General features: G+C 50.2%; 54 protein-coding genes, 4 tRNA genes and 1 pseudogene (2 of these 59 only partly in view). 33 read left to right on the plus strand and 26 right to left on the minus strand.

What is annotated here, in order from left to right:
* The 3 genes in view from amiB to nnr are tightly spaced (at most 18 nt apart) and all read right to left on the minus strand, a layout consistent with a single transcriptional unit that may run on beyond the window.
* Positions 1-246, minus strand: partial view of an N-acetylmuramoyl-L-alanine amidase AmiB gene (gene amiB / locus KXD89_RS19885; RefSeq protein ID WP_000990333.1) — the beginning only. Its footprint begins 1,092 nt before the window's first position; only the first 246 of its 1,338 coding nucleotides appear in the window; it begins with the start codon at positions 244-246; the stop codon falls past the left edge of the window.
* Between the two features lie 18 nt (positions 247-264).
* On the minus strand, positions 265-726 hold the full coding sequence (gene tsaE / locus KXD89_RS19890; RefSeq protein WP_000981977.1) for a tRNA (adenosine(37)-N6)-threonylcarbamoyltransferase complex ATPase subunit type 1 TsaE: 462 nt from the start codon (positions 724-726) through the stop codon (positions 265-267).
* Positions 698-2,245, minus strand: a complete 1,548-nt coding sequence (gene nnr, locus KXD89_RS19895) for a bifunctional ADP-dependent NAD(P)H-hydrate dehydratase/NAD(P)H-hydrate epimerase (protein WP_001295189.1) — start codon at positions 2,243-2,245, stop codon at positions 698-700. The genes tsaE and nnr overlap by 29 nt, the downstream gene beginning before the upstream one ends.
* On the opposite strand from nnr, the gene queG reads away from it, so the two are divergent.
* Positions 2,244-3,383, plus strand: a complete 1,140-nt coding sequence (gene queG / locus KXD89_RS19900; protein WP_001294219.1) for a tRNA epoxyqueuosine(34) reductase QueG — start codon at positions 2,244-2,246, stop codon at positions 3,381-3,383. The two genes, nnr and queG, sit on opposite strands and share 2 nt — an antisense overlap.
* Here queG and KXD89_RS19905 read toward each other — a convergent pair.
* The 5 genes from KXD89_RS19905 to orn all read right to left on the minus strand — a co-directional run bounded on the left by KXD89_RS19905 (position 3,366) and on the right by orn (position 4,707).
* The gene (locus KXD89_RS19905) at positions 3,366-3,419 is read right to left on the minus strand and encodes a hypothetical protein (RefSeq protein ID WP_010723271.1); all 54 of its coding nucleotides are present in this window, start codon (positions 3,417-3,419) and stop codon (positions 3,366-3,368) included. The two genes, queG and KXD89_RS19905, sit on opposite strands and share 18 nt — an antisense overlap.
* 233 nt (positions 3,420-3,652) lie before the next feature.
* Positions 3,653-3,728, minus strand: a tRNA-Gly gene (locus tag KXD89_RS19910).
* A 35-nt stretch (positions 3,729-3,763) separates the two neighbouring features.
* A tRNA-Gly gene (locus KXD89_RS19915) sits at positions 3,764-3,839 on the minus strand.
* 36 nt (positions 3,840-3,875) lie between these two features.
* A tRNA-Gly gene (locus tag KXD89_RS19920) sits at positions 3,876-3,951 on the minus strand.
* 210 nt (positions 3,952-4,161) lie between these two features.
* Positions 4,162-4,707, minus strand: coding sequence for an oligoribonuclease (orn, locus tag KXD89_RS19925; RefSeq protein WP_001295188.1), 546 nt, complete (start codon positions 4,705-4,707; stop codon positions 4,162-4,164).
* Between the two features lie 94 nt (positions 4,708-4,801).
* Here orn and rsgA point away from each other — a divergent pair, with 94 nt between their 5' ends.
* The 3 genes from rsgA to mscM all read left to right on the plus strand — a co-directional run bounded on the left by rsgA (position 4,802) and on the right by mscM (position 10,264).
* Positions 4,802-5,854, plus strand: a complete 1,053-nt coding sequence (rsgA, locus tag KXD89_RS19930) for a small ribosomal subunit biogenesis GTPase RsgA (RefSeq protein ID WP_000041964.1) — start codon at positions 4,802-4,804, stop codon at positions 5,852-5,854.
* Positions 5,855-5,950: 96 nt separating this feature from the next.
* Entirely contained in the window at positions 5,951-6,919 is a 969-nt protein-coding gene (gene asd / locus KXD89_RS19935; RefSeq protein WP_000934920.1) for an archaetidylserine decarboxylase, read from the plus strand.
* 21 nt (positions 6,920-6,940) lie between these two features.
* Entirely contained in the window at positions 6,941-10,264 is a 3,324-nt protein-coding gene (mscM, locus tag KXD89_RS19940; protein ID WP_001236847.1) for a miniconductance mechanosensitive channel MscM, read from the plus strand.
* A gap of 28 nt (positions 10,265-10,292) precedes the next feature.
* On the opposite strand, the gene KXD89_RS19945 is transcribed toward mscM, so the two are convergent.
* The 4 genes from KXD89_RS19945 to epmA all read right to left on the minus strand — a co-directional run bounded on the left by KXD89_RS19945 (position 10,293) and on the right by epmA (position 13,668).
* Positions 10,293-10,607 (minus strand): YjeO family protein, encoded by a 315-nt coding sequence (locus KXD89_RS19945; protein ID WP_001276180.1) that lies wholly within the window; start codon positions 10,605-10,607, stop codon positions 10,293-10,295.
* Positions 10,604-10,918 carry a protein YjeN gene (yjeN, locus tag KXD89_RS19950; protein WP_000342867.1) on the minus strand — a complete coding sequence of 105 codons (315 nt, stop codon included), beginning with the start codon at positions 10,916-10,918 and terminating at the stop codon, positions 10,604-10,606. The genes KXD89_RS19945 and yjeN overlap by 4 nt, the downstream gene beginning before the upstream one ends.
* 51 nt (positions 10,919-10,969) lie before the next feature.
* On the minus strand, positions 10,970-12,472 hold the full coding sequence (gene yjeM, locus KXD89_RS19955) for a glutamate/gamma-aminobutyrate family transporter YjeM (protein WP_001336293.1): 1,503 nt from the start codon (positions 12,470-12,472) through the stop codon (positions 10,970-10,972).
* A 218-nt stretch (positions 12,473-12,690) separates the two neighbouring features.
* Entirely contained in the window at positions 12,691-13,668 is a 978-nt protein-coding gene (gene epmA, locus KXD89_RS19960) for an elongation factor P--(R)-beta-lysine ligase (RefSeq protein WP_000004771.1), read from the minus strand.
* 324 nt (positions 13,669-13,992) lie between these two features.
* On the opposite strand from epmA, the gene frdA reads away from it, so the two are divergent.
* The 6 genes from frdA (at position 13,993) to blc (ending at position 19,122) form a co-directional block, all read left to right on the plus strand.
* A complete protein-coding gene (gene frdA / locus KXD89_RS19965) occupies positions 13,993-15,801 on the plus strand; it encodes a fumarate reductase (quinol) flavoprotein subunit (protein ID WP_001192973.1) in 1,809 nt (602 codons plus the stop codon).
* Entirely contained in the window at positions 15,794-16,528 is a 735-nt protein-coding gene (gene frdB / locus KXD89_RS19970) for a fumarate reductase iron-sulfur protein (RefSeq protein WP_000829498.1), read from the plus strand. Before frdA ends, frdB begins: the two co-directional genes overlap by 8 nt.
* A gap of 10 nt (positions 16,529-16,538) precedes the next feature.
* On the plus strand, positions 16,539-16,934 hold the full coding sequence (gene frdC / locus KXD89_RS19975) for a fumarate reductase subunit FrdC (protein ID WP_000208757.1): 396 nt from the start codon (positions 16,539-16,541) through the stop codon (positions 16,932-16,934).
* A gap of 10 nt (positions 16,935-16,944) precedes the next feature.
* Positions 16,945-17,304: a fumarate reductase subunit FrdD gene (gene frdD / locus KXD89_RS19980; RefSeq protein WP_000609663.1), complete on the plus strand. Its 360-nt coding sequence runs from the start codon at positions 16,945-16,947 to the stop codon at positions 17,302-17,304.
* Between the two features lie 62 nt (positions 17,305-17,366).
* Entirely contained in the window at positions 17,367-18,500 is a 1,134-nt protein-coding gene (locus KXD89_RS19985) for a BlaEC family class C beta-lactamase (protein ID WP_001336292.1), read from the plus strand.
* 88 nt (positions 18,501-18,588) lie between these two features.
* Entirely contained in the window at positions 18,589-19,122 is a 534-nt protein-coding gene (blc, locus tag KXD89_RS19990; RefSeq protein ID WP_001238378.1) for a lipocalin Blc, read from the plus strand.
* On the opposite strand, the gene sugE is transcribed toward blc, so the two are convergent.
* From sugE to efp, 4 genes are all read right to left on the minus strand, one after another.
* A complete protein-coding gene (gene sugE, locus KXD89_RS19995) occupies positions 19,119-19,436 on the minus strand; it encodes a quaternary ammonium compound efflux SMR transporter SugE (protein WP_000118482.1) in 318 nt (105 codons plus the stop codon). The genes blc and sugE overlap by 4 nt on opposite strands.
* 175 nt (positions 19,437-19,611) lie before the next feature.
* Complete coding sequence (gene ecnB / locus KXD89_RS20000; RefSeq protein WP_000239596.1) at positions 19,612-19,758, minus strand: lipoprotein toxin entericidin B; 147 nt, start codon at positions 19,756-19,758, stop codon at positions 19,612-19,614.
* 110 nt (positions 19,759-19,868) lie between these two features.
* The gene (gene ecnA / locus KXD89_RS20005) at positions 19,869-19,994 is read right to left on the minus strand and encodes a lipoprotein antitoxin entericidin A (RefSeq protein WP_000977757.1); all 126 of its coding nucleotides are present in this window, start codon (positions 19,992-19,994) and stop codon (positions 19,869-19,871) included.
* 51 nt (positions 19,995-20,045) lie between these two features.
* Positions 20,046-20,612: an elongation factor P gene (efp, locus tag KXD89_RS20010; RefSeq protein ID WP_000257278.1), complete on the minus strand. Its 567-nt coding sequence runs from the start codon at positions 20,610-20,612 to the stop codon at positions 20,046-20,048.
* Between the two features lie 41 nt (positions 20,613-20,653).
* Between efp and epmB the strand changes: the two genes are divergently transcribed.
* Entirely contained in the window at positions 20,654-21,682 is a 1,029-nt protein-coding gene (gene epmB, locus KXD89_RS20015) for an EF-P beta-lysylation protein EpmB (protein ID WP_000940549.1), read from the plus strand.
* A 394-nt stretch (positions 21,683-22,076) separates the two neighbouring features.
* Entirely contained in the window at positions 22,077-22,946 is an 870-nt protein-coding gene (locus tag KXD89_RS20020) for a YjeJ family protein (protein WP_001008040.1), read from the plus strand.
* Between the two features lie 202 nt (positions 22,947-23,148).
* On the opposite strand, the gene KXD89_RS20025 is transcribed toward KXD89_RS20020, so the two are convergent.
* From KXD89_RS20025 to KXD89_RS20035, 3 genes are all read right to left on the minus strand, one after another.
* Positions 23,149-23,502 (minus strand): DUF4156 domain-containing protein, encoded by a 354-nt coding sequence (locus tag KXD89_RS20025; RefSeq protein WP_000558209.1) that lies wholly within the window; start codon positions 23,500-23,502, stop codon positions 23,149-23,151.
* Between the two features lie 137 nt (positions 23,503-23,639).
* The gene (groL, locus tag KXD89_RS20030; protein WP_000729117.1) at positions 23,640-25,286 is read right to left on the minus strand and encodes a chaperonin GroEL; all 1,647 of its coding nucleotides are present in this window, start codon (positions 25,284-25,286) and stop codon (positions 23,640-23,642) included.
* Between the two features lie 43 nt (positions 25,287-25,329).
* Entirely contained in the window at positions 25,330-25,623 is a 294-nt protein-coding gene (locus tag KXD89_RS20035; protein WP_001026276.1) for a co-chaperone GroES, read from the minus strand.
* A 275-nt stretch (positions 25,624-25,898) separates the two neighbouring features.
* On the opposite strand from KXD89_RS20035, the gene yjeH reads away from it, so the two are divergent.
* Positions 25,899-27,155: an L-methionine/branched-chain amino acid transporter gene (gene yjeH, locus KXD89_RS20040; RefSeq protein ID WP_000015837.1), complete on the plus strand. Its 1,257-nt coding sequence runs from the start codon at positions 25,899-25,901 to the stop codon at positions 27,153-27,155.
* 15 nt (positions 27,156-27,170) lie between these two features.
* Here the strand turns inward: yjeH and KXD89_RS20045 are convergent, their stop codons facing one another.
* Positions 27,171-27,647, minus strand: coding sequence for an FxsA family protein (locus tag KXD89_RS20045; protein WP_001267448.1), 477 nt, complete (start codon positions 27,645-27,647; stop codon positions 27,171-27,173).
* 336 nt (positions 27,648-27,983) lie between these two features.
* Between KXD89_RS20045 and aspA the strand changes: the two genes are divergently transcribed.
* From aspA to lysS, 13 genes and pseudogenes are all read left to right on the plus strand, one after another.
* Positions 27,984-29,420 (plus strand): aspartate ammonia-lyase, encoded by a 1,437-nt coding sequence (aspA, locus tag KXD89_RS20050; RefSeq protein ID WP_000069437.1) that lies wholly within the window; start codon positions 27,984-27,986, stop codon positions 29,418-29,420.
* Between the two features lie 117 nt (positions 29,421-29,537).
* Positions 29,538-30,788 carry an anaerobic C4-dicarboxylate transporter DcuA gene (gene dcuA, locus KXD89_RS20055; RefSeq protein WP_053531199.1) on the plus strand — a complete coding sequence of 417 codons (1,251 nt, stop codon included), beginning with the start codon at positions 29,538-29,540 and terminating at the stop codon, positions 30,786-30,788.
* Positions 30,789-30,876: 88 nt separating this feature from the next.
* Positions 30,877-32,105, plus strand: a protein-coding gene (locus tag KXD89_RS20060; protein ID WP_088895425.1) for an IS3-like element IS2 family transposase whose coding sequence is annotated in 2 segments (ribosomal slippage) — positions 30,877-31,192 and positions 31,192-32,105 — 1,230 coding nt in all. Because the reading frame shifts where the segments join, the coding sequence is not laid out codon by codon here.
* Positions 32,106-32,290: 185 nt separating this feature from the next.
* Entirely contained in the window at positions 32,291-32,629 is a 339-nt protein-coding gene (cutA, locus tag KXD89_RS20065) for a divalent cation tolerance protein CutA (RefSeq protein ID WP_000883400.1), read from the plus strand.
* Positions 32,605-34,302: a protein-disulfide reductase DsbD gene (gene dsbD, locus KXD89_RS20070; RefSeq protein WP_000068922.1), complete on the plus strand. Its 1,698-nt coding sequence runs from the start codon at positions 32,605-32,607 to the stop codon at positions 34,300-34,302. The genes cutA and dsbD overlap by 25 nt, the downstream gene beginning before the upstream one ends.
* A gap of 36 nt (positions 34,303-34,338) precedes the next feature.
* Entirely contained in the window at positions 34,339-34,914 is a 576-nt protein-coding gene (locus KXD89_RS20075) for a transcriptional regulator (RefSeq protein WP_001188520.1), read from the plus strand.
* A gap of 106 nt (positions 34,915-35,020) precedes the next feature.
* Positions 35,021-35,096 (plus strand) — tRNA-Phe (locus tag KXD89_RS20080).
* A gap of 197 nt (positions 35,097-35,293) precedes the next feature.
* Positions 35,294-35,453, plus strand: a pseudogene (locus KXD89_RS22610) (integrase); the annotation flags it as partial.
* Positions 35,454-35,712: 259 nt separating this feature from the next.
* A complete protein-coding gene (cadC, locus tag KXD89_RS20085) occupies positions 35,713-37,251 on the plus strand; it encodes a lysine decarboxylation/transport transcriptional activator CadC (protein ID WP_001187173.1) in 1,539 nt (512 codons plus the stop codon).
* Positions 37,252-37,615: 364 nt separating this feature from the next.
* Positions 37,616-38,950 (plus strand): cadaverine/lysine antiporter, encoded by a 1,335-nt coding sequence (gene cadB, locus KXD89_RS20090; protein WP_000092909.1) that lies wholly within the window; start codon positions 37,616-37,618, stop codon positions 38,948-38,950.
* A 79-nt stretch (positions 38,951-39,029) separates the two neighbouring features.
* Positions 39,030-41,177 carry a lysine decarboxylase CadA gene (gene cadA, locus KXD89_RS20095; RefSeq protein WP_001295383.1) on the plus strand — a complete coding sequence of 716 codons (2,148 nt, stop codon included), beginning with the start codon at positions 39,030-39,032 and terminating at the stop codon, positions 41,175-41,177.
* Between the two features lie 58 nt (positions 41,178-41,235).
* A complete protein-coding gene (dtpC, locus tag KXD89_RS20100; RefSeq protein WP_000856829.1) occupies positions 41,236-42,693 on the plus strand; it encodes a dipeptide/tripeptide permease DtpC in 1,458 nt (485 codons plus the stop codon).
* 236 nt (positions 42,694-42,929) lie between these two features.
* On the plus strand, positions 42,930-44,447 hold the full coding sequence (lysS, locus tag KXD89_RS20105) for a lysine--tRNA ligase (protein WP_001295074.1): 1,518 nt from the start codon (positions 42,930-42,932) through the stop codon (positions 44,445-44,447).
* A gap of 118 nt (positions 44,448-44,565) precedes the next feature.
* On the opposite strand, the gene ghoT is transcribed toward lysS, so the two are convergent.
* From ghoT to yjdI, 4 genes are all read right to left on the minus strand, one after another.
* A complete protein-coding gene (ghoT, locus tag KXD89_RS20110; RefSeq protein WP_001173343.1) occupies positions 44,566-44,739 on the minus strand; it encodes a type V toxin-antitoxin system toxin GhoT in 174 nt (57 codons plus the stop codon).
* 27 nt (positions 44,740-44,766) lie between these two features.
* Complete coding sequence (gene ghoS, locus KXD89_RS20115) at positions 44,767-45,063, minus strand: type V toxin-antitoxin system endoribonuclease antitoxin GhoS (RefSeq protein WP_000398619.1); 297 nt, start codon at positions 45,061-45,063, stop codon at positions 44,767-44,769.
* 226 nt (positions 45,064-45,289) lie between these two features.
* Entirely contained in the window at positions 45,290-45,562 is a 273-nt protein-coding gene (locus KXD89_RS20120; RefSeq protein WP_000405651.1) for a GNAT family N-acetyltransferase, read from the minus strand.
* An 11-nt stretch (positions 45,563-45,573) separates the two neighbouring features.
* A complete protein-coding gene (yjdI, locus tag KXD89_RS20125; protein WP_000371704.1) occupies positions 45,574-45,804 on the minus strand; it encodes a 4Fe-4S mono-cluster protein YjdI in 231 nt (76 codons plus the stop codon).
* Positions 45,805-45,984: 180 nt separating this feature from the next.
* Between yjdI and KXD89_RS20130 the strand changes: the two genes are divergently transcribed.
* From KXD89_RS20130 to KXD89_RS20150, 5 genes are all read left to right on the plus strand, one after another.
* Entirely contained in the window at positions 45,985-47,616 is a 1,632-nt protein-coding gene (locus tag KXD89_RS20130; RefSeq protein ID WP_001216477.1) for a sensor histidine kinase, read from the plus strand.
* Complete coding sequence (gene dcuR / locus KXD89_RS20135; RefSeq protein WP_000611288.1) at positions 47,613-48,332, plus strand: two-component system response regulator DcuR; 720 nt, start codon at positions 47,613-47,615, stop codon at positions 48,330-48,332. The genes KXD89_RS20130 and dcuR overlap by 4 nt, the downstream gene beginning before the upstream one ends.
* A gap of 570 nt (positions 48,333-48,902) precedes the next feature.
* Entirely contained in the window at positions 48,903-50,243 is a 1,341-nt protein-coding gene (gene dcuB / locus KXD89_RS20140; protein WP_000899522.1) for an anaerobic C4-dicarboxylate transporter DcuB, read from the plus strand.
* 77 nt (positions 50,244-50,320) lie between these two features.
* Positions 50,321-51,967 (plus strand): class I fumarate hydratase, encoded by a 1,647-nt coding sequence (fumB, locus tag KXD89_RS20145; RefSeq protein WP_000066707.1) that lies wholly within the window; start codon positions 50,321-50,323, stop codon positions 51,965-51,967.
* 121 nt (positions 51,968-52,088) lie between these two features.
* Positions 52,089-52,718 (plus strand): DUF2238 domain-containing protein, encoded by a 630-nt coding sequence (locus KXD89_RS20150; protein WP_000198773.1) that lies wholly within the window; start codon positions 52,089-52,091, stop codon positions 52,716-52,718.
* 138 nt (positions 52,719-52,856) lie between these two features.
* On the opposite strand, the gene melB is transcribed toward KXD89_RS20150, so the two are convergent.
* Positions 52,857-54,278 carry a melibiose:sodium transporter MelB gene (melB, locus tag KXD89_RS20155; RefSeq protein ID WP_001698792.1) on the minus strand — a complete coding sequence of 474 codons (1,422 nt, stop codon included), beginning with the start codon at positions 54,276-54,278 and terminating at the stop codon, positions 52,857-52,859.
* A 102-nt stretch (positions 54,279-54,380) separates the two neighbouring features.
* Positions 54,381-55,736, minus strand: coding sequence for an alpha-galactosidase (gene melA / locus KXD89_RS20160; RefSeq protein ID WP_000986601.1), 1,356 nt, complete (start codon positions 55,734-55,736; stop codon positions 54,381-54,383).
* Positions 55,737-56,018: 282 nt separating this feature from the next.
* Between melA and melR the strand changes: the two genes are divergently transcribed.
* Together melR and adiA are read left to right on the plus strand one after the other, a co-directional pair.
* A complete protein-coding gene (melR, locus tag KXD89_RS20165) occupies positions 56,019-56,927 on the plus strand; it encodes a transcriptional regulator MelR (protein ID WP_001698789.1) in 909 nt (302 codons plus the stop codon).
* A gap of 198 nt (positions 56,928-57,125) precedes the next feature.
* On the plus strand, positions 57,126-57,671 hold the 5' portion of the coding sequence (adiA, locus tag KXD89_RS20170; protein ID WP_001381593.1) for an arginine decarboxylase. Its footprint extends 1,722 nt past the window's final position; 546 of the gene's 2,268 nt are visible here — the first part of the coding sequence; its start codon is at positions 57,126-57,128; its stop codon lies beyond the right edge, outside the window.

Genomic DNA, 57,671 nt, shown 5'->3' on the forward strand with positions numbered 1-57,671 from the left:
CACCAGATTATTGCCGCTGAACAACAACGGCAGTCCCTGAATCACGCCCGTTTGTTTGATATCGAGCGCCACGGTGCGTTTGCTTTGATGGCTAAACGCATAATCAGGATCGCCAATAAAACTCAACGTTATCCGCGCCTGTTGATTACCGTTAGAAACCTGAATATCAGAGAGCGTCGCGGCACCCACCGGCGTGCACAGCAGCAGCAGCGTCGCTACCAACCAATTTCTGATGCGATACATCATCCCGCCACCTTTCAAAGGTTAACCGGCTAAACGCGCCAGCAACAATTCACCCGCAGAGGAAACCGCACTCACGCGCGCCTCACGGCCTTGTGCCTGATAATCAATGTGTATTTCGACATCCGGGTCAGGAAGAACACCTGTACCTTGTTGTGGCCACTCCACCAGGCAGATGGCATCGTTGGCAAAATAATCGCGGATCCCCATAAACTCCAGCTCCTCGGGATCGGCAAGGCGGTACAAATCAAAGTGATAGACCATTAAGTTGTCGAGCGTATAGGGTTCGACCAGCGTATAAGTGGGGCTTTTGACATTACCCTGATGACCCAGAGCCTGTAAAAAGCCCCGGCTAAAGGTGGTTTTACCTGCGCCTAAATCGCCATACAGATAGATTACGGTTGCGCCATCGCAGGCTTTCGCTACCCGCTCGCCCAGGTCTAATGTTGCCTGCTCATCAGGGAGCGGAATTACTCGATTCATCATGGTTTTTATCAGTCACTTCCGGGTTAACAATACGCTGTAGCGTGGAAAAGAGATCGGTTGCCAGCATCCCGCGCGTTCCAAAACGCGCCGCCAGTACGTCAGCTGCCGCACCGTGCGCGACACAGCCTGCACAGGCTGCATCATACGGCGACAGTTTTTGCCCAAGCAATGCGCCAATAATACCAGAGAGCACATCGCCCATGCCGCCGCTCGCCATGCCTGCATTTCCGGCATCAATAATGCCTAAAGCGTCAGGATGGGCGGCGACCACGGTTCCGGCACCTTTCAGCACCGCTACGCCGCCATAACGTTGTACCAGACGTTTGGCGCAATGTAAGCGGTCACTTTCAATTTCAGCGACGGAACAGCCTAACAACCGTGCGGCCTCGCCAGGATGCGGCGTGATCACGCGATTGTGACGCTTATCGGGATTGATTGCCAGCAGGTTCAATGCATCGGCATCCCACAACATCGGTTTGCGAAAATTCTCAACTTTTTGCAGTGCTTTTTTCCCCCACTCTTGCTGGCCCAGACCGGGACCAATCACCACCACATCGGCCCATTCCAGGCTTTCGGTAAGAGAGTCCATCGTCAGTTCATGCACCATCAATTCCGGTCGTGCAGTCAGCAGCGGCGCAATGTTTTCACTGCGGGTCAGTACTCGGACTAAACCAGCACCAGCACGCAGCGCCGCTTCCCCCGTCATACGAATAGCCCCCGCCGTGCCGTGATCGCCACCGATAATTACCAGCCGCCCGTGATCGCCTTTATGCGAAGTCGGGCGACGCGGTTTTAGCCAGTGAGAAAGTTGTTCTGCTGAAAACCGCTGAATTTTCGTCTCCTGACCTGCCAGCCAACTATCCAGCCCCAGTGAGTCAAAATGCAGTTGTCCGGTAACATCCCGCGCTTTTCCAGTGAGCAAGCCTGGTTTCAGCGCAATAAAAGTGATGGTGTGATCGGCGTTGATCACCGCGCCTGGCGTAGCGCCAGTTTCAGCCAGCAGGCCGGAAGGGATATCAACCGCCACAATCGGCGCAGGATGGGAATTAGCGTGGTCGATTAACTGGCTAATGGATTCGCGGGGCGCTTGCCGCAAACCGGTACCGAGCAGCGCATCAACAATCAGATCTACCGATTCGGGCCAGACAATATTCGAAGCATGGATCTCGCCACCCGCGTTTAACCATGCTTCGCGTGCCAGCGCGGCCTCTTCCGGCAACGGTTTGTCGCTCTCCTGGGCCAACAACGTGACCTCAATGCCGACCGCTTTGGCCAGTCGCGCGACCACGTAGCCATCGCCGCCGTTATTACCATGACCGCACAGCACCAGCCAGTGGCGGGCGTCAGGATACGCCGAACGACACACCTGGAATGCGGCCTCGCCAGCGCGAAGCATCAGCTCATAGAGTGTGAGCCCCAGCACATCTGCCGCCTCGCGTTCTCCGCGGCGGATATCGTCGGCGTACCAGACGGTGTGTGGTATACTTACGGGGTTTTTCTTCATTGTATGGTCCGTCATGTCAGAGCCCCTCGATCTCAATCAGTTAGCGCAAAAAATTAAACAGTGGGGGCTGGAACTGGGCTTTCAGCAGGTAGGTATTACCGATACCGATCTCAGCGAGTCCGAGCCCAAACTGCAAGCATGGCTGGACAAACAATACCACGGCGAAATGGACTGGATGGCACGTCACGGTATGCTGCGCGCTCGCCCTCATGAGTTATTGCCCGGTACGCTGCGCGTGATCAGCGTGCGGATGAATTACCTTCCTGCTAACGCCGCATTTGCCAGCACGCTGAAAAACCCCAAACTCGGCTATGTTAGCCGTTATGCGCTGGGCCGTGACTATCACAAACTTCTGCGCAACCGACTCAAAAAGCTGGGCGAGATGATTCAGCAACATTGTGTTTCGCTGAATTTTAGACCGTTTGTCGATTCTGCGCCTATTCTCGAGCGCCCGTTAGCTGAAAAAGCTGGGCTCGGCTGGACAGGTAAGCACTCACTTATCCTCAATCGCGAGGCCGGTTCGTTCTTCTTTTTAGGCGAATTGCTGGTCGATATTCCGCTGCCCGTGGATCAACCAGTCGAGGAAGGATGCGGCAAATGCGTGGCCTGTATGACGATTTGCCCGACCGGTGCCATCGTCGAGCCATATACCGTCGATGCTCGCCGCTGTATCTCTTATCTCACCATCGAACTTGAAGGGGCGATCCCGGAAGAGTTGCGACCGTTAATGGGAAACCGTATTTACGGTTGCGATGACTGCCAGCTTATCTGCCCGTGGAATCGCTATTCACAACTCACCACAGAAGAGGATTTCAGCCCGCGTAAGCCGCTACACGCACCGGAACTCATTGAGTTATTCGCCTGGAGCGAAGAGAAGTTTTTAAAAGTCACGGAAGGATCGGCGATTCGTCGTATTGGTCACCTGCGTTGGCTGCGTAATATCGCCGTAGCATTAGGCAATGCCCCTTGGGATGAAACGATTTTGACAGCGCTGGAAAGTCGTAAAGGTGAGCACCCACTTCTCGATGAGCACATAGCGTGGGCGATTGCGCAGCAAATAGAGAGACGAAATGCGTGCATAGTCGAAGTGCAATTGCCGAAAAAACAGCGTCTGGTTCGGGTGATTGAAAAAGGGTTACCGCGTGACGCCTGATTCATCCACAGCTTGTGAATAAAAATAAAAACGCATTGCAATTCAAGACGAATAAAATCGTCAAGTGATCGACTCGACAAAACGGAATCTTAATTTTTAACTTATCTATCAATAGGTTAAAAAAATACTATTCACCGTGCGAAGTTTCTTTGAAATTAAGATTACAGCCTGAGGCTGTGGATAACTCTGTTTACAAGAGTTTGTCAGAGACAACAAAAACCAGCAATAACGCATCGCGTCGCTGTGGATATTTTATTGAGAGAAGAATTTGGAGCGGGAAACGAGACTCGAACTCGCGACCCCGACCTTGGCAAGGTCGTGCTCTACCAACTGAGCTATTCCCGCTTGGGTGGTCTGTGCCTTACAGCACTTTCAAATTTTGGAGCGGGAAACGAGACTCGAACTCGCGACCCCGACCTTGGCAAGGTCGTGCTCTACCAACTGAGCTATTCCCGCTTGGGTGGTCTGTGCTTTGCAGCACTTTTCAAATTTTGGAGCGGGAAACGAGACTCGAACTCGCGACCCCGACCTTGGCAAGGTCGTGCTCTACCAACTGAGCTATTCCCGCGTACTACTTAATTTTGCTTTCGTAATTTTCGCATTTCTGCGTCGTTACGGGAGGCGCATTATACGAGAAATCTTTCCCTCTGCAACCCCCCAAAAAAGTTTTTTTTGCGTTTTTATCTCAAGTGCTGAAATTATCAGCAAGACGTTCAATTTAGCGTCAAAATCACGCCGCCGCAAGTGGATTCCGGCGCTTACGTGACCAGGAAAAATTTTACAGCTTGATAAAATGCTCGCGGTAGTAAGCCAGCTCCGCCACCGATTCACGGATATCATCCATCGCCTGATGCGTCCCCTGCTTGGTAAAACCATCCAGAATTTCCGGCTTCCAGCGGCGCGCCAGCTCTTTCAGGGTGCTGACATCGAGATAACGGTAGTGGAAGTAGGCTTCCAGCTCCGGCATGTATTTAAACAGGAAACGACGGTCCTGACCGATGCTGTTACCGCAAATCGGCGATTTTCCCGCAGGCACCCACTGTTTTAAAAATTCGAGCGTTGCCAGTTCAGCTTCCCGATCGCCCATCGTGCTCGCTTTCACGCGCTCTACCAGCCCGCTGGCGGTATGGGTGCGCACGTTCCAGTCATCCATCAGCGCCAGCTGTTCATCAGACTGGTGTACTGCAATGGTCGGCCCTTCTGCCAGAATATTCAGGTTGGCATCGGTCACCAGCGTGGCAATCTCAATAATGCGATCGCGCTCGGGATCCAGACCGGTCATCTCAAGATCGATCCAAATCAGGTTGTTTTCATTGGCACTCATGCTATTTTCCACCCATTCACAGTGACTATATTGATCCACAATTGCGTGTATCATAGATGTTTTGCCCATCAGGGGCGACCAGGAGTCTGTACGATTGAGTAAAAATAAACTCTCCAAAGGCCAGCAGCGCCGCGTGAACGCCAATCACCAGCGTCGTCTTAAAACGTCTAAGGAGAAGCCCGACTACGACGACAATCTGTTTGGCGAGCCTGATGAAGGTATCGTCATCAGCCGCTTTGGTATGCACGCTGATGTGGAATCCGCCGATGGCGACGTTCACCGCTGCAATATTCGCCGTACCATCCGTTCGCTGGTAACCGGCGACCGCGTAGTCTGGCGTCCGGGTAAACCGGCGGCGGAAGGCGTAAATGTCAAAGGGATCGTGGAAGCGGTGCATGAGCGTACCTCGGTGTTGACGCGTCCGGATTTCTACGACGGCGTAAAACCTATTGCCGCCAACATCGACCAGATTGTCATTGTCTCCGCCATTTTGCCGGAGCTGTCGCTCAATATTATCGACCGTTACCTGGTGGCCTGCGAAACCTTGCAGATTGAGCCGATTATTGTGCTCAACAAGATAGACCTGCTGGACGACGAAGGCATGGCGTTCGTCAACGAGCAGATGGATATCTACCGCAATATCGGTTATCGCGTATTGATGGTTTCCAGCCATACTCAGGATGGGCTAAAACCGCTGGAAGAGGCGTTGACCGGGCGCATCAGCATTTTTGCCGGGCAGTCTGGCGTCGGCAAATCCAGCCTGCTGAATGCGTTGCTGGGGCTGCAAAAAGAGATCCTGACCAACGATATCTCTGACAACTCGGGGCTCGGTCAGCACACCACGACCGCCGCTCGGCTGTATCACTTCCCGCACGGCGGTGATGTGATTGACTCCCCAGGAGTGCGTGAGTTCGGCCTCTGGCACCTGGAGCCGGAACAAATCACTCAGGGCTTTGTCGAATTCCATGACTATTTAGGTCTGTGTAAATATCGCGATTGCAAACACGATACCGATCCGGGCTGCGCTATCCGGGAAGCGGTTGAGGAAGGGAAAATCGCGGAAACCCGTTTCGAAAACTATCACCGTATTCTGGAAAGCATGGCGCAGGTAAAAACGCGTAAAAACTTTTCTGATACGGATGACTGACAATTAAGCTAACCGTCGTTAGAATCGTCCCCTTTTTTTCAGGATCCGGCATGTAGGCCGGATCAGGAACGACAAAACAATGGCCTGGAGGCTACCTTGTTAAATTCATTTAAACTTTCGCTACAATACATTCTGCCGAAACTATGGCTTACTCGCCTGGCGGGTTGGGGCGCAAGCAAGCGGGCAGGATGGCTGACAAAACTGGTTATCGATCTGTTCGTTAAATACTACAAGGTCGACATGAAAGAGGCGCAAAAGCCGGACACCGCCAGCTACCGCACCTTTAACGAATTCTTTGTCCGTCCGCTGCGTGACGAAGTACGCCCAATCGATACCGATCCGAATGTACTGGTCATGCCTGCCGATGGCGTTATCAGCCAGTTGGGTAAAATCGAAGAAGATAAAATCCTGCAAGCCAAAGGCCACAACTACAGCCTCGAAGCCCTGCTGGCAGGCAACTATCTGATGGCGGACCTGTTCCGCAACGGTACGTTTGTGACCACTTACCTCTCCCCGCGTGACTACCACCGCGTACACATGCCGTGCAACGGTATTCTGCGTGAGATGATCTACGTGCCGGGCGATCTCTTCTCCGTTAACCATCTCACGGCTCAGAACGTGCCGAATCTGTTTGCCCGTAACGAACGCGTGATTTGCCTTTTCGATACCGAATTTGGCCCAATGGCGCAGATTCTGGTCGGAGCGACGATTGTTGGCAGCATTGAGACGGTCTGGGCGGGCACCATTACGCCGCCGCGCGAAGGTATCATCAAGCGCTGGACCTGGCCTGCCGGGGAAAACGACGGTTCTGTGGCACTGCTGAAAGGCCAGGAAATGGGTCGCTTTAAACTCGGTTCCACCGTTATCAACCTGTTTGCACCGGGTAAAGTGAATCTGGTTGAGCAACTGGAAAGCCTGTCTGTCACGAAAATTGGCCAGCCGCTGGCAGTATCTACCGAAACCTTTGTTACGCCAGACGCTGAACCTGCCCCGCTTCCTGCTGAAGAGATCGAAGCAGAACACGACGCCAGCCCATTGGTTGACGACAAAAAAGACCAGGTCTAATCCATCAAAGGAAACGCTGACGTGCGCCTGATTATCACTTTTCTGATGGCCTGGTGCCTCAGTTGGGGGGCGTACGCCGCGACGGCCCCCGATAGCAAACAAATCACTCAGGAACTGGAGCAGGCAAAAGCGGCGAAACCCGCACAGCCGGAAGTCGTAGAGGCGCTCCAGTCTGCCTTAAATGCGCTTGAGGAACGAAAAGGTTCCCTTGAGCGCATCAAACAATATCAGCAAGTTATCGATAATTATCCGAAACTCTCCGCTACTCTGCGCGCACAATTAAACAACATGCGTGACGAGCCGCGCAGCGTGTCGCCGGGAATGTCTACCGACGCGCTGAATCAGGAAATTCTCCAGGTCAGCAGCCAGTTGCTGGATAAAAGCCGTCAGGCCCAGCAAGAGCAGGAGCGCGCCCGCGAGATTGCCGATTCGCTGAATCAACTGCCGCAACAGCAAACCGACGCCCGCCGTCAGTTAAATGAGATCGAGCGCCGCCTGGGAACGCTTACCGGCAATACTCCGCTCAATCAGGCACAAAATTTCGCGTTGCAGTCTGACTCTGCACGTCTTAAGGCGCTCGTTGATGAACTGGAGCTGGCGCAGCTGTCTGCCAATAACCGCCAGGAATTAGCGCGCTTACGCTCAGAGCTGGCGGAAAAAGAGAGCCAGCAACTGGATGCGTATTTGCAGGCCTTGCGTAATCAATTAAACAGCCAACGTCAGCTTGAGGCGGAGCGGGCGCTGGAAAGTACCGAATTGCTGGCAGAAAACAGCGCCGATTTGCCGAAAGATATCGTCGCGCAATTCAAAATTAACCGCGAACTATCGGCGGCTTTGAATCAACAGGCGCAGCGGATGGATCTCGTTGCCTCGCAACAGCGTCAGGCTGCCAGCCAGACGTTACAGGTCCGGCAGGCGTTGAATACGCTGCGTGAACAGTCGCAATGGCTGGGATCGTCCAATCTGCTCGGCGAAGCGCTGCGGGCGCAGGTGGCACGGCTGCCGGAAATGCCGAAACCACAACAGCTTGATACCGAAATGGCGCAGTTGCGTGTGCAACGGTTACGTTATGAGGATCTGCTTAATAAACAGCCGCTGCTACGGCAAATTCATCAGGCCGACGGTCAGCCGCTGACTGCCGAGCAAAACCGTATTCTGGAAGCACAACTGCGCACTCAGCGTGAGTTGCTGAACTCATTGTTGCAGGGTGGCGACACGCTACTATTGGAACTGACCAAGCTGAAAGTCTCCAACGGGCAACTGGAGGATGCGCTGAAAGAGGTGAACGAAGCAACGCACCGCTATCTGTTCTGGACCTCTGACGTGCGCCCGATGACCATCGCCTGGCCGCTGGAAATCGCCCAGGATCTGCGTCGTCTCATTTCGCTGGACACCTTCAGTCAGTTGGGCAAAGCCAGTGTGATGATGCTGACCAGCAAAGAGACAATTTTGCCGCTGTTTGGCGCGTTGATTCTGGTCGGTTGCAGTATTTACTCGCGCCGCTATTTCACCCGTTTTCTTGAACGTTCGGCGGCGAAAGTTGGCAAAGTGACTCAGGATCACTTCTGGCTGACGTTGCGCACTCTTTTCTGGTCGATTCTCGTCGCGTCACCGTTACCGGTGCTGTGGATGACGCTGGGTTACGGCTTGCGCGAGGCGTGGCCTTATCCGCTGGCGGTCGCGATTGGCGATGGTGTAACGGCCACCGTGCCGCTGCTGTGGGTAGTGATGATTTGCGCCACCTTTGCCCGCCCGAACGGCTTGTTTATCGCTCATTTTGGCTGGCCGCGCGAACGTGTTTCCCGTGGGATGCGCTACTACCTGATGAGCATCGGGCTTATTGTGCCGCTGATTATGGCGCTGATGATGTTCGATAACCTCGACGACCGTGAATTCTCCGGTTCGCTGGGACGGCTTTGCTTTATCCTCATTTGCGGTGCGCTGGCGGTGGTCACCCTCAGCCTGAAAAAGGCCGGGATTCCGCTGTATCTCAACAAAGAGGGCAGCGGCGACAACATTACCAACCATATGCTGTGGAACATGATGATTGGCGCGCCGTTGGTTGCCATTCTGGCGTCGGCGGTGGGTTATCTGGCAACGGCACAGGCGCTGTTAGCGAGGCTTGAAACCTCGGTTGCCATCTGGTTCCTGCTACTGGTGGTTTATCACGTTATCCGCCGCTGGATGCTGATCCAGCGCCGCAGGCTGGCGTTTGATCGGGCGAAGCATCGCCGGGCAGAGATGTTAGCGCAACGTGCGCGTGGCGAAGAGGAAGCGCATCATCACAGTAGCCCGGAAGGAGCAATTGAAGTCGATGAAAGCGAAGTCGATCTCGATGCCATCAGTGCGCAATCCTTGCGGCTGGTGCGCTCAATTTTGATGTTGATCGCCCTGCTTTCTGTCATTGTGCTGTGGTCAGAAATCCATTCCGCTTTCGGCTTCCTCGAAAATATTTCGCTGTGGGATGTCACCTCCACGGTACAGGGCGTAGAAAGTCTGGAGCCAATTACCCTCGGTGCGGTGCTGATTGCCATTCTGGTGTTTATCATCACCACGCAGCTGGTGCGCAACTTGCCCGCGCTGCTGGAACTGGCGATTTTGCAGCACCTGGATTTAACGCCGGGTACGGGTTACGCCATCACCACCATCACCAAATATCTGCTGATGCTGATTGGCGGGCTGGTCGGCTTCTCAATGATTGGTATTGAGTGGTCGAAATTGCAGTGGCTGGTTGCCGCGCTCGGTGTTGGTCTCGGTTTTGGTTTGCAGGAAATTTTCGCCAACTTTATCTCTGGTCTGATTATCCTGTTCGAAAAACCGATTCGCATTGGCGATACGGTGACAATTCGCGATCTCACCGGTAGCGTGACGAAAATTAACACCCGCGCCACCACCATCAGCGACTGGGACCGTAAAGAGATAATCGTGCCGAACAAGGCGTTTATTACCGAGCAGTTTATCAACTGGTCGCTCTCTGACTCGGTCACGCGCGTGGTGTTGACGATACCGGCCCCTGCCGATGCCAATAGCGAAGAAGTGACGGAAATCCTGCTCACCGCAGCGCGTCGCTGCTCGCTGGTGATCGACAACCCGGCACCGGAAGTCTTCCTGGTGGATCTGCAACAGGGGATTCAGATTTTCGAGCTGCGTATTTACGCCGCTGAGATGGGTCACCGTATGCCGCTACGCCATGAGATCCACCAGCTGATTCTGGCTGGCTTCCATGCCCACGGTATCGATATGCCATTCCCGCCCTTCCAGATGCGTCTGGAAAGCCTCAACGGTAAACAAACGGGGAGAACGCTGACGTCTGCGGGCAAAGGTCGTCAGGCGGGAAGTTTGTAAGTTTGTGTGCCGGATGAACCAATCCGGCTCACAAACAAAACTGATAGCGCAGAAAAAACTGCCACAGCCAGTAGCCGAAAATAGCCAGCGCGGTGGCGTACATAAACCAGCCGCGTTTTTTTCGCCACAAAGCGAACCAGAGAAAAGGGAAAAAGAGCGGTAACGTCATTATCACACCAACATCACGGGTATCGTCTTCTTCGAGATACATCAACACATCGCAGACGTTGTTAATCCCGCGTCCATCAATCATCCACTCTTTGTCCAGCGCGGAAGTGATGGTTATCCAGAGGAACGCCACAATAAACCAGATGCAGCATAAGACAAACATGCGCGCACTCATAAGGTAACCGGTCGCTTAATTTCGCTATAGCGCATACGAAACAAATCGCCGTATCCCACTAATTCCCCGCGAAAAACCAGACATCGGATAAGATAAGCGCAATAAATATCCGGCAGGTTTCCCCACCGTTTACCATCGCGATCTTTGAGGGTGTTAATGGTGCTACCCACCACCATCGCCACTTTACGGGTGTGGCAGGCATCGACAAAAGAGAGAATCGTCTGCTCTATTTCCGCTACATCCCCGGCAGAAAATTGCAGCGCCCTGATTTCATCTTCGGTTATTGCCGGGTCCCGGCTGGTGTCATCCATAACATTTCCTGTCTTTACGCCCTATCGTCAGGTAGACGATAGGGCATCGGGTTATTCCACCGCCCACTGCGGATTTTTTGCCACTCTGCTGCAATAGTTCTGGTAAATCGCCATCGCTAACAGCGAGAAGAAGACAGGGCCGCCAATCATCCACAATGTGCTGTCCCAGTCTCCGGCTTCAACCACAGGTTGAATGATGGTGAAGACGTTCGCAAATGTCACCACCAGTACGACAACCACTGTCGCAATCATTGCCGACAAATGCGTTTTGAAAATCACAAACGGTCTGTCGAGATCCTGACGTGCTTTAAAGAACGGGAAAGCCAGCGCGAGGAACAGGTAAGGAAGCGTCATAGACACGTTCGCCATCAGCGTCAGCTTGTTAAAGAACGCCGATGCGGTACCGCCACCAAACGAAACCAGCAGGATGAAGACAGTAACCAACCCGCACTGCATCCACATGGCGATAGACGGCATCCCCATCGCATTCAGGCGCGTCATCGGTTCCGGCCACAATGCTTTCGGCGTCCCCTGGATGATGGCTTTCAACGGTGAATAGCAAAGCGTAAAGAACGCACCGGTATAGGCGAGGAACATCGAAAGTCCAGTAATACGCGCAAACCATACGCCCAGCGACAATGACGCTTCAGGTGACAAATGCAGTGCATTACCCAGCGTCATCCCAAGGCTCTTCATCAGCACATAGGTAATATTGCCGAGGTTAACGGAACCATTACTTAATACCTGCTGCCAGTTTGTGCTGACGCCCCATAAAAATATTGCCAGCGAATAACCGATTGAAATAACAATAGCGGCAAAAACAATACCTTTGGCAAAGTTCTTTTCTGGATTTTCCGTTTTATCGACCAGACCACCAACCGCTTCAATTCCGCCATAGGCAAAAATGGCAAATACCACAAACGATAGCATTGCCAGACCGGACTGATAACCCGGGTTCGGTGATGCAAGGAAATTAATATCCTGCGCGAAATGCCCACCATTTAATAACAAAATAGTAATGCTTACTAACAGCAATACTAAATTCAGACACATTACTGCAATACCGCCCACCGCAGTAATGCGGGCAATTTTATTAATCCCCTTAGAAGCAACGACGGTGACCAGAATCATCCATGCCACAGCCAGCAGACCAACCACCTGCGTAGGCTCCAGTCCGGCAATACGCCAGTGCTGGGTCATGTCGCTACCATAGAGGAATGTTGAGAACGGTACCCAAACTTTCGCGGAGGTACTCACCATCCAGATGATATAAGAGGAAAACCACATAAACGTACCAATGAAGGCAAAACGTGGTCCGACACTATTATTCATCCAGGAATAGATACCGCCTTCTTCTTTGCGATAAGCAGCTCCCATTTCAGCCATCATTAAGGCGAATGGAATAAAGAATAACAATGCAGAAAATATATAAAAGGGAATCGCACTATAACCCATTAAGTAATAAGCCGATGGGCTATTGGCAAATCCAAATACGGAAGTAAAGATCATCAATATGAGTCCTATCAGACTCATCTTTTTTATCGTGTGAGGCATGAAACCATCCTTCATTTCAGCGCGTGTATAACACGTGCCCACTGAACTGCACTGCGCAACATTGAGCAGGCAGCGTAAAAACCAATACAGAATTGATACCTGGATGATATCAAATATCCAGTCTTAAATTGTGGCCTTTAACGGAAAAATGAAAACATATGCTACAGAATGGCGCTTATCACGCCATTCTTCGCTGTTAATTCAGTAATTTTTCAGAATTATGCCCGGTCAACGCTAAAGGCGATGACTTCAGCCAGTGTCTCCGCGCCCAGCGCCAACATCACCAGACGATCAACACCTAATGCCACGCCGGAACAGTCAGGCATACCGACTTTCAAGGCTTCAATCAGATTCTGGTCAATGGGGTGCTGCGGCAAACCGCGCGCCGCGCGCTTACGGTTATCTTGTTCAAAGCGTTGTTGCTGCTCACGGGCATCCGTCAATTCATGGAAACCATTCGCCAGCTCAATACCTTTATAATAAACCTCAAAGCGTTCAGCGACCCGATGATCTTCGGTACTGATTTGCGCCAGTGATGCCTGGCTGGCTGGAAAGTGGTACACAAAGGTCGGTTTTTCTTTGCCAATATTTGGCTCTACGCCAAAGGTAAACAGCAATTGTAGCAGCGTGTCGCGGTCTTCTTCGGTATCAGCAACATTGCTCAAATCCAGTTTCGCTGCGACTTCCCGCAGTTGCGTTTTGTCGGCAGAGAGCGGGTCAATTTCCAGATAACGCAAGAAAGCTTGTTGATAAGAAAGGCTTTCTGCTGCCGGGCAGTCCAGCACCTGTTGTAAGAGATCGTCCACCTCGTTCATCAACCGGTACATATCATAGTGCGGTCGATACCACTCCAGCATAGTGAACTCAGGGTTGTGATAACGCCCCATCTCTTCATTACGGAAGCTGCGGCACAGCTGGAATACCGGCCCACAACCGGCAACCAGCAGGCGTTTCATATGGTATTCCGGGCTGGTCATTAACCAGAGATTCATCCCCTGCGAATGCCCGGGGCCAACGAAACGTGTCTCAAACGGGACCAAATGAATATCGGTTACCGTCGCCTGGCTCATACAAGGCGTCTCCACCTCCAGCACTCCACGATCGGCAAAGAAACGACGGATCTCCGCCATAATCGCCGCGCGTTTTAATAAGTTAGGAATGGATGCGCTCGGCTGCCAGGATGCCGTTTCGCTCATAGTTAAATCTCCAGTTTTTGACAAGGGCACGAAGTCTACTCGCAACGCGACGGCGAGACAAATTTTACGCAGGAATCAAACAGCGGTGGGCAGTGACTAAAAAAAGCACGATCTGATGGTTTAGTAATTAAATTAATCATCTTCAGTGATAATTTAGCCCTCTTGCGCACTAAAAAAATCGATCTCGTCAAATTTCAGACTTATCCATCAGACTATACTGTTGTACCTATAAAGGAGCAGTGGAATAGCGTTCGCAGACCGTAACTTTCAGGTACTTACCCTGAAGTACGTGGCTGTGGGATAAAAACAATCTGGAGGAATGTCGTGCAAACCTTTCAAGCCGATCTTGCCATTGTAGGCGCCGGTGGCGCGGGATTACGTGCTGCAATTGCTGCCGCGCAGGCAAATCCGAATGCAAAAATCGCACTAATCTCAAAAGTATACCCGATGCGTAGCCATACCGTTGCTGCAGAAGGGGGCTCCGCCGCTGTCGCGCAGGATCATGACAGCTTCGAATATCACTTTCACGATACAGTAGCGGGTGGCGACTGGTTGTGTGAGCAGGATGTCGTGGATTATTTCGTCCACCACTGCCCAACCGAAATGACCCAACTGGAACTGTGGGGATGCCCATGGAGCCGTCGCCCGGATGGTAGCGTCAACGTACGTCGCTTCGGCGGCATGAAAATCGAGCGCACCTGGTTCGCCGCCGATAAGACCGGCTTCCATATGCTGCACACGCTGTTCCAGACCTCTCTGCAATTCCCGCAGATCCAGCGTTTTGACGAACATTTCGTGCTGGATATTCTGGTTGATGATGGTCATGTTCGCGGCCTGGTAGCAATGAACATGATGGAAGGCACGCTGGTGCAGATCCGTGCTAACGCGGTCGTTATGGCTACTGGCGGTGCGGGTCGCGTTTATCGTTACAACACCAACGGCGGCATCGTTACCGGTGACGGTATGGGTATGGCGCTAAGCCACGGCGTTCCGCTGCGTGACATGGAATTCGTTCAGTATCACCCAACCGGTCTGCCAGGTTCCGGTATCCTGATGACCGAAGGTTGCCGCGGTGAAGGCGGTATTCTGGTCAACAAAAATGGCTACCGTTATCTGCAAGATTACGGCATGGGCCCGGAAACTCCGCTGGGCGAGCCGAAAAACAAATATATGGAACTGGGTCCACGCGACAAAGTCTCTCAGGCCTTCTGGCACGAATGGCGTAAAGGCAACACCATCTCCACGCCGCGTGGCGATGTGGTTTATCTCGACTTGCGTCACCTCGGCGAGAAAAAACTGCATGAACGTCTGCCGTTCATCTGCGAACTGGCGAAAGCGTACGTTGGCGTCGATCCGGTTAAAGAACCGATTCCGGTACGTCCGACCGCACACTACACCATGGGCGGTATCGAAACCGATCAGAACTGTGAAACCCGCATTAAAGGTCTGTTCGCCGTGGGTGAATGTTCCTCTGTTGGTCTGCACGGTGCAAACCGTCTGGGTTCTAACTCCCTGGCGGAACTGGTGGTCTTCGGCCGTCTGGCCGGTGAACAAGCGACAGAGCGTGCAGCAACTGCCGGTAATGGCAACGAAGCGGCAATTGAAGCGCAGGCAGCTGGCGTTGAACAACGTCTGAAAGATCTGGTTAACCAGGATGGCGGCGAAAACTGGGCGAAGATCCGCGACGAAATGGGCCTGGCTATGGAAGAAGGCTGCGGTATCTACCGTACGCCGGAACTGATGCAGAAAACCATCGACAAGCTGGCAGAGCTGCAGGAACGCTTCAAGCGCGTGCGCATCACCGACACTTCCAGCGTGTTCAACACCGACCTGCTCTACACCATTGAACTGGGCCACGGTCTGAACGTTGCTGAATGTATGGCGCACTCCGCAATGGCACGTAAAGAGTCCCGCGGCGCGCACCAGCGTCTGGACGAAGGTTGCACCGAGCGTGACGACGTCAACTTCCTCAAACACACCCTCGCCTTCCGCGATGCTGATGGCACGACTCGCCTGGAGTACAGCGACGTGAAGATTACTACGCTGCCGCCAGCTAAACGCGTTTACGGTGGCGAAGCGGATGCAGCCGATAAGGCGGAAGCAGCCAATAAGAAGGAGAAGGCGAATGGCTGAGATGAAAAACCTGAAAATTGAGGTGGTGCGCTATAACCCGGAAGTCGATACCGCACCGCATAGCGCATTCTATGAAGTGCCTTATGACGCAACTACCTCATTACTGGATGCGCTGGGCTACATCAAAGACAACCTGGCACCGGACCTGAGCTACCGCTGGTCCTGCCGTATGGCGATTTGTGGTTCCTGCGGCATGATGGTTAACAACGTGCCAAAACTGGCATGTAAAACCTTCCTGCGTGATTACACCGACGGTATGAAGGTTGAAGCGTTAGCTAACTTCCCGATTGAACGCGATCTGGTGGTCGATATGACCCACTTCATCGAAAGTCTGGAAGCGATCAAACCGTACATCATCGGCAACTCCCGCACCGCGGATCAGGGTACTAACATCCAGACCCCGGCGCAGATGGCGAAGTATCACCAGTTCTCCGGTTGCATCAACTGTGGTTTGTGCTACGCCGCGTGCCCGCAGTTTGGCCTGAACCCAGAGTTCATCGGTCCGGCTGCCATTACGCTGGCGCATCGTTATAACGAAGATAGCCGCGACCACGGTAAGAAGGAGCGTATGGCGCAGTTGAACAGCCAGAACGGCGTATGGAGCTGTACTTTCGTGGGCTACTGCTCCGAAGTCTGCCCGAAACACGTCGATCCGGCTGCGGCCATTCAGCAGGGCAAAGTAGAAAGTTCGAAAGACTTTCTTATCGCGACCCTGAAACCACGCTAAGGAGTGCAACATGACGACTAAACGTAAACCGTATGTACGGCCAATGACGTCCACCTGGTGGAAAAAATTGCCGTTTTATCGCTTTTACATGCTGCGCGAAGGCACGGCGGTTCCGGCTGTGTGGTTCAGCATTGAACTGATTTTCGGGCTGTTTGCCCTGAAAAATGGCCCGGAAGCCTGGGCGGGATTCGTCGACTTTTTACAAAACCCGGTTATCGTGATCATTAACCTGATCACTCTGGCGGCAGCTCTGCTGCACACCAAAACCTGGTTTGAACTGGCACCGAAAGCGGCCAATATCATTGTAAAAGACGAAAAAATGGGACCAGAGCCAATTATCAAAAGTCTCTGGGCGGTAACTGTGGTTGCCACCATCGTAATCCTGTTTGTTGCCCTGTACTGGTAAGGAGCCTGAGATGATTAATCCAAATCCAAAGCGTTCTGACGAACCGGTATTCTGGGGCCTCTTCGGGGCCGGTGGTATGTGGAGCGCCATCATTGCGCCGGTGATGATCCTGCTGGTGGGTATTCTGCTGCCACTGGGGTTGTTTCCGGGTGATGCGCTGAGCTACGAGCGCGTTCTGGCGTTCGCGCAGAGCTTCATTGGTCGCGTATTCCTGTTCCTGATGATCGTTCTGCCGCTGTGGTGTGGTTTACACCGTATGCACCACGCGATGCACGATCTGAAAATCCACGTACCTGCGGGCAAATGGGTTTTCTACGGTCTGGCTGCTATCCTGACAGTTGTCACGCTGATTGGTGTCGTTACAATCTAACGCATCGCCAATGTAAATCCGGCCCGCCTATGGCGGGCCGTTTTGTATGGAAACCAGACCCTATGTTCAAAACGACGCTCTGCGCCTTATTAATTACCGCCTCTTGCTCCACATTTGCTGCCCCTCAACAAATCAACGATATTGTGCATCGCACAATTACCCCGCTTATAGAGCAACAAAAGATCCCGGGTATGGCGGTGGCGGTAATTTATCAGGGTAAACCTTATTACTTTACCTGGGGCTATGCGGACATCGCCAAAAAGCAGCCCGTCACACAGCAAACGTTGTTTGAGTTAGGTTCGGTCAGCAAAACATTTACTGGCGTGCTTGGTGGCGACGCTATTGCTCGAGGGGAAATCAAGTTAAGCGATCCCACAACAAAATACTGGCCTGAACTTACCGCTAAACAGTGGAATGGGATCACACTATTACATCTCGCAACCTACACTGCTGGCGGCCTGCCATTGCAGGTGCCGGATGAGGTGAAATCCTCAAGCGACTTGCTGCGCTTCTATCAAAACTGGCAGCCTGCATGGGCTCCAGGAACACAACGTCTGTATGCCAACTCCAGTATCGGTTTGTTCGGCGCACTGGCTGTGAAGCCGTCTGGTTTGAGTTTTGAGCAGGCGATGCAAACTCGTGTCTTCCAGCCACTCAAACTCAACCATACGTGGATTAATGTACCGCCCGCAGAAGAAAAGAATTACGCCTGGGGATATCGCGAAGGTAAGGCAGTGCATGTTTCGCCTGGGGCGTTAGATGCTGAAGCTTATGGTGTGAAGTCGACCATTGAAGATATGGCCCGCTGGGTGCAAAGCAATTTAAAACCCCTTGATATCAATGAGAAAACGCTTCAACAAGGGATACAACTGGCACAATCTCGCTACTGGCAAACCGGCGATATGTATCAGGGCCTGGGCTGGGAAATGCTGGACTGGCCGGTAAATCCTGACAGCATCATTAACGGCAGTGACAATAAAATTGCACTGGCAGCACGCCCCGTAAAAGCGATTACGCCCCCAACTCCTGCAGTACGCGCATCATGGGTACATAAAACAGGGGCGACCGGCGGATTTGGTAGCTATGTCGCGTTTATTCCAGAAAAAGAGCTGGGTATCGTGATGCTGGCAAACAAAAACTATCCCAATCCAGCGAGAGTCGACGCCGCCTGGCAGATTCTTAACGCTCTACAGTAAAATTCCATCGGGTCCGAATTTTCGGACCTTTTCTCCGCTTTTCCTTGCTGTCATCTACACTTAGAAAAAAACCAGTAAGGAAACATTTATGCGCCTGCTCCCTCTCGTTGCCGCAGCGACAGCTGCATTTCTGGTCGTTGCCTGCAGTTCTCCTACGCCGCCGCGTGGCGTGACCGTAGTAAATAATTTCGACGCCAAACGTTATCTCGGTACCTGGTATGAGATTGCCCGTTTTGATCACCGCTTTGAACGTGGACTGGAAAAAGTCACCGCAACATACAGCCTGCGTGATGACGGCGGCCTGAATGTCATTAATAAAGGCTATAACCCTGACAGAGGAATGTGGCAGCAGAGTGAAGGGAAAGCGTACTTTACCGGCGCACCAACTCGCGCTGCGCTGAAAGTGTCATTCTTTGGTCCTTTCTATGGCGGTTATAACGTTATTGCACTCGATCGGGAATACCGCCATGCGCTGGTTTGCGGCCCGGACCGCGACTACCTGTGGATACTCTCCCGCACGCCAACCATTTCTGACGAAGTGAAACAGGAGATGCTGGCAGTCGCGACCCGGGAAGGGTTTGATGTCAGTAAATTTATTTGGGTACAGCAGCCTGGTAGTTAGTGAGTGCTGAGTTTCAGACCAATAATCCCCAATACGATTAACGCCAGACTCGCCAGGCGCATCGGGTTAGCGGACTCACCGAGCAGCACAATGCCGGTTATGGCCGCGCCGACTGCGCCAATACCCGTCCACACGGCATAAGCCGTCCCTACTGGTAACGATTTCATCGCCCAGGCAAGTAGCGCCATACTGACAATCATCGCCGTCACAGTAATAACACTCGGCGTCAAACGACTAAAGCCGTGGGTATATTTCAGGCCAACGGCCCATACCACTTCCAGCAGACCAGCAATAACTAAGATAATCCAGGACATATCAGGCTCCGGAGAATTGGGGCCGTCCCCGGTGAAAAGAGGCGTTTGCAGGTCGTCCTGCAAAGCTGATGGTTGAACGGATATTTTGCCAGGTGGCAGGGGAATTTCAACTATTACCTTTGTGACTATCGCAGAAAAAACAAACGGCACGACACAGCTGTCGTACCGTTATTGCTTATTGCTGCGCTTTCGTTGCTGCGCCAGAAATCGCGTTACCGCCATCAGAAATGTCTTCACCAACGCCACGCGTGGTGTTGCAGGCAGTTAATACTGTTGAAAGCACCAGAACAGAAAAGATCGCTGCAATTGTCTTCTTCACCATAACGTCTTCCTTTTAGGTAATGTTATTTATGTTTGCCTATAGCAAATTAATAATAGACAACATCGCCAAAAATGATGGGAATCTGATGATTTTTCGGAAGAGAAGAAAAATTAGCTGGCAGCGCGAGAGATGGAGTTGCCGAGATGTTTGATGTCTTCGCCGAAACCGCGAGCGGTGTTACAGCCCGTGAGCAGCGTGCTGGCAAGCAAAACAAGAACGATAAGGCGTTTCATCATCTCTGACCTGAATAAGTGATGGTGCAGCCTGCAGGCCGCACCACAACCGCATTACTTCACGCGAGAGACGTATTCACCAGAGCGGGTATCCACTTTGATGACTTCGCCGATTTGTACAAACAGCGGAACTTTAACCACAGCGCCAGTAGACAGGGTAGCCGGTTTGCCACCAGTACCTGCGGTATCACCTTTCAGGCCCGGATCGGTATCAACGATTTCCAGTTCAACGAAGTTCGGCGGAGTAACGGAGATCGGCTGACCATTCCACAGAGTTACGATACACTCTGCCTGATCCAGCAGCCATTTAGCGTTGTCACCAATTGCTTTTGCATCAGCAGACAGCTGCTCGAAAGTTTCGTTGTTCATGAAGTGCCAGAACTCACCGTCGTTGTACAGGTAAGTCAGGTTCATATCGACAACATCAGCGCCTTCAGCGGAATCAGTAGATTTGAAGGTTTTTTCTACGCGAGTACCGGTCAGCAGACGACGCAGTTTAACGCGAGCAAATGCCTGGCCTTTACCCGGTTTTACGAATTCACTCGCTTCAACCGCGTAAGGTTCGCCGTCTAACATGATTTTAAGACCAGCACGAAAATCGTTGCTATAGTACGTTGCCATAAGGCCCTCTGAAATTTGTTAATTGGTAGCTAAGCCACAAAATGGCGCATATTGTAACCCTAAATACCCCATCCAGAGAAGATTGGTTAACGCAACTTGCCGATGTTGTGACCGATCCTGATGAACTTCTGCGTCTTTTGAATATAGACGCGGAGGAAAAACTGTTAGCCGGACGCAGCGCCAAAAAGCTTTTTGCCCTGCGTGTGCCCCGCTCATTTATCGATCGCATGGAGAAAGGCAATCCGGACGATCCTCTTTTGCGTCAGGTACTTACCTCGCAAGATGAGTTTGTCATCGCGCCCGGATTCTCCACCGACCCACTGGAAGAACAGCACAGCGTAGTGCCTGGTTTGTTGCATAAATACCACAACCGGGCGCTTTTGCTGGTCAAAGGCGGCTGCGCGGTAAATTGCCGCTATTGCTTCCGTCGTCACTTCCCCTATGCCGAAAATCAGGGCAACAAGCGTAACTGGCAAACTGCACTTGAGTATGTTGCTGCGCATCCGGAACTGGACGAGATGATTTTCTCCGGCGGCGATCCGCTGATGGCGAAAGATCACGAGCTGGACTGGTTGCTCACACAACTGGAAGCCATCCCGCATATAAAACGTCTGCGGATTCACAGCCGTCTGCCGATTGTGATCCCGGCACGTATCACCGAGGCGCTGGTTGAATGCTTTGCCCGTTCTACGCTGCAAATCTTGCTGGTGAATCACATCAACCATGCCAATGAGGTAGATGAAACATTCCGTCAGGCGATGGCTAAGTTGCGCCGGGTAGGCGTTACTTTGCTGAACCAGAGCGTTCTGTTACGTGATGTGAACGATAACGCACAAACGCTGGCAAACCTGAGTAATGCGTTGTTCGATGCCGGCGTAATGCCGTATTACCTGCATGTGCTCGATAAAGTACAGGGCGCGGCGCATTTTATGGTGAGTGATGACGAAGCACGGCAGATTATGCGTGAGTTGCTGACACTGGTGTCGGGATATCTGGTGCCGAAACTGGCGCGAGAAATTGGCGGCGAACCCAGCAAAACGCCGCTGGATCTCCAGCTACGCCAGCAGTAACTGATTAAACAGGGAAGTTAAACATTAAAATTGCCTGATTCGCTACGCTTATCAGGCCTACATCGTGCATTGAAATTGAATGGATTTGCAATGAACTGTAGGCCGGATAAGGCGTTTACGCTGCATCCGGCAAGAGCAACAAACGCAAGTACAGCAACCTGTCATTAAACTGGGAAGTTTAATCTTTGCCCGTTGCATAACCTTTAATTATTCATATGCATTGCTGTTGTTACTTTTTATATAGCTAACACCAATAATTAACCTTTCTTTTCTGTTTATATAGAGTGAGTACGGCTATTTATGTTATTTTAACAACTATTACTACCAAGCCCATTTATCTGGCTTATAAATTAAAATTAATTATTTAATTGAGAAATGGTTAGGGAGAACCTACATGGCCATAAGCATCAAGGGTGTTAATACCGGTGTTATTCGCAAGAGTAATAATTTCATTGCACTGGCGCTGAAAATTAAAGAACCTCGCAATAAAGAATCGTTGTTCTTTATGTCTGTCATGGAACTGCGCGACCTGCTGATTGCGCTGGAAAGTCGTCTGCATCAAAAGCATAAACTGGATGCTGCTGCACACCTTCAGTATGAGCAAGCTCGCGATAAAGTCATTAAGAAAATGGCAGAAAACATCCCAGAAATTCTGGTTGATGAGCTTAAAAATGCCGATATTAATCGTCGGGTTAACACGCTGGAACTTACCGATAATCAAGGCGAAAATCTTACCTTCGTATTAACGCTACATGACGGTAGCAAATGTGAGTTAGTCGTCAATGAGTTGCAGATTGAAATGCTGGCGCGAGCAATCATTCATGCAATTAATAATGCGGAAATGCGTGAACTGGCATTACGTATTACCTCACTGTTAGATTTCCTGCCGTTATACGACGTTGACTGCCAGGACAATGGCAATCTGGAATATGACACCTATTCCCAACCGGAATGGAAACATAACTTGTTCGACCATTATCTGGCGGTGCTTTACCGCTTTAAAGATGAAAGTGGCAAAGAACAATTTAGCGGCGCAGTGGTGAAAACGCGTGAAGCAACGCCGGGTAAAGAAATAGAAGCGATCACTCGCCGAATGCTTGATTTCAGCCCACGACTGAAAAAACTCGCGGGTGTGCCATGTCAGGTCTATGTTCGCACCGTAGCGGCGAATAACGCCCAACCGCTAACCCAGGATCAATGCTTACGCGCGCTGCATCACTTACGTGTTCAATCCACCAGCAAAACTGCACCACAGGCGAAATAATCTCATCTTTGCTAATGCGAGGCTGGAGCCATCCAGCCTGAAATGACTGATAACGTGATCGTTGGTCATGCCGGATGCGGCGTAAACGCCTTATCCGGCCTACAAATTCTCAAGCATTCAATCAGTTGCAATGCCTTATGTAGGCCTGATAAGCGAAGCGCATCAGGCAATTATACGTTTGTCACCCAGCCTCTGGATCACATCAGTTCGGGCACTTATAAACCTGACCGATAATCTGGCTATCCGTCGGGACAAAACTGGACAACATTCCCTGCGACGGGCTACTGATGCCATAAATCACGTTACCGCCCATTGCAGCCGCCTGGTTGCGCAGATCGTTTGCTGCGCCGCGCATAGAACCGCCTTCTTCTCCGTGTTGCCCGGAAAGCCAGTTGCTTTGCTTACCTGTCGCAGTACCAATCAGCTGGCACTCTGCGCCTGGCTGCTCGTCCACAATGCGTACACTCTGACCGGCAGCACTCAATTCGTTGCTGGAGCTACAACCCGCCATCAGTAGCGCGGCACCGACAATCCCTGCTAAGTATTTTACGTGCATGTTATTCCCCATAATCAATGAGCTGGACGCCACTCGCGTCGTCCGTGTCTGAATCTTATACTAGAAAGATGACCAAAAGAAAAACCCCCAGACATTTCTGCCCGGGGGTTTGTTTATTTCTGCGAGGTGCAGGGCAATTACATCATGCCGCCCATGCCACCCATGCCGCCCATACCGCCAGCAGCGCCTAAGTCAGCTGCATCGTTTTTCGGCAGGTCGGTAACCATGCATTCGGTGGTGATCATCAGGCCAGCCACAGAAGCTGCGTACTGCAGAGCAGAACGAGTTACTTTGGTTGGATCCAGGATACCCATGTCGATCATGTTGCCGTATTCTTCGGTTGCTGCGTTGTAACCGTAGTTGCCGTCGCCGCCTTTAACGGTGTTAGCAACAACAGACGGTTCTTCGCCGCAGTTCAATACGATCTGACGCAGCGGAGCTTCCATTGCACGCAGTGCAACTTTGATACCCACGTTCTGGTCTTCGTTCTGACCACGCAGGTCAGCCAGTTTAGACGCTACGCGGATCAGCGCAACACCACCACCAGCAACCACGCCTTCTTCTACCGCAGCACGGGTCGCGTGCAGGGCATCTTCAACGCGTGCTTTTTTCTCTTTCATTTCAACTTCGGTAGCAGCACCCACTTTGATAACTGCAACGCCGCCTGCCAGTTTCGCTACGCGTTCCTGCAGTTTTTCACGGTCGTAGTCAGAAGTTGCTTCTTCAATCTGCTGACGGATCTGAGCAACACGGCCCTGGATTGCAGCTTCTTCACCCACGCCATCGATGATAGTGGTGGTGTCTTTGTTGATCACAACACGTTTAGCCTGACCCAGGTCTTCCAGGGTTGCTTTTTCCAGCTCCATACCGATCTCTTCAGAGATCACGGTACCGCCAGTCAGGGTTGCGATATCCTGCAGCATAGCTTTACGACGATCGCCGAAGCCCGGTGCTTTAACCGCAGCGACTTTCACGATGCCACGCATGGTGTTAACAACCAGAGTTGCCAGCGCTTCGCCTTCTACATCTTCAGCGATGATCAGCAGCGGTTTGCCTGCTTTGGCAACAGCTTCCAGAACCGGCAGCATTTCGCGGATGTTGGAGATTTTCTTGTCAGCCAGCAGGATGAACGGGCTTTCCAGTTCTACTGCGCCAGTTTCCGGCTTGTTGATGAAGTAAGGAGACAGGTAGCCACGGTCGAACTGCATACCTTCAACCACGTCCAGTTCGTCCTGCAGACCGGTACCGTCTTCAACGGTGATAACGCCTTCTTTACCGACTTTGTCCATCGCTTCAGCGATCAGTTTACCTACGGTTTCGTCGGAGTTAGCGGAGATGGTACCAACCTGAGCAATCGCTTTAGAGTCAGAGCATGGTACGGACAGCGCTTTCAGTTCTTCAACTGCAGCGGTAACCGCTTTGTCGATACCACGTTTCAGGTCCATCGGGTTCATGCCCGCAGCAACAGCTTTCAGACCTTCAGTGATGATAGCCTGAGCCAGTACGGTTGCAGTGGTGGTACCGTCGCCTGCAGCGTCGTTTGCTTTAGAGGCAACTTCTTTCACCATCTGCGCACCCATATTTTCGAACTTGTCTTCCAGTTCGATTTCACGAGCAACGGAAACACCATCTTTGGTGATGGTCGGTGCACCGAAAGATTTATCCAGAACTACGTTACGGCCTTTTGGACCGAGGGTAACTTTCACTGCATCTGCCAGTACGTTTACGCCGCGCAGCATTTTCACACGAGCGTCGTTACCGAATTTTACGTCTTTAGCTGCCATTATCTTTATTCCTTAAATTCGTATGTTCAGTGTCGTGCGCGGATTACGCTTCAACAATTGCCAGAATGTCGCTTTCGGACATGATCAACACTTCTTCATTGTCGATCTTCTCAGATTTCACACCGTAGCCATCGTTGAAAATAACGATGTCGCCAACTTTCACATCCAGCGGCTTCACTTCGCCATTTTCAAGGATACGGCCATTGCCGACAGCCAGCACTTCGCCGCGGGTGGATTTAGCCGCTGCAGAGCCGGTCAGAACGATGCCGCCAGCAGATTTAGTTTCAACTTCTTTACGCTTGACGATCACGCGATCATGCAATGGACGAATATTCATTGATAACTCTCCTTTGAGAAAGTCCGTATCTGTTATGGGTGACGCCGGAGCTTACGTGGTTTCCCGGCTGGTGACCAGAGAAATGGGGATGAGGCTTCGCCCCTTCAAGGGGGAAAAAGAAAAAAAATTCTGATCAGCACAAAATCGGGTGAAAACCCTGATTCACCTCACATTTCATCGCAATTTCTTCATCGCCGTCATAAGCGAATCTGATTGTGCTACCATCGAAAATCTACGCAGTTGCCCAAAATTTGGGCGCAATCGGACATCAACCCATGAGTGGACTCAAACAAGAACTGGGGCTGGCCCAGGGCATTGGCCTGCTATCGACGTCATTATTAGGCACTGGCGTGTTTGCCGTTCCTGCGTTAGCTGCGCTGGTAGCGGGCAATAACAGCCTGTGGGCGTGGCCCGTTTTGATTATCTTAGTGTTCCCGATTGCGATTGTGTTTGCGATTCTGGGTCGCCACTATCCCAGCGCAGGCGGCGTCGCGCACTTCGTCGGTATGGCGTTTGGTTCGCGGCTTGAGCGAGTCACCGGCTGGCTGTTTTTATCGGTCATTCCCGTGGGTTTGCCTGCCGCACTACAAATTGCCGCCGGGTTCGGCCAGGCGATGTTTGGCTGGCATAGCTGGCAACTGTTGTTGGCAGAACTCGGTACGCTGGCGCTGGTGTGGTATATCGGTACTCGCGGTGCCAGTTCCAGTGCTAATCTACAAACCGTTATTGCCGGACTTATCGTCGCGCTGATTGTCGCTATCTGGTGGGCGGGCGATATCAAACCTGCGAATATCCCCTTTCCGGCACCTGGTAATATCGAACTTACCGGGTTATTTGCTGCGTTATCAGTGATGTTCTGGTGTTTTGTCGGTCTGGAGGCATTTGCCCATCTCGCCTCGGAATTTAAAAATCCAGAGCGTGATTTTCCTCGTGCTTTGATGATTGGTCTGCTGCTGGCAGGATTAGTCTACTGGGGCTGTACGGTAGTCGTCTTACACTTCGACGCCTATGGTGAAAAAATGGCGGCGGCAGCATCGCTTCCAAAAATTGTAGTGCAGTTGTTCGGTGTAGGAGCGTTATGGATTGCCTGCGTGATTGGCTATCTGGCCTGCTTTGCCAGTCTCAACATTTATATACAGAGCTTCGCCCGCCTGGTCTGGTCGCAGGCGCAACATAATCCTGACCACTACCTGGCACGCCTCTCTTCTCGCCATATCCCGAATAATGCCCTCAATGCGGTGCTCGGCTGCTGTGTGGTGAGCACTTTGGTGATTCATGCTTTAGAGATCAATCTGGACGCTCTTATTATTTATGCCAATGGCATCTTTATTATGATTTATCTGTTATGCATGCTGGCAGGCTGTAAATTATTGCAAGGACGTTATCGACTACTGGCGGTGGTTGGCGGGCTGTTATGCGTTCTGTTACTGGCAATGGTCGGCTGGAAAAGTCTCTATGCGCTGATCATGCTGGCGGGGTTATGGCTGTTGCTGCCAAAACGAAAAACGCCGGAAAATGGCATAACCACATAATCCGGCGTTTCGACATTAATCCTGGCGATCGTCTTTATGATCAAGGCGGTCGCGCTCATCATCCTTTCGCTGGTACTCACCATCAAAAGTATTACCGCCACCGGTCCCGGCGCTAAAACCGCCGCCAGGCATGCGAGAAAAGCGCAAATGCGGCATCAACTTCACTGTCAGATGCTTTTGCACCGGCGGCAATAAAAGTAGAAGACCGAGGAAGTCGGTAAAAAAGCCCGGTAATAAAAGCAGCAAACCAGCAATGATCAGCGAAACACTTTTAATCATCTCCGCCGCTGGGTTTTCACCCGCCGCCATTTTTTGCTGCATCAGCACGAAATTCTTAAAGCCCTGGTTACGTACCAGTGACATACCGATAACTGACGTGAATATAACCAGCACGAGGGTCAGCAATACCCCCAATACATGGGCAACCTGAATAAAGATTGAAATCTCAATATAGACATAAAGGAAAATGGCAATAAAAGGTAACCAGCGCAAAGGTTTCTCCTGTAATAGCAGCCGGTTAACCCCGGCTACCTGAATGGGTTGCGAATCGCGTTTAGCTTATATTGTGGTCATTAGCAAAATTTCAAGATGTTTGCGCAACTATTTTTGGTAGTAATCCCAAAGCGGTGATCTATTTCACAAATTAATAATTAAGGGGTAAAAACCGACACTTAAAGTGATCCAGATTACGGTAGAAATCCTCAAGCAGCATATGATCTCGGGTATTCGGTCGATGCAGGGGATAATCGTCGGTCGAAAAACATTCGAAACCACATATATTCTGTGTGTTTAAAGCAAATCATTGGCAGCTTGAAAAAGAAGGTTCACATGTCAAACAACATTCGTATCGAAGAAGATCTGTTGGGTACCAGGGAAGTTCCAGCTGATGCCTACTATGGTGTTCACACTCTGAGAGCGATTGAAAACTTCTATATCAGCAACAACAAAATCAGTGATATTCCTGAATTTGTTCGCGGTATGGTAATGGTTAAAAAAGCCGCAGCTATGGCAAACAAAGAGCTGCAAACCATTCCTAAAAGTGTAGCGAATGCCATCATTGCCGCATGTGATGAAGTCCTGAACAACGGAAAATGCATGGATCAGTTCCCGGTAGACGTCTACCAGGGCGGCGCAGGTACTTCCGTAAACATGAACACCAACGAAGTGCTGGCCAATATCGGTCTGGAACTGATGGGTCACCAAAAAGGTGAATATCAGTACCTGAACCCGAACGACCATGTTAACAAATGTCAGTCCACTAACGACGCCTACCCGACCGGTTTCCGTATCGCAGTTTACTCTTCCCTGATTAAGCTGGTAGATGCGATTAACCAACTGCGTGAAGGCTTTGAACGTAAAGCTGTCGAATTCCAGGACATCCTGAAAATGGGTCGTACCCAGCTGCAGGACGCAGTACCGATGACCCTCGGTCAGGAATTCCGCGCTTTCAGCATCCTGCTGAAAGAAGAAGTGAAAAACATCCAACGTACCGCTGAACTGCTGCTGGAAGTTAACCTTGGTGCAACAGCAATCGGTACTGGTCTGAACACGCCGAAAGAGTACTCTCCGCTGGCAGTGAAAAAACTGGCTGAAGTTACTGGCTTCCCATGCGTACCGGCTGAAGACCTGATCGAAGCGACCTCTGACTGCGGCGCTTATGTTATGGTTCACGGCGCGCTGAAACGCCTGGCTGTGAAGATGTCCAAAATCTGTAACGACCTGCGCTTGCTCTCTTCAGGCCCACGTGCCGGCCTGAACGAGATCAACCTGCCGGAACTGCAGGCGGGCTCTTCCATCATGCCAGCTAAAGTAAACCCGGTTGTTCCGGAAGTGGTTAACCAGGTATGCTTCAAAGTCATCGGTAACGACACCACTGTTACCATGGCAGCAGAAGCAGGTCAGCTGCAGTTGAACGTTATGGAGCCGGTCATTGGCCAGGCCATGTTCGAATCCGTTCACATTCTGACCAACGCTTGCTACAACCTGCTGGAAAAATGCATTAACGGCATCACTGCTAACAAAGAAGTGTGCGAAGGTTACGTTTACAACTCTATCGGTATCGTTACTTACCTGAACCCGTTCATCGGTCACCACAACGGTGACATCGTGGGTAAAATCTGTGCCGAAACCGGTAAGAGTGTACGTGAAGTCGTTCTGGAACGCGGTCTGTTGACTGAAGCGGAACTTGACGATATTTTCTCCGTACAGAATCTGATGCACCCGGCTTACAAAGCAAAACGCTATACTGATGAAAGCGAACAGTAATCGTACAGGGTAGTACAAATAAAAAAGGCACGTCAGATGACGTGCCTTTTTTCTTGTGAGCAGTAACTTAAAAATAACAATCTAATATCAACTTGTTAAAAAACAAGGAAGGCTAATATGCTAGTTGTAGAACTCATCATAGTTTTGCTGGCGATCTTCTTGGGCGCCAGATTGGGGGGAATAGGTATTGGTTTTGCAGGCGGATTGGGGGTGCTGGTTCTTGCCGCTATTGGCGTTAAACCCGGTAACATCCCGTTCGATGTCATCTCCATTATCATGGCGGTTATCGCCGCTATTTCTGCCATGCAGGTTGCTGGCGGTCTGGACTATCTGGTTCATCAGACAGAAAAGCTGCTGCGCCGTAACCCGAAATACATCACGATCCTCGCACCGATCGTGACCTATTTCCTGACTATCTTTGCTGGTACTGGCAACATCTCTCTGGCGACACTGCCAGTTATCGCTGAAGTTGCGAAGGAACAAGGCGTTAAACCTTGCCGTCCGCTGTCTACTGCAGTGGTATCCGCGCAGATTGCGATCACCGCATCGCCAATCTCAGCGGCAGTGGTTTACATGTCTTCCGTGATGGAAGGTCATGGCATCAGCTACCTCCATCTGCTCTCCGTGGTCATCCCGTCCACCCTGCTGGCGGTTCTGGTGATGTCCTTCCTGGTCACTATGCTGTTCAACTCCAAACTCTCTGACGATCCGATTTATCGCAAGCGTCTGGAAGAGGGCCTGGTTGAACTGCGCGGTGAAAAGCAGATTGAAATCAAATCCGGTGCAAAAACGTCCGTCTGGCTGTTCCTGCTGGGCGTAGTTGGCGTGGTTATCTATGCAATCATCAACAGCCCAAGCATGGGTCTGGTTGAAAAACCGCTGATGAACACCACCAACGCAATCCTGATCATCATGCTCAGCGTTGCAACTCTGACCACCGTTATCTGTAAAGTCGATACCGACAACATCCTCAACTCCAGCACCTTCAAAGCAGGTATGAGCGCCTGTATTTGTATCCTGGGTGTTGCGTGGCTGGGCGATACTTTCGTTTCCAACAACATCGACTGGATCAAAGATACCGCTGGTGAAGTGATTCAGGGTCATCCGTGGCTGCTGGCCGTCATCTTCTTCTTTGCTTCTGCTCTGCTGTACTCTCAGGCTGCAACCGCAAAAGCACTGATGCCGATGGCTCTGGCACTGAACGTTTCACCGCTGACCGCTGTTGCTTCTTTCGCTGCGGTGTCTGGTCTGTTCATTCTGCCGACCTACCCGACGCTGGTTGCTGCGGTACAGATGGATGACACGGGTACTACCCGTATCGGTAAATTCGTCTTCAACCATCCGTTCTTCATCCCGGGTACTCTGTAGACTGGCCCCCTGAATCTCCAGACAACCAATATCACTTAAATAAGTGATAGTCTTAATACTAGTTTTTAGACTAGTCATTGGAGAACAGATGATTGATGTCTTAGGGCCGGAGAAACGCAGACGGCGTACCACACAGGAAAAGATCGCAATTGTTCAGCAGAGCTTTGAACCGGGGATGACGGTCTCCCTCGTTGCCCGGCAACATGGTGTAGCAGCCAGCCAGTTATTTCTCTGGCGTAAGCAATACCAGGAAGGAAGTCTTACTGCTGTCGCCGCCGGAGAACAGGTTGTTCCTGCCTCTGAACTTGCTGCCGCCATGAAGCAGATTAAAGAACTCCAGCGCCTGCTCGGCAAGAAAACGATGGAAAATGAACTCCTCAAAGAAGCCGTTGAATATGGACGGGCAAAAAAGTGGATAGCGCACGCGCCCTTATTGCCCGGGGATGGGGAGTAAGCTTAGTCAGCCGTTGTCTCCGGGTGTCGCGTGCGCAGTTGCACGTCATTCTCAGACGAACCGATGACTGGATGGATGGCCGCCGCAGTCGTCACACTGATGATACGGATGTGCTTCTCCGTATACACCATGTTATCGGAGAGCTGCCAACGTATGGTTATCGTCGGGTATGGGCGCTGCTTCGCAGACAGGCAGAACTTGATGGTATGCCTGCGATCAATGCCAAACGTGTTTACCGGATCATGCGCCAGAATGCGCTGTTGCTTGAGCGAAAACCTGCTGTACCGCCATCGAAACGGGCACATACAGGCAGAGTGGCCGTGAAAGAAAGCAATCAGCGATGGTGCTCTGACGGGTTCGAGTTCTGCTGTGATAACGGAGAGAGACTGCGTGTCACGTTCGCGCTGGACTGCTGTGATCGTGAGGCACTGCACTGGGCGGTCACTACCGGCGGCTTCAACAGTGAAACAGTACAGGACGTCATGCTGGGAGCGGTGGAACGCCGCTTCGGCAACGATCTTCCGTCGTCTCCAGTGGAGTGGCTGACGGATAATGGTTCATGCTACCGGGCTAATGAAACACGCCAGTTCGCCCGGATGTTGGGACTTGAACCGAAGAACACGGCGGTGCGGAGTCCGGAGAGTAACGGAATAGCAGAGAGCTTCGTGAAAACGATAAAGCGTGACTACATCAGTATCATGCCCAAACCAGACGGGTTAACGGCAGCAAAGAACCTTGCAGAGGCGTTCGAGCATTATAACGAATGGCATCCGCATAGTGCGCTGGGTTATCGCTCGCCACGGGAATATCTGCGGCAGCGGGCTTGTAATGGGTTAAGTGATAACAGATGTCTGGAAATATAGGGGCAAATCCACTCTGGGTGTTGCCCTGGCCGTTTGCTTCGGCTTCGTGCTGGGTAGCTTCATGCTGTAATGATCAATCGCGGGGCGTTCACGCCCCGCTTTCTTTCCCGCCGACTAACATCCTTCCCCCGTCCGTTGTATAGTGACCTCTCTCTTGCGGTTCCATCTGTTCTTGCGAGGTGTTTATGCTTGATGAAAAAAGTTCGAATACCGCGTCTGTCGTGGTGCTATGTACGGCACCAGATGAAGCGACAGCCCAGGATTTAGCCGCCAAAGTGCTGGCGGAAAAACTGGCGGCCTGCGCGACCTTGATCCCCGGCGCTACCTCTCTCTATTACTGGGAAGGTAAGCTGGAGCAAGAATACGAAGTGCAGATGATTTTAAAAACTACCGTATCTCACCAGCAGGCACTGCTGGAATGCCTGAAGTCTCATCATCCATATCAAACCCCGGAACTTCTGGTTTTACCTGTTACACACGGAGACACAGATTACCTCTCATGGCTCAACGCATCTTTACGCTGATCCTGCTACTTTGCAGCACTTCCGTTTTTGCCGGATTATTCGACGCGCCGGGACGTTCACAATTTGTCCCCGCGGATCAAGCCTTTGCTTTTGATTTTCAGCAAAACCAACATGACCTTAATCTGACCTGGCAGATCAAAGACGGTTACTACCTCTACCGTAAACAGATCCGCATTACGCCGGAACACGCGAAAATTGCCGACGTGCAGCTGCCGCAAGGCGTCTGGCATGAAGATGAGTTTTACGGCAAAAGCGAGATTTACCGCGATCGGCTGACGCTTCCCGTCACCATCAACCAGGCGAGTGCGGGAGCGACGTTAACTGTCACCTACCAGGGCTGTGCTGATGCCGGTTTCTGTTATCCGCCAGAAACCAAAACCGTTCCGTTAAGCGAAGTGGTCGCCAACAACGCAGCGCCACAGCCTGTGTCTGTTCCGCAGCAAGAGCAGCCCACCGCGCAATTGCCCTTTTCCGCGCTCTGGGCGTTGTTGATCGGTATTGGTATCGCCTTTACGCCATGCGTGCTGCCAATGTACCCACTGATTTCTGGCATCGTGCTGGGTGGTAAACAGCGGCTCTCCACTGCCAGAGCATTGTTGCTGACCTTTATTTATGTGCAGGGGATGGCGCTGACCTACACGGCGCTGGGTCTGGTGGTTGCCGCCGCAGGGTTACAGTTCCAGGCGGCGCTACAGCACCCATACGTGCTCATTGGCCTCGCCATCGTCTTTACCTTGCTGGCGATGTCAATGTTTGGCTTGTTTACCCTGCAACTCCCCTCTTCGCTGCAAACACGTCTCACGTTGATGAGCAATCGCCAACAGGGCGGCTCACCTGGCGGTGTGTTTGTTATGGGGGCGATTGCCGGACTGATCTGTTCACCATGCACCACCGCACCGCTTAGCGCGATTCTGCTGTATATCGCCCAAAGCGGGAACATGTGGCTGGGCGGCGGCACGCTTTATCTCTATGCGTTGGGCATGGGCCTGCCGCTGATGCTAATTACCGTCTTTGGTAACCGCTTGCTGCCGAAAAGCGGCCCGTGGATGGAACAAGTCAAAACCGCGTTTGGTTTTGTGATCCTCGCACTGCCGGTCTTCCTGCTGGAGCGAGTGATTGGTGATGTATGGGGATTACGCTTGTGGTCGGCGCTGGGTGTCGCATTCTTTGGCTGGGCCTTTATCACCAGCCTACAGGCTAAACGCGGCTGGATGCGTATTGTGCAAATTATTCTGCTGGCAGCGGCATTGGTTAGCGTGCGCCCACTTCAGGATTGGGCATTTGGTGCGACGCATACCGCGCAAACTCAGACGCATCTCAACTTTACACAAATCAAAACGGTAGATGAGTTAAATCAGGCGCTCGTTGAAGCCAAAGGCAAACCGGTGATGTTAGATCTTTATGCCGACTGGTGCGTCGCCTGTAAAGAGTTTGAGAAATACACCTTCAGCGACCCGCAGGTGCAAAAAGCGTTAGCAGACACGGTCTTACTTCAGGCCAACGTCACGGCCAACGACGCACAAGATGTGGCGCTGTTAAAGCATCTTAATGTCCTTGGCCTACCGACAATTCTCTTTTTTGACGGACAAGGCCAGGAGCATCCACAAGCACGCGTCACGGGCTTTATGGATGCTGAAACCTTCAGCGCACATTTGCGCGATCGCCAACCGTGAACGACACTTGCAGTGGGAAAGACGGAGGAAAATAGCGTGCAACGTGAAGATGTACTGGGAGAAGCCCTGAAATTATTAGAATTACAAGGGATTGCCAACACCACGCTGGAGATGGTTGCTGAACGTGTGGATTATCCACTGGACGAGCTACGCCGCTTCTGGCCAGACAAAGAGGCAATCCTCTACGATGCGCTGCGTTATCTTAGCCAACAGATAGATGTCTGGCGTCGTCAGCTGATGCTGGACGAAACGCAAACCGCCGAACAAAAGCTGCTGGCACGTTATCAGGCGTTATCGGAGTGCGTTAAAAACAACCGCTATCCGGGCTGTCTATTTATCGCTGCCTGTACGTTTTATCCCGATCCTGGCCACCCTATTCATCAACTGGCCGATCAGCAAAAAAGCGCGGCCTACGATTTCACCCACGAACTGTTAACCACACTGGAAGTTGACGATCCGGCGATGGTAGCAAAGCAGATGGAACTGGTGCTGGAAGGCTGTTTAAGCCGAATGCTGGTGAATCGTAGCCAGGCGGATGTCGACACTGCACATCGGCTGGCGGAAGATATCCTGCGCTTCGCCCGCTGCCGCCAGGGTGGTGCATTGACCTGACAGAAACACAGAAAAGAAGCGATTTGCCGCAATCTTAAGCAGTTGAATCGCTTTTACTGAAATTAGGTTGACGAGATGTGCAGATTACGGTTTAATGCGCCCCGTTGCCCGGATAGCTCAGTCGGTAGAGCAGGGGATTGAAAATCCCCGTGTCCTTGGTTCGATTCCGAGTCCGGGCACCAAATTCATATAAACGGACCTCCACGGAGGTCCGTTTTTCGTTTCAGGACGCCACGATTTAAGCGTTCTGCCTCCAAATCAATTCTACCGAACTCAACCAGATTCTCCCCACATCACCAGCAATTTGCGGGCATATCCCAATTCGGGAAAATTTGTTCCTGAGCTATAGCACTAACTGACGTGAAATGTCGTGCGGCCCCGTGATGCTGTTGAACGTCAAATGACGTCATCAGGAGCGTAACGCATCCATAAAGCACAACACCGGTCTGAACGGCGACTGATGAGATTTTCTGAATGAGAACAAAGAGAAATGTATCAGTTCGCTTGCTCATGCAAAGACTAACAATCCATTAAAATAGTAAGTGCTCCGGACAATTTTCCATGGATTATTTTCTGAACATTTTTCTTTGGCAAAGATGATGAATTTTGATGGTAAGGAATATTACTTCTGGTTCTCAGTAAAATCCTTTCGTAATACTATGTAATCAAGAAGTTTATGGCTGGTAAAAATAACGTCTTGCATTCACCAATAATATGTAAATAAACCCATCTATAGATGGTAAAAATAGGTTGTGGCAATTATCATTGCATCATTCCCTTTTCGAATGAGTTTCTATTATGCAACAACCTGTAGTTCGCGTTGGCGAATGGCTTGTTACTCCGTCCATAAACCAAATTAGCCGCAATGGGCGTCAACTTACCCTTGAGCCGAGATTAATCGATCTTCTGGTTTTCTTTGCTCAACACAGTGGCGAAGTACTTAGCAGGGATGAACTTATCGATAATGTCTGGAAGAGAAGTATTGTCACCAATCACGTTGTGACGCAGAGTATCTCAGAACTACGTAAGTCATTAAAAGATAATGATGAAGATAGTCCTGTCTATATCGCTACTGTACCAAAGCGCGGCTATAAATTAATGGTGCCGGTTATCTGGTACAGCGAAGAAGAGGGAGAGGAAATAATGCTATCTTCGCCTCCCCCTATACCAGAGGCGGTTCCTGCCACAGATTCTCCCTCCCACAGTCTTAACATTCAAAACACCGCAACGCCACCTGAACAATCCCCAGTTAAAAGCAAACGATTCACTACCTTTTGGGTATGGTTTTTTTTCCTGTTGTCGTTAGGTATCTGTGTAGCACTGGTAGCGTTTTCAAGTCTTGATACACGTCTTCCTATGAGCAAATCGCGTATTTTGCTCAATCCACGCGATATTGACATTAATATGGTAAATAAAAGTTGTAACAGCTGGAGTTCCCCGTATCAGCTCTCTTACGCGATAGGCGTGGGTGATTTGGTGGCGACATCACTTAACACCTTCTCCACCTTTATGGTGCATGACAAAATCAACTACAACATTGATGAACCGAGCAGTTCCGGTAAAACATTATCTATTGCGTTTGTTAATCAGCGCCAATACCGTGCTCAACAATGCTTTATGTCGATAAAATTGGTAGACAATGCAGATGGTTCAACCATGCTGGATAAACGTTATGTCATCACTAACGGTAATCAGCTGGCGATTCAAAATGATTTACTGGAGAGTTTATCAAAAGCGTTAAACCAACCGTGGCCACAACGAATGCAGGAGACGCTCCAGAAAATTTTGCCGCATCGTGGTGCGTTATTAACTAATTTTTATCAGGCACATGATTATTTACTGCATGGCGATGATAAATCATTGAACCGTGCCAGTGAATTATTAGGTGAGATTGTTCAATCATCCCCAGAATTTACCTACGCGAGAGCAGAAAAAGCATTAGTTGATATCGTGCGCCATTCTCAACATCCTTTAGATGAAAAACAATTAGCAGCACTGAACACAGAAATAGATAACATTGTTACACTGCCGGAATTGAACAACCTGTCCATTATATATCAAATAAAAGCGGTCAGTGCTCTGGTAAAAGGTAAAACAGATGAGTCTTACCAGGCGATAAATACTGGCATTGATCTTGAAATGTCCTGGCTAAATTATGTGTTGCTTGGCAAGGTTTATGAAATGAAGGGGATGAACCGGGAAGCAGCTGATGCATATCTCACCGCCTTTAATTTACGCCCAGGGGCAAACACCCTTTACTGGATTGAAAATGGTATATTCCAGACTTCTGTTCCTTATGTTGTACCTTATCTCGACAAATTTCTTGCTTCAGAATAAGTAACTCCGGGTTGATTTATGCTCGGAAATATTTGTTGTTGAGTTTTTGTATGTTCCTGTTGGTATAATATGTTGCGGCAATTTATTTGCCGCATAATTTTTATTACATAAATTTAACCAGAGAATGTCACGCAATCCATTGTAAACATTAAATGTTTATCTTTTCATGATATCAACTTGCGATCCTGATGTGTTAATAAAAAACCTCAAGTTCTCACTTACAGAAACTTTTGTGTTATTTCACCTAATCTTTAGGATTAATCCTTTTTTCGTGAGTAATCTTATCGCCAGTTTGGTCTGGTCAGGAAATAGTTATACATCATGACCCGGACTCCAAATTCAAAAATGAAATTAGGAGAAGAGCATGAGTTCTGCCAAGAAGATCGGGCTATTTGCCTGTACCGGTGTTGTTGCCGGTAATATGATGGGGAGCGGTATTGCATTATTACCTGCGAACCTAGCAAGTATCGGTGGTATTGCTATCTGGGGTTGGATTATCTCTATTATTGGTGCAATGTCGCTGGCGTATGTATATGCCCGACTGGCAACAAAAAACCCGCAACAAGGTGGCCCAATTGCTTATGCCGGAGAAATTTCCCCTGCATTTGGTTTTCAGACAGGTGTTCTTTATTACCATGCTAACTGGATTGGTAACCTGGCGATTGGTATTACCGCTGTATCTTATCTTTCCACCTTCTTCCCAGTATTAAATGATCCTGTTCCGGCGGGTATCGCCTGTATTGCTATCGTCTGGGTATTTACCTTTGTAAATATGCTCGGCGGTACTTGGGTAAGCCGTTTAACCACTATTGGTCTGGTGCTGGTTCTTATTCCTGTGGTGATGACTGCTATTGTTGGCTGGCATTGGTTTGATGCGGCAACTTATGCAGCTAACTGGAATACTGCGGATACCACTGATGGTCATGCGATCATTAAAAGTATTCTGCTCTGCCTGTGGGCCTTCGTGGGTGTTGAATCCGCAGCTGTAAGTACTGGTATGGTTAAAAACCCGAAACGTACCGTTCCGCTGGCAACCATGCTGGGTACTGGTTTAGCAGGTATTGTTTACATCGCTGCGACTCAGGTGCTTTCCGGTATGTATCCGTCTTCTGTAATGGCGGCTTCCGGTGCTCCGTTTGCAATCAGTGCTTCAACTATCCTCGGTAACTGGGCTGCGCCGCTGGTTTCTGCATTCACCGCCTTTGCGTGCCTGACTTCTCTGGGCTCCTGGATGATGTTGGTAGGCCAGGCAGGTGTACGTGCCGCTAACGACGGTAACTTCCCGAAAGTTTATGGTGAAGTCGACAGCAACGGTATTCCGAAAAAAGGTCTGCTGCTGGCTGCAGTGAAAATGACTGCCCTGATGATCCTTATCACTCTGATGAACTCTGCCGGTGGTAAAGCATCTGACCTGTTCGGTGAACTGACCGGTATCGCAGTACTGCTGACTATGCTGCCGTATTTCTACTCTTGCGTTGACCTGATTCGTTTTGAAGGCGTTAACATCCGCAACTTTGTCAGCCTGATCTGCTCTGTACTGGGTTGCGTGTTCTGCTTCATCGCGCTGATGGGCGCAAGCTCCTTCGAGCTGGCAGGTACCTTCATCGTCAGCCTGATTATCCTGATGTTCTACGCTCGCAAAATGCACGAGCGCCAGAGCCACTCAATGGATAACCACACCGCGTCTAACGCACATTAATTAAAAGTATTTTCCGAGGCTCCTCCTTTCATTTTGTCCCATGTGTTGGGAGGGGCCTTTTTTACCTGGAGATATGACTATGAACGTTATTGCAATATTGAATCACATGGGGGTTTATTTTAAAGAAGAACCCATCCGTGAACTTCATCGCGCGCTTGAACGTCTGAACTTCCAGATTGTTTACCCGAACGACCGTGACGACTTATTAAAACTGATCGAAAACAATGCGCGTCTGTGCGGCGTTATTTTTGACTGGGATAAATATAATCTCGAGCTGTGCGAAGAAATTAGCAAAATGAACGAGAACCTGCCGTTGTACGCGTTCGCTAATACGTATTCCACTCTCGATGTAAGCCTGAATGACCTGCGTTTACAGATTAGCTTCTTTGAATATGCGCTGGGTGCTGCTGAAGATATTGCTAATAAGATCAAGCAGACCACTGACGAATATATCAACACTATTCTGCCTCCGCTGACTAAAGCACTGTTTAAATATGTTCGTGAAGGTAAATATACTTTCTGTACTCCTGGTCACATGGGCGGTACTGCATTCCAGAAAAGCCCGGTAGGTAGCCTGTTCTATGATTTCTTTGGTCCGAATACCATGAAATCTGATATTTCCATTTCAGTATCTGAACTGGGTTCTCTGCTGGATCACAGTGGTCCACACAAAGAAGCAGAACAGTATATCGCTCGCGTCTTTAACGCAGACCGCAGCTACATGGTGACCAACGGTACTTCCACTGCGAACAAAATTGTTGGTATGTACTCTGCTCCAGCAGGCAGCACCATTCTGATTGACCGTAACTGCCACAAATCGCTGACCCACCTGATGATGATGAGCGATGTTACGCCAATCTATTTCCGCCCGACCCGTAACGCTTACGGTATTCTTGGTGGTATCCCACAGAGTGAATTCCAGCACGCTACCATTGCTAAGCGCGTGAAAGAAACACCAAACGCAACCTGGCCGGTACATGCTGTAATTACCAACTCTACCTATGATGGTCTGCTGTACAACACCGACTTCATCAAGAAAACACTGGATGTGAAATCCATCCACTTTGACTCCGCGTGGGTGCCTTACACCAACTTCTCACCGATTTACGAAGGTAAATGCGGTATGAGCGGTGGCCGTGTAGAAGGGAAAGTGATTTACGAAACCCAGTCCACTCACAAACTGCTGGCGGCGTTCTCTCAGGCTTCCATGATCCACGTTAAAGGTGACGTAAACGAAGAAACCTTTAACGAAGCCTACATGATGCACACCACCACTTCTCCGCACTACGGTATCGTGGCGTCCACTGAAACCGCTGCGGCGATGATGAAAGGCAATGCAGGTAAGCGTCTGATCAACGGTTCTATTGAACGTGCGATCAAATTCCGTAAAGAGATCAAACGTCTGAGAACGGAATCTGATGGCTGGTTCTTTGATGTATGGCAGCCGGATCATATCGATACGACTGAATGCTGGCCGCTGCGTTCTGACAGCACCTGGCACGGCTTCAAAAACATCGATAACGAGCACATGTATCTTGACCCGATCAAAGTCACCCTGCTGACTCCGGGGATGGAAAAAGACGGCACCATGAGCGACTTTGGTATTCCGGCCAGCATCGTGGCGAAATACCTCGACGAACATGGCATCGTTGTTGAGAAAACCGGTCCGTATAACCTGCTGTTCCTGTTCAGCATCGGTATCGATAAGACCAAAGCACTGAGCCTGCTGCGTGCTCTGACTGACTTTAAACGTGCGTTCGACCTGAACCTGCGTGTGAAAAACATGCTGCCGTCTCTGTATCGTGAAGATCCTGAATTCTATGAAAACATGCGTATTCAGGAACTGGCTCAGAATATCCACAAACTGATTGTTCACCACAATCTGCCGGATCTGATGTATCGCGCATTTGAAGTGCTGCCGACGATGGTAATGACTCCGTATGCTGCATTCCAGAAAGAGCTGCACGGTATGACCGAAGAAGTTTACCTCGACGAAATGGTAGGTCGTATTAACGCCAATATGATCCTTCCGTACCCGCCGGGAGTTCCTCTGGTAATGCCGGGTGAAATGATCACCGAAGAAAGCCGTCCGGTTCTGGAGTTCCTGCAGATGCTGTGTGAAATCGGCGCTCACTATCCGGGCTTTGAAACCGATATTCACGGTGCATACCGTCAGGCTGATGGCCGCTATACCGTTAAGGTATTGAAAGAAGAAAGCAAAAAATAATTAGCTCGTACAAGGGAAGTGGCTTGCCACTTCCCTTTTTTGCTCATAAGGAGAACACATGAAAACACCCTCACAGCCGCGCGCGATATACTATATCGTGGCGATCCAAATCTGGGAGTACTTCAGTTTTTACGGCATGCGTGCCTTACTCATTCTCTATCTCACCCATCAGCTTGGTTTTGATGATAACCATGCCATCAGCCTGTTCAGCGCATATGCTTCTCTGGTTTACGTTACCCCTATTCTCGGCGGCTGGCTTGCCGACCGCCTGCTCGGCAACCGCACTGCAGTGATTGCCGGCGCGCTGTTAATGACCCTTGGCCATGTGGTGCTGGGTATTGATACAAATTCAACCTTTAGCCTGTATCTGGCGCTGGCAATCATTATTTGTGGCTACGGTTTATTCAAATCAAACATCAGCTGTTTGCTTGGCGAGCTCTACGACGAGAACGATCATCGACGTGATGGCGGTTTTTCGCTGCTGTATGCTGCGGGCAATATCGGTTCTATCGCAGCCCCAATCGCCTGCGGCCTGGCTGCTCAGTGGTATGGATGGCATGTTGGCTTTGCCCTTGCGGGTGGCGGCATGTTTATCGGTTTGTTGATTTTCTTAAGCGGTCATCGTCATTTCCAGTCCACACGTAGTATGGATAAAAAAGCGCTCACTAGTGTCAAATTTGCCTTACCAGTATGGAGCTGGTTAGTGGTGATGCTCTGTTTAGCCCCAGTATTTTTTACTCTGCTGCTGGAGAACGACTGGTCCGGATATTTGCTGGCGATCGTTTGCCTCATTGCCGCACAAATCATTGCCCGCATGATGATCAAATTCCCCGAACATCGCCGTGCTCTTTGGCAAATTGTATTGTTGATGTTTGTCGGGACATTGTTCTGGGTACTGGCACAACAGGGCGGCAGTACCATCAGCTTGTTTATCGATCGCTTTGTGAATCGTCAGGCATTCAATATTGAAGTACCTACAGCACTATTCCAGTCGGTGAATGCAATTGCGGTGATGCTCGCTGGGGTTGTACTGGCCTGGCTGGCGTCGCCAGAAAGCCGCGGCAACTCAACATTGCGCGTCTGGCTGAAGTTTGCCTTTGGCTTACTGCTGATGGCTTGTGGCTTTATGTTGTTGGCATTTGATGCCCGACATGCAGCGGCTGACGGTCAAGCGTCAATGGGCGTGATGATATCCGGGCTGGCGCTAATGGGCTTTGCCGAACTCTTTATTGACCCGGTGGCGATTGCGCAAATCACGCGTCTGAAAATGTCTGGCGTATTAACCGGGATTTATATGCTGGCAACAGGCGCGGTCGCCAACTGGCTGGCAGGCGTCGTGGCACAGCAGACGACAGAGTCGCAAATTAGCGGTATGGCAATTGCAGCTTACCAGCGATTCTTTTCTCAGATGGGAGAGTGGACGTTGGCTTGTGTCGCGATCATCGTCGTATTGGCCTTTGCTACCCGTTTTCTGTTTAGCACGCCGACGAATATGATACAGGAGAGCAACGATTAACTGTCGTAAAAACAATTGGTTATGAATAAATTAACTTTCAGTTTATAACACTAACAAATCGAGATTAATAAGTCATTTAAACCATTTTGATGGTTATTTATTAGTGATATCAACTTGAGGTAAGCGTTAGTTTCGATAAGATAAACTGAGTTACTAATAGTCGAGGCAGATAATACAGTGTACCGATCTGTCTCTTTATCTACGCTAAATTGAAAGCTGGATTTAGAGGAACCAAAATGTCTGAACAAGAAACACGGGGAGCCAATGAGGCTATTGATTTTAACGATGAACTGAGAAATCGCCGCGAAAAACTGGCGGCACTACGTCAGCAAGGTGTGGCGTTTCCCAATGATTTTCGCCGCGACCATACCTCTGACCAGTTGCACGAAGAGTTTGATGCGAAGGATAACCAGGAACTGGAATCCTTAAACATTGAAGTCTCGGTTGCTGGCCGAATGATGACCCGTCGTATCATGGGGAAAGCCTCCTTTGTAACGTTGCAGGATGTCGGTGGCCGTATTCAACTGTACGTTGCAAGAGATAGCCTGCCAGAAGGTGTTTATAACGATCAGTTTAAAAAATGGGATCTGGGTGACATTATCGGTGCCCGCGGTACGCTGTTTAAGACGCAAACGGGTGAGCTTTCCATTCACTGTACTGAGCTGCGCCTGCTGACTAAAGCACTACGTCCTTTACCAGATAAATTCCATGGTCTGCAGGATCAGGAAGTCCGTTATCGTCAACGTTATCTGGACCTCATCGCTAACGATAAATCCCGTCAAACGTTTGTTGTCCGTTCAAAAATTCTGGCCGCTATCCGTCAATTCATGGTCGCGCGCGGCTTTATGGAAGTAGAAACCCCGATGATGCAGGTAATTCCAGGTGGGGCATCTGCTCGCCCGTTTATTACCCATCATAATGCTCTGGATTTAGATATGTATCTGCGTATCGCGCCGGAGCTGTATCTGAAACGTCTGGTTGTAGGCGGTTTTGAACGGGTATTCGAAATCAACCGTAACTTCCGTAATGAAGGTATTTCTGTTCGCCATAATCCTGAGTTCACAATGATGGAACTCTACATGGCGTATGCGGATTACCACGATTTGATTGAACTGACAGAGTCACTGTTCCGCACCCTGGCACAAGAGGTTCTGGGTACCACTAAAGTCACTTATGGCGAGCATGTGTTTGATTTCGGCAAACCGTTTGAAAAACTCACCATGCGCGAAGCAATCAAAAAATATCGTCCAGAAACCGATATGGCCGACCTGGATAATTTTGATGCTGCTAAAGCATTAGCTGAATCTATCGGTATTACGGTAGAGAAAAGCTGGGGGTTGGGACGTATTGTCACAGAGATCTTTGATGAAGTGGCAGAAGCACATCTGATTCAGCCAACCTTTATTACGGAATATCCGGCAGAAGTGTCCCCGCTGGCACGCCGTAATGATGTTAACCCGGAAATCACCGACCGTTTTGAATTCTTCATCGGTGGTCGTGAAATCGGTAATGGTTTTAGCGAATTAAACGACGCAGAAGATCAGGCTGAACGTTTCCAGGAACAGGTTAATGCTAAAGCTGCAGGTGACGACGAAGCCATGTTCTATGACGAAGATTACGTGACTGCGCTGGAATATGGTCTGCCGCCAACCGCTGGTCTGGGTATTGGTATCGACCGAATGATTATGCTGTTTACTAACAGCCATACTATTCGCGACGTTATTCTCTTCCCGGCGATGCGCCCACAGAAATAAATTTCACTTTAATGAACGAAGCAGTCAGGCGACTGCTTCGTTCATCGTTCCGCAAATCCAGTTTTGAGGAGAGACGCTTCGTTTCACGATAACCAGCGGGTCCACTCAACTACAGCTCCTAAAAGAGAGAAAAAAGTAATGCCACAGGCAGACTCATTGGCCAGGTTATTCCGACCAGGAATGCACTAAGTAAACGAATATGTGTTTTCTCATGTGAGATAAACCAGATAATGACAAAGGATATGTTCACACCAATCACATAAAAAATTAATATTTTAGAGAATAGTGCCATTTTTTATGTTCTTCTTATCCTTCCTGGCTACTTGTAAAACTGACGGAAATAGTCATCAACTGTCATAATGTTGAGGTCAAAATCAATATCCGGTAAGTCTAAGCATTTGAGCCTGATTAAATCTTCGATTTCACTTGCGGCTAACGATGTCGTTATTGCGAAGGAGTTTTCATTCAATTGTCGTGGTATCCCATATTCATCAGCCACGATAGAGGAGAAATTCATATCATACATCAATGATCTTAATCTTAAGAACACTGAGGAATAAGATGATGGATAATCAAAAGAAACAACATAAGTATTGAACTTGTTTTTACCTTCCATAATATGACTCCTATCAATATTAAACGCTCTGGGGACGCAAAACTTATTAACCCCGATTGATGATTCTCATATAGGAGATATTCTTTTTTTTGCTCAGTAAAGGGGATGACTTGGGACAAAAAAACGCGCTCTCTGCCCATTCTTTGTGCATCCCCCTACCCTTCAGATGCTCTCCTGCATCACATCGCGGAGAGAATGAAAAATATCGTGACTCTGTACTCTCCCATCAACTGCGAATATCATCATACTCCCGCGTTTTATCAAATTCATGTTTCGCAAATGGGCATAATGGGATAATTTTTCGTTTTTCCCGACGCATTTTTTCCACGACTTTCGCAACCAGCTGTTTACCAATCCCTTGCCCTTTCAGGCTTTCATCGACATCGGTATGTTCGATAATCGCTAAATTCTCTCCGGTCGGCACAAAGACAATTTCAGCGATTTGCTTGCCTTGTTTGTCATTAATGTAAAATTTATTGTGGCCTTCGCGTATTTCCATTTTACCCTCGCTTATTTATGACGGTATTTCAGCGCGCCGCTCGGGCACGTATCAATCACTTTAACCACAGTGGCGACGTCGACTTCATCCGGCATGATCCACGGCTTTCGTTTGAGATTAAATAACTTGCCGTTGCCACGTACGCAATTGCCAGAATGCTGACATATCGCAGTGTTGAAATAGACATCGATCTTTTCGCCGGTATAACAGCGATAACCCCCGTCCAGTAGCGCCTGATCCATGACCTTCCCTCTCTCATCAGTATGATTATCGCTATAAGCATAGCCCCGGAATCTTCATACAGCACTGGCAGTTTCCGTTGCCAGAGTCTCTTCCCCTATATAGCCAATCATTCTTACTCCCTTTGAATTACCCGCCTCATCAGAGATAATGCTTAAGAAATTTGTCACACAAGGAAGCTGATGAGACATTCATTGCCCTACCGCATGTTACGCAAACGTCCGATGAAATTGAGTACCACAGTGATCTTAATGGTCAGTGCGGTACTGTTCTCGGTGCTATTGGTGGTGCATCTGATTTACTTCTCGCAAATCAGTGATATGACGCGAGATGGGCTAGCCAACAAGGCACTGGCAGTGGCGCGTACCCTCGCCGACTCGCCGGAAATCCGTCAGGGCTTGCAGAAAAAACCGCAGGAGAGTGGCATCCAGGCCATCGCGGAAGCCGTACGCAAACGCAACGATCTGCTGTTTATTGTCGTTACCGATATGCAAAGTCTTCGCTACTCGCATCCTGAAGCCCAGCGTATTGGTCAGCCATTTAAAGGTGATGACATCCTTAAAGCGCTGAATGGCGAAGAAAATGTCGCTATCAATCGCGGTTTTCTGGCGCAGGCTTTACGCGTATTTACCCCCATCTACGATGAAAATCATAAACAAATTGGCGTGGTGGCGATCGGCCTTGAGTTAAGCCGTGTGACCCAACAGATCAATGACAGTCGCTGGAGCATTATCTGGTCGGTATTATTTGGCATGCTGGTCGGACTGATTGGCACCTGCATTCTGGTTAAGGTACTGAAAAAAATCCTTTTCGGCCTGGAACCCTACGAAATCTCCACGCTGTTTGAGCAACGCCAGGCCATGTTGCAGTCTATCAAAGAAGGCGTCGTTGCCGTGGACGATCGCGGCGAGGTCACGCTGATCAACGATGCCGCACAAGAATTGCTGAATTACCGTAAGTCGCAGGACGATGAGAAACTGTCGACGCTAAGCCACTCATGGTCACAGGTGGTAGATGTCTCGGAAGTGTTACGCGACGGTACCCCGCGCCGCGACGAAGAGATTACGATTAAAGACCGGCTATTACTGATCAACACCGTTCCGGTGCGCAGTAATGGCGTTATCATCGGTGCCATTTCAACCTTCAGGGACAAAACTGAAGTACGTAAACTGATGCAGCGACTCGACGGTCTGGTCAACTATGCTGACGCACTTCGTGAACGATCCCACGAATTTATGAATAAATTGCATGTGATTCTCGGATTATTGCATCTGAAGAGTTATAAGCAGTTGGAAGATTACATTCTCAAAACAGCCAATAACTATCAGGAAGAGATTGGCTCTCTGCTGGGTAAGATCAAATCTCCGGTTATCGCTGGTTTTTTAATCAGCAAGATTAACCGCGCGACCGATTTAGGCCATACGCTGATTTTAAACAGTGAAAGCCAGCTGCCAGACAGCGGCAGTGAGGACCAGGTCGCGACGCTGATTACCACGTTGGGAAATCTGATAGAAAACGCGCTGGAGGCATTAGGGCCGGAACCCGGAGGCGAAATTAGCGTAACATTGCACTACCGTCACGGCTGGCTGCACTGTGAAGTTAATGATGATGGACCGGGGATCGCACCCGATAAAATCGATCACATTTTTGACAAAGGTGTCTCGACAAAAGGAAGCGAGCGAGGCGTCGGTTTAGCACTTGTCAAACAACAGGTAGAAAATCTCGGCGGCAGCATCGCCGTGGAATCGGAACCCGGGATTTTCACACAATTTTTTGTCCAGATACCCTGGGACGGGGAGAGGTCGAACAGATGATCAATGTATTAATTATCGATGACGACGCAATGGTCGCGGAGCTGAATCGCCGATACGTAGCACAAATCCCAGGCTTTCAATGCTGTGGAACAGCCTCGACGCTGGAGAAAGCCAAAGAGATTATCTTCAATAGCGATACGCCTATCGACCTGATATTGCTCGATATCTATATGCAAAAAGAGAACGGGCTCGATTTACTGCCTGTCCTGCATAACGCGCGTTGCAAAAGTGATGTGATTGTCATCTCCTCCGCAGCCGATGCGGCAACCATTAAAGATTCGCTGCATTACGGTGTCGTGGATTACCTGATCAAACCCTTCCAGGCTTCCCGCTTTGAAGAGGCGCTCACCGGCTGGCGGCAAAAGAAAATGGCGCTGGAAAAACATCAGTATTATGACCAGGCCGAGCTTGATCAGCTAATCCACGGCAGCAGCTCCAACGAACAGGATCCTCGTCGCTTGCCAAAAGGCTTAACGCCGCAGACGTTACGCACACTGTGCCAGTGGATTGACGCGCATCAGGACTATGAATTTTCAACCGACGAGCTAGCCAACGAGGTTAACATTTCGCGTGTTTCCTGCCGTAAATACCTCATCTGGCTGGTCAACTGCCACATCTTGTTCACCAGTATCCATTATGGCGTCACGGGGCGTCCAGTTTACCGTTACCGTATTCAGGCAGAACACTACTCACTACTGAAACAATATTGCCAATAACGGATCGCTGGTTATCTGTAAGTAATAATTATTACCGTAATGCAAAATACCCCTGGCACAAGTTACATCCTTCATCAGTAAAACTTGTGCCAGATCAAATATAATTATCCCTCCATCATCGCTAAAAATTAATATCTCTTCAGGTGAACGGTGTTTTTAATTTCAAAACGCTAACAAAAGTTAATTAACTATTATGTCACCCGCATTATGTGTATTTTTACCCACAAATGGGTAGATCAGATTAATCTATAAACCTAATGACATCTGCCCTGAGAACAAAAAATAGACCGATAAATATCAATAAGATAACAGCAAACAAAACATTAACATCTGCGCAGTACAAACTATAAACCCATCGCCAGAGAGTCTTTCTCTCTGAAAAAGCCGCTTATCACAGTGCATAAATTTGCCGCTGCTTTAATCAGCCAATATTCACTGTGAGGTATTTGCTAAAGCCGGTAACGACCAAACGGATATTTAGTCAGGCTCTGAAAACAGTTCATACAAAACAGAACGTGACTGTGATCTATTCAGCAAAAATTTAAATAGGATTATCGCGAGGGTTCACACATGTTATTTACTATCCAACTTATCATAATACTGATATGTCTGTTTTATGGTGCCAGAAAGGGTGGTATCGCGCTGGGTTTATTAGGCGGTATCGGTCTGGTCATTCTGGTCTTCGTCTTCCACCTTCAGCCAGGTAAACCACCAGTTGATGTCATGCTGGTTATCATTGCGGTGGTGGCGGCATCGGCGACCTTGCAAGCTTCGGGCGGTCTTGATGTCATGCTGCAAATTGCCGAGAAGCTGCTGCGCCGCAACCCGAAATATGTCTCAATTGTCGCGCCGTTTGTGACCTGTACACTGACCATTCTTTGCGGTACGGGTCATGTGGTTTACACCATTCTGCCGATCATCTACGACGTCGCCATTAAGAACAACATCCGTCCGGAACGTCCGATGGCGGCAAGTTCTATCGGTGCACAGATGGGGATTATCGCCAGTCCGGTGTCGGTTGCGGTCGTGTCTCTGGTTGCGATGCTGGGTAATGTCACCTTTGATGGTCGCCATCTTGAGTTCCTCGATCTGCTGGCAATCACCATTCCATCGACGTTAATCGGTATCCTGGCGATCGGTATCTTCAGCTGGTTCCGCGGTAAAGATCTGGATAAAGACGAAGAGTTCCAGAAATTCATCTCCGTACCGGAAAACCGTGAGTATGTTTACGGTGATACCGCGACGCTGCTGGATAAAAAACTGCCGAAAAGCAACTGGCTGGCAATGTGGATTTTCCTCGGGGCAATCGCTGTAGTCGCCCTTCTTGGTGCTGATTCGGACCTGCGTCCATCCTTCGGCGGCAAACCGCTGTCGATGGTACTGGTTATTCAGATGTTTATGCTGCTGACCGGGGCGCTGATTATTATCCTGACCAAAACCAATCCCGCGTCTATCTCAAAAAACGAAGTCTTCCGTTCCGGTATGATCGCCATCGTGGCGGTGTACGGTATCGCATGGATGGCAGAAACCATGTTCGGTGCGCATATGTCTGAAATTCAGGGCGTACTGGGTGAAATGGTGAAAGAGTATCCGTGGGCCTATGCCATTGTTCTGCTGCTGGTTTCCAAGTTTGTAAACTCTCAGGCTGCGGCGCTGGCGGCGATTGTTCCGGTCGCGCTGGCGATCGGCGTTGATCCGGCATACATCGTGGCTTCAGCACCGGCTTGCTACGGTTATTACATCCTGCCGACTTATCCGAGCGATCTGGCAGCGATTCAGTTTGACCGTTCCGGCACCACCCACATCGGTCGCTTCGTCATCAACCACAGCTTTATTCTGCCGGGGTTGATTGGTGTGAGCGTATCGTGCGTCTTCGGCTGGATCTTCGCCGCGATGTACGGGTTCTTATAAATGCACTTTGCGTGCCGCCCGTGACTACGCGGCACGCCATTTTCGAATAACAAATACAGAGTTACAGGCTGGAAGCTATGTCAAACAAACCCTTTATCTACCAGGCACCTTTCCCGATGGGGAAAGACAATACCGAATACTATCTACTCACTTCCGATTACGTTAGCGTTGCCGACTTCGACGGCGAAACCATCCTGAAAGTGGAACCAGAAGCCCTGACCCTGCTGGCGCAGCAAGCCTTTCACGACGCTTCTTTTATGCTCCGCCCGGCACACCAGAAACAGGTTGCGGCTATTCTTCACGATCCAGAAGCCAGCGAAAACGACAAGTACGTGGCGCTGCAATTCTTAAGAAACTCCGAAATCGCCGCCAAAGGCGTGCTGCCGACCTGCCAGGATACCGGCACCGCGATCATCGTCGGTAAAAAAGGCCAGCGCGTGTGGACCGGCGGCGGTGATGAAGAAACGCTGTCGAAAGGCGTCTATAACACCTATATCGAAGATAACCTGCGCTATTCACAGAATGCGGCGCTGGACATGTACAAAGAGGTCAACACCGGCACTAACCTGCCTGCGCAAATCGACCTGTACGCGGTAGATGGCGATGAGTACAAATTCCTTTGCGTTGCGAAAGGCGGCGGCTCTGCCAACAAAACGTATCTCTACCAGGAAACCAAAGCCCTGCTGACTCCCGGCAAACTGAAAAACTTCCTCGTCGAGAAAATGCGTACCCTCGGTACTGCAGCCTGCCCGCCGTACCATATCGCGTTTGTGATTGGCGGTACGTCTGCGGAAACCAACCTGAAAACCGTCAAGTTAGCAAGCGCTCACTATTACGATGAACTGCCGACGGAAGGGAACGAACATGGTCAGGCGTTCCGCGATGTCCAGCTGGAACAGGAACTGCTGGAAGAGGCCCAGAAACTCGGTCTTGGCGCGCAGTTTGGCGGTAAATACTTCGCGCACGACATTCGCGTTATCCGTCTGCCACGTCACGGCGCATCCTGCCCGGTCGGCATGGGCGTCTCCTGCTCCGCTGACCGTAACATTAAAGCGAAAATCAACCGCGAAGGTATCTGGATCGAAAAACTGGAACACAACCCAGGCCAGTACATTCCACAAGAACTGCGCCAGGCCGGTGAAGGCGAAGCGGTGAAAGTTGACCTTAACCGCCCGATGAAAGAGATCCTCGCCCAGCTTTCGCAATACCCGGTATCCACTCGTTTGTCGCTCACCGGCACCATTATCGTGGGCCGAGATATTGCACACGCCAAGCTGAAAGAGCTGATTGACGCCGGTAAAGAACTTCCGCAGTACATCAAAGATCACCCGATCTACTACGCGGGTCCGGCGAAAACCCCTGCCGGTTATCCATCAGGTTCACTTGGCCCAACCACCGCAGGCCGTATGGACTCCTACGTGGATCTGCTGCAATCCCACGGCGGCAGCATGATCATGCTGGCGAAAGGTAACCGCAGTCAGCAGGTTACCGACGCGTGTCATAAACACGGCGGCTTCTACCTCGGTAGCATCGGCGGTCCGGCGGCGGTACTGGCGCAGCAGAGCATCAAGCATCTGGAGTGCGTCGCTTATCCGGAGCTGGGTATGGAAGCTATCTGGAAAATCGAAGTAGAAGATTTCCCGGCGTTTATCCTGGTCGATGACAAAGGTAACGACTTCTTCCAGCAAATCGTCAACAAACAGTGCGCGAACTGCACTAAGTAACCTCTTCGGCCCAGCGCCTGGCAGCATGCTGCCAGGTGATCCCCCTGGCCACCTCTTTTGCGATTGTAATTTCACGCTTGCTGGTGAATAGTCAGTATTTTCCCTGATTTGCGAACTCACCATGACCCGCACACTCAAGCCGTTAATTCTTAACACCAGCGCACTGACGCTAACGTTAATCCTGATTTATACCGGCATTTCGGCCCATGACAAACTCACCTGGCTGATGGAAGTGACACCGGTGATTATTGTCGTGCAGCTACTGCTTGCCACCGCCAGACGTTATCCGTTAACGCCGCTGCTCTATACGCTCATTTTCCTTCACGCCATCATCCTGATGGTCGGCGGACAATACACCTACGCGAAAGTCCCCGTTGGTTTTGAGGTGCAGGAATGGCTGGGGTTGAGTCGTAATCCGTATGACAAGCTGGGGCACTTTTTCCAGGGGCTGGTGCCTGCACTGGTGGCACGAGAAATTCTCGTTCGCGGGATGTACGTGCGCGGACGTAAAATGGTGGCGTTCCTGGTCTGCTGCGTGGCGCTGGCGATAAGCGCGATGTATGAATTAATCGAGTGGTGGGCAGCGCTGGCAATGGGTCAGGGAGCGGATGATTTTCTCGGCACCCAGGGCGACCAGTGGGACACGCAATCCGATATGTTCTGCGCGCTGCTTGGCGCATTAACGACGGTGATATTCCTCGCTCGCTTTCATTGCCGCCAGCTACGGCGCTTTGGCTTGATAACTGGATAACAACTTGCGCTTTGTTGATGCCGGATGCGGCGTGAATTCCTTATCCGGTCTACAAAATTTGCAAATCCAAAGCATTACATTAAGACGTGGCCTGATAAACATATCGCATCAGGCCATTTTCGTTAGCTATTGTCCACGTCAGGCTTTCACATCACTCACTGCACCGACCGGAATATCAGCATGAACAGGCTCGGGCGGTACTTTGCGATATTTATCCAGCAGATGGATCTGGATCCTGCGCAGCGTGTCACCATTGAGGCGATAGAAACGGAAGTAGAGAATCAGCGTTACCATGAAAAACAGAGTTGGTAGAGCAATCATAATAAACTGCATACCTAATAGGGCTTGCGTAGACTGTTCAACATTCGGTACATAGCCAATCATCCCTAACACAACCGCAATGAAAAAAGCCGCAAAGGCTGAACCGTCCTTCACCACCATAGTCTGCACGGAGTAAGCGATACTTTCACAGCGTACGTGCAGTTTATATTCACCGTAATCAACGATATCTGCCACCATGATGACCTGTAATACCCAGAAAAGCGCCGTTCCCACATTCAGCAAAATACCCGCAATCACAATGAGGACGACGTTGTGATAGCTCATTAATGCCATTAACAGGAGAACACCACAGCTTAACACCGGAAGAATAGATGCTCCGGCCCATAAAATGCGTCGGGATAATGATTTAACTAAGCGTGGGAAGAATACTAACGTCACCAGGTTAGCAGCTCCCGCATACGACAGATAATAGGGGAACAAATCCGCATCACCGATAACATATGAGAAATAATAGATAGCAAAGCCGGTAATAATGTTGCTGGCTACATTATAAGCAAGAGCCATACCCAAGAGGCATGAAAGCTGATCGTTTTTATAAATTAGCGCAACGATGGCTTTAAGTGTCAGATGGCTTCCTTCAGCAGACGGTTGATTGTCTGACGAAAAGACTTCATGCACATTGCGCAGAGTGATGATGGTTGAAACAATAAAAAAGGCGATCAGTACCAGAGTGAACATCTGAAAGCCAAATCCCCGATCGCCACCGCCGACATAATTAACAAATGGTAGCGTCACACCTGCCGTAACAAAGCCTGCCAGACTGGCAAAAAAACGCGGATAAGGAACCAGTTGTTCGCGCTCACGTTTATCGAGCGTGATGGTTGGAACCAGCGACCAGAAGGGAATATCCATAATGGTGTAAGTCATGCCCCAGAGGATGTAGGTCACGCAAACAAAGACAATCTGAGTAGTACCTTCAAACAGATGCGCACTAAAGAGGAGAAATAAGATTACAGAGTTTGCCAACGTACCGATCAGGATCCAGGGTTTGAACTTACCCCATCGCGATCGCGTAGCATTTACAATCCATCCCATAATCGGATCGTTAATAGCATCCCAGATCCTCGCCACCAGAAACAAAGTACCGACCAAACCCACAGACAGCCCGACGACATCGGTGTAGTAATACATGAGGTACATATACACAATGCCGATCGCAAAATCCTTCCCGAACGCTCCAAATCCATAACTGAGTTTTGTAGTCATTGAAATGCTCATAGGGTATCGGGTCGCTGTTACCAACGCCCGCCTTCTGTTATTGGTATCGTCAGAGGTGTGCGCCGGAATAAATCCCCCGGCGCAGTAGCGTTTAGTCGCGTTTTAACGGTGCAACCAGCCTGGCAGCCAGTCGCCGTGGGCGGCAATCAGGTCGTCAACAAGAGCATATATTTCGTCAATGCCCAGCACGGCGGCAGTATGCGGGTCCATCATCGCGGCGTGGTAAACACGGTCGCGATTTTCCGTAAGAATAGCTTCGGTCAGCAGCGTCTGTACGTTGATGTTGGTTTGCATCAGGGCGGCCAGATGCGAAGGTAGCGTACCGACTTTGGTCGGCTGAATGCCATTAGCATCAACCAGACAGGCTACTTCCACGCAACATCCTTGTGGCAGGTTATCAATCAAACCATCGTTACGGACGTTGCCGTAAATCACACTCGGCTCGCCAGTCCAGATAGCGTTCATGATTGTGCTGGCATATTCCCGTGACGGTTTAATATCAATCCGGGAGGCTTTTTTATACTCCTCCAGCTCTTTATGCCAGTTCGCCAGCTGCTCGACGCAGCGTTTCGGGTACTCATCCAGCGGTACTTTATAACGCTCAATCAAATCCTCACGACCTGGCTTAATAAACCACGGTGTGTACTCAGCAAAATGTTCTGACGATTCCGTGACGAAATAGCCCAGCTTTTTGAACATTTCGTAGCGCACAATATTCTGGCAGCGAGTATTGCCATGAATATTCGGCTTCGGTGCCTGCCCTGCTTCATAAGCCGCCAGCAGTTCCGGGTAGAGATTCACATAACTGCCGTCGGCGGTTTTGCGCTCCAGCTCCAGGTAAAACGCCATATGGTTGATACCTGCGCAACGGTAACGCAGCGTAGCTGGGTCGATATTGAGGTCACGCGCCAACTCTTCCGCCGTTCCCTGCACCGAATGGCACAGCCCGACCTGTTTGATATGCGGATAGCGGGCATACATCGCCCAGGTATTCATCGCCATTGGGTTAACATAGTTGAGCATGGTGGCATCGGGGCAGACTTCCGTCATGTCCTCGCAAATTTGCCACAGATGCGGAATGGTACGTAGCGCGCGCATAATACCGCCCGGCCCCAACGTATCGGCAATGGTTTGTTCCAGACCATGCCGCTTACAGACCTCGAAATCAGTCACCGTGCAAGGTTCATAACCGCCAATCTGAAATGCCACCACGACAAAATCGGCATCCTCTAAGGCTTCTTTCTGTTGGGTGTGGCAGGTGATTTTGCCGCTGGCCCCTGCTGAATCCATCAGCTTACGCACCACAATATGCGACTCTTCCAGGCGGGTGGGGTCAATGTCCATCAGGGCAATATGCGCCGTTTTCAGCGCCTCGCGATGGAACACATCACCAAGAATATTTTTAACGAAAATCGTCGAACCAGCGCCGATAAATGTAATTTTGGGTGCAGACATCATGCAGATCTCCTGGCTTGCTTGAATAACTTCATCATGGCAGGCGAATCTGCAGAAAACCTCCGGCTTCCAGGTTGAGCATTCCCATAAACTCAGATCCTGCGTGAAGCAGCAGTAAATCTGAGTTTATGGGAATAAATTACCTGAAAAGCAGAGTTTTCGGCCTCATGATACTCGGAGAGTCCCCTCGCCCCTCTGGGAAGAGGGTGAAAACCGTGCTCCCACTCGCAGTCATCCTCCCTCACTCCTGCCATAATTCTGATATTCCAGGAAAGAGAGCCATCCATGAATACAGATACGTTTATGTGCAGCAGCGACGAAAAACAGACCCGCAGCCCGCTGTCGCTGTATTCGGAATACCAGCGGATGGAGATTGAGTTTCGCGCACCGCATATCATGCCCACCAGCCACTGGCATGGTCAGGTCGAAGTGAATGTGCCTTTCGATGGCGATGTGGAATACCTGATCAACAATGAAAAAGTGAATATCAATCAGGGTCATATCACGCTGTTCTGGGCCTGTACACCGCACCAACTAACAGATACCGGAACCTGTCAGAGCATGGCGATTTTTAATCTGCCGATGCATCTGTTTCTCTCCTGGCCGCTGGATAAAGACCTGATTAACCACGTCACTCACGGCATGGTGATCAAATCACTGGCCACACAGCAACTTAGCCCGTTTGAAGTGCGCCGCTGGCAGCAGGAATTAAACAGTCCGAACGAGCAAATTCGCCAGCTCGCCATTGATGAAATTGGCCTGATGCTCAAGCGATTTAGCCTCTCTGGCTGGGAACCGATTCTGGTCAATAAAACCTCGCGCACACACAAAAACAGCGTCTCGCGCCATGCGCAATTTTATGTTAGCCAGATGCTGGGCTTTATTGCCGAAAACTATGATCAGGCGCTGACCATCAACGATGTGGCTGAGCACGTCAAACTTAACGCCAACTATGCAATGAGGATATTCCAGCGGGTCATGCAATTGACGATGAAACAGTACATTACCGCGATGCGCATCAACCACGTTCGCGCGTTACTGAGCGATACCGATAAAAGTATTCTCGATATTGCCCTGACGGCAGGCTTTCGTTCAAGTAGTCGTTTTTACAGCACGTTCGGCAAATATGTCGGCATGTCGCCGCAACAATACCGCAAACTTAGCCAACAGCGCCGCCAGACGTTTCCCGGCTAAAGACGATATCAGTATCAGCCAAAAAAATAGTTTAGCCGTCGATAATAAGCAGTGAAAATAATTTAAAATAATCACATAACGTATTGTTTATAAAACTAAATATTTCAAAAATGTTTGTTTTTCACGCGCTTTACAGCCCGAAAAGGCCGGAAGATACTTGCCCGCAACGAAGATTCCTTCATAACCGGGTAAGCAATGATGAAAGTATTAATTGTTGAAAGCGAGTTTCTCCATCAAGACACCTGGGTCGGTAACGCCGTTGAGCGTCTGGCAGATGCTTTAAGCCAGCAAAATGTTACCGTGATTAAATCCACCTCCTTTGATGATGGTTTTGCCATTCTCTCTTCAAACGAAGCCATTGACTGCCTGATGTTCAGCTATCAAATGGAACATCCGGACGAACATCAAAACGTCAGACAATTGATCGGTAAGCTTCATGAGCGCCAACAAAACGTGCCGGTCTTCCTGTTGGGCGATCGGGAAAAAGCCCTCGCCGCAATGGATCGCGACCTGCTGGAGCTTGTCGATGAATTCGCCTGGATTCTGGAAGATACCGCCGACTTTATCGCCGGACGCGCCGTTGCCGCGATGACCCGCTACCGCCAGCAGCTGTTGCCGCCACTGTTCAGCGCGCTGATGAAATATAGTGACATCCATGAATATTCCTGGGCAGCGCCAGGCCACCAGGGCGGCGTTGGTTTTACCAAAACACCCGCCGGACGTTTCTACCATGACTACTATGGT

It is taken from the genome of Escherichia sp. TC-EC600-tetX4 (assembly GCF_019356055.1).
In the GTDB taxonomy this organism is placed as follows: domain Bacteria; phylum Pseudomonadota; class Gammaproteobacteria; order Enterobacterales; family Enterobacteriaceae.

Bases quoted from the DNA above. Each gene is read 5' to 3' on its own strand.
- sugE (WP_000118482.1), bottom strand. From the start codon at position 19,436: ATGTCCTGGATTATCTTAGTTATTGCTGGTCTGCTGGAAGTGGTATGG.
- ghoT (WP_001173343.1), bottom strand. From the start codon at position 44,739: ATGGCACTATTCTCTAAAATATTAATTTTTTATGTGATTGGTGTGAAC.
- ecnA (WP_000977757.1), bottom strand. From the start codon at position 19,994: ATGATGAAACGCCTTATCGTTCTTGTTTTGCTTGCCAGCACGCTGCTC.
- KXD89_RS20025 (WP_000558209.1), bottom strand. From the start codon at position 23,502: ATGCACGTAAAATACTTAGCAGGGATTGTCGGTGCCGCGCTACTGATG.
- KXD89_RS20150 (WP_000198773.1), top strand. From the start codon at position 52,089: ATGACCCGCACACTCAAGCCGTTAATTCTTAACACCAGCGCACTGACG.
- tsaE (WP_000981977.1), bottom strand. From the start codon at position 726: ATGATGAATCGAGTAATTCCGCTCCCTGATGAGCAGGCAACATTAGAC.
- dtpC (WP_000856829.1), top strand. From the start codon at position 41,236: ATGAAAACACCCTCACAGCCGCGCGCGATATACTATATCGTGGCGATC.
- blc (WP_001238378.1), top strand. From the start codon at position 18,589: ATGCGCCTGCTCCCTCTCGTTGCCGCAGCGACAGCTGCATTTCTGGTC.
- ghoS (WP_000398619.1), bottom strand. From the start codon at position 45,063: ATGGAAGGTAAAAACAAGTTCAATACTTATGTTGTTTCTTTTGATTAT.
- KXD89_RS20130 (WP_001216477.1), top strand. From the start codon at position 45,985: ATGAGACATTCATTGCCCTACCGCATGTTACGCAAACGTCCGATGAAA.
- groL (WP_000729117.1), bottom strand. From the start codon at position 25,286: ATGGCAGCTAAAGACGTAAAATTCGGTAACGACGCTCGTGTGAAAATG.
- frdD (WP_000609663.1), top strand. From the start codon at position 16,945: ATGATTAATCCAAATCCAAAGCGTTCTGACGAACCGGTATTCTGGGGC.
- yjeM (WP_001336293.1), bottom strand. From the start codon at position 12,472: ATGCCTCACACGATAAAAAAGATGAGTCTGATAGGACTCATATTGATG.
- fumB (WP_000066707.1), top strand. From the start codon at position 50,321: ATGTCAAACAAACCCTTTATCTACCAGGCACCTTTCCCGATGGGGAAA.
- aspA (WP_000069437.1), top strand. From the start codon at position 27,984: ATGTCAAACAACATTCGTATCGAAGAAGATCTGTTGGGTACCAGGGAA.
- KXD89_RS19945 (WP_001276180.1), bottom strand. From the start codon at position 10,607: ATGAGTGCGCGCATGTTTGTCTTATGCTGCATCTGGTTTATTGTGGCG.
- nnr (WP_001295189.1), bottom strand. From the start codon at position 2,245: ATGACGGACCATACAATGAAGAAAAACCCCGTAAGTATACCACACACC.
- ecnB (WP_000239596.1), bottom strand. From the start codon at position 19,758: ATGGTGAAGAAGACAATTGCAGCGATCTTTTCTGTTCTGGTGCTTTCA.
- frdC (WP_000208757.1), top strand. From the start codon at position 16,539: ATGACGACTAAACGTAAACCGTATGTACGGCCAATGACGTCCACCTGG.
- cadB (WP_000092909.1), top strand. From the start codon at position 37,616: ATGAGTTCTGCCAAGAAGATCGGGCTATTTGCCTGTACCGGTGTTGTT.
- epmB (WP_000940549.1), top strand. From the start codon at position 20,654: ATGGCGCATATTGTAACCCTAAATACCCCATCCAGAGAAGATTGGTTA.
- dcuA (WP_053531199.1), top strand. From the start codon at position 29,538: ATGCTAGTTGTAGAACTCATCATAGTTTTGCTGGCGATCTTCTTGGGC.
- dcuB (WP_000899522.1), top strand. From the start codon at position 48,903: ATGTTATTTACTATCCAACTTATCATAATACTGATATGTCTGTTTTAT.
- dsbD (WP_000068922.1), top strand. From the start codon at position 32,605: ATGGCTCAACGCATCTTTACGCTGATCCTGCTACTTTGCAGCACTTCC.
- dcuR (WP_000611288.1), top strand. From the start codon at position 47,613: ATGATCAATGTATTAATTATCGATGACGACGCAATGGTCGCGGAGCTG.
- frdB (WP_000829498.1), top strand. From the start codon at position 15,794: ATGGCTGAGATGAAAAACCTGAAAATTGAGGTGGTGCGCTATAACCCG.
- efp (WP_000257278.1), bottom strand. From the start codon at position 20,612: ATGGCAACGTACTATAGCAACGATTTTCGTGCTGGTCTTAAAATCATG.
- melA (WP_000986601.1), bottom strand. From the start codon at position 55,736: ATGATGTCTGCACCCAAAATTACATTTATCGGCGCTGGTTCGACGATT.
- epmA (WP_000004771.1), bottom strand. From the start codon at position 13,668: ATGAGCGAAACGGCATCCTGGCAGCCGAGCGCATCCATTCCTAACTTA.
- KXD89_RS19985 (WP_001336292.1), top strand. From the start codon at position 17,367: ATGTTCAAAACGACGCTCTGCGCCTTATTAATTACCGCCTCTTGCTCC.
- melR (WP_001698789.1), top strand. From the start codon at position 56,019: ATGAATACAGATACGTTTATGTGCAGCAGCGACGAAAAACAGACCCGC.
- cutA (WP_000883400.1), top strand. From the start codon at position 32,291: ATGCTTGATGAAAAAAGTTCGAATACCGCGTCTGTCGTGGTGCTATGT.
- KXD89_RS20020 (WP_001008040.1), top strand. From the start codon at position 22,077: ATGGCCATAAGCATCAAGGGTGTTAATACCGGTGTTATTCGCAAGAGT.
- yjdI (WP_000371704.1), bottom strand. From the start codon at position 45,804: ATGGATCAGGCGCTACTGGACGGGGGTTATCGCTGTTATACCGGCGAA.
- KXD89_RS20120 (WP_000405651.1), bottom strand. From the start codon at position 45,562: ATGGAAATACGCGAAGGCCACAATAAATTTTACATTAATGACAAACAA.
- yjeN (WP_000342867.1), bottom strand. From the start codon at position 10,918: ATGGATGACACCAGCCGGGACCCGGCAATAACCGAAGATGAAATCAGG.
- cadC (WP_001187173.1), top strand. From the start codon at position 35,713: ATGCAACAACCTGTAGTTCGCGTTGGCGAATGGCTTGTTACTCCGTCC.
- lysS (WP_001295074.1), top strand. From the start codon at position 42,930: ATGTCTGAACAAGAAACACGGGGAGCCAATGAGGCTATTGATTTTAAC.
- yjeH (WP_000015837.1), top strand. From the start codon at position 25,899: ATGAGTGGACTCAAACAAGAACTGGGGCTGGCCCAGGGCATTGGCCTG.
- orn (WP_001295188.1), bottom strand. From the start codon at position 4,707: ATGAGTGCCAATGAAAACAACCTGATTTGGATCGATCTTGAGATGACC.
- KXD89_RS20035 (WP_001026276.1), bottom strand. From the start codon at position 25,623: ATGAATATTCGTCCATTGCATGATCGCGTGATCGTCAAGCGTAAAGAA.
- queG (WP_001294219.1), top strand. From the start codon at position 2,244: ATGTCAGAGCCCCTCGATCTCAATCAGTTAGCGCAAAAAATTAAACAG.
- melB (WP_001698792.1), bottom strand. From the start codon at position 54,278: ATGAGCATTTCAATGACTACAAAACTCAGTTATGGATTTGGAGCGTTC.
- cadA (WP_001295383.1), top strand. From the start codon at position 39,030: ATGAACGTTATTGCAATATTGAATCACATGGGGGTTTATTTTAAAGAA.